Annotated in this window: 39 protein-coding genes; 19 read left to right on the top strand and 20 right to left on the bottom strand. The window is 66.8% G+C overall.

The window, feature by feature from the left end; genetic code table 11:
* The 6 genes from BGO20_RS18330 to fhuF form a co-directional block, all read left to right on the top strand.
* The coding region (locus tag BGO20_RS18330) for a flagellin (protein WP_299858528.1) at positions 1 to 694 on the top strand (694 nt) is incomplete at its 5' end.
* A gap of 49 nt (positions 695 to 743) precedes the next feature.
* Positions 744 to 1,136, top strand: a complete 393-nt coding sequence (gene flbT / locus BGO20_RS18325) for a flagellar biosynthesis repressor FlbT (RefSeq protein WP_291660678.1) — start codon at positions 744 to 746, stop codon at positions 1,134 to 1,136.
* Positions 1,120 to 1,491, top strand: a complete 372-nt coding sequence (gene flaF, locus BGO20_RS18320; RefSeq protein WP_291660676.1) for a flagellar biosynthesis regulator FlaF — start codon at positions 1,120 to 1,122, stop codon at positions 1,489 to 1,491. Before flbT ends, flaF begins: the two co-directional genes overlap by 17 nt.
* Before the next feature lie 625 nt (positions 1,492 to 2,116).
* Complete coding sequence (locus tag BGO20_RS18315; RefSeq protein WP_291660674.1) at positions 2,117 to 4,219, top strand: TonB-dependent siderophore receptor; 2,103 nt, start codon at positions 2,117 to 2,119, stop codon at positions 4,217 to 4,219.
* 32 nt (positions 4,220 to 4,251) lie between these two features.
* The gene (locus BGO20_RS18310) at positions 4,252 to 5,460 is read left to right on the top strand and encodes an MFS transporter (protein ID WP_291660672.1); all 1,209 of its coding nucleotides are present in this window, start codon (positions 4,252 to 4,254) and stop codon (positions 5,458 to 5,460) included.
* 8 nt (positions 5,461 to 5,468) lie between these two features.
* Positions 5,469 to 6,203, top strand: coding sequence for a siderophore-iron reductase FhuF (gene fhuF / locus BGO20_RS18305; protein ID WP_291660670.1), 735 nt, complete (start codon positions 5,469 to 5,471; stop codon positions 6,201 to 6,203).
* A 41-nt stretch (positions 6,204 to 6,244) separates the two neighbouring features.
* Here fhuF and BGO20_RS18300 read toward each other — a convergent pair whose 3' ends face one another.
* The 8 genes from BGO20_RS18300 to BGO20_RS18265 form a co-directional block, all read right to left on the bottom strand.
* Positions 6,245 to 7,825 carry a hypothetical protein gene (locus BGO20_RS18300; RefSeq protein ID WP_291660668.1) on the bottom strand — a complete coding sequence of 527 codons (1,581 nt, stop codon included), beginning with the start codon at positions 7,823 to 7,825 and terminating at the stop codon, positions 6,245 to 6,247.
* A 7-nt stretch (positions 7,826 to 7,832) separates the two neighbouring features.
* Positions 7,833 to 9,698, bottom strand: a complete 1,866-nt coding sequence (flgK, locus tag BGO20_RS18295; protein ID WP_291660667.1) for a flagellar hook-associated protein FlgK — start codon at positions 9,696 to 9,698, stop codon at positions 7,833 to 7,835.
* Between the two features lie 59 nt (positions 9,699 to 9,757).
* A complete protein-coding gene (locus tag BGO20_RS18290) occupies positions 9,758 to 11,161 on the bottom strand; it encodes a flagellar hook protein FlgE (RefSeq protein ID WP_291660665.1) in 1,404 nt (467 codons plus the stop codon).
* Between the two features lie 175 nt (positions 11,162 to 11,336).
* Positions 11,337 to 12,353, bottom strand: a complete 1,017-nt coding sequence (locus BGO20_RS18285) for a YcjF family protein (protein ID WP_291660663.1) — start codon at positions 12,351 to 12,353, stop codon at positions 11,337 to 11,339.
* 13 nt (positions 12,354 to 12,366) lie between these two features.
* On the bottom strand, positions 12,367 to 13,812 hold the full coding sequence (locus BGO20_RS18280) for a YcjX family GTP-binding protein (RefSeq protein WP_465246053.1): 1,446 nt from the start codon (positions 13,810 to 13,812) through the stop codon (positions 12,367 to 12,369).
* A 13-nt stretch (positions 13,813 to 13,825) separates the two neighbouring features.
* Positions 13,826 to 14,353: a SixA phosphatase family protein gene (locus BGO20_RS18275; protein WP_291660661.1), complete on the bottom strand. Its 528-nt coding sequence runs from the start codon at positions 14,351 to 14,353 to the stop codon at positions 13,826 to 13,828.
* A 40-nt stretch (positions 14,354 to 14,393) separates the two neighbouring features.
* Positions 14,394 to 14,618, bottom strand: coding sequence for a helix-turn-helix domain-containing protein (locus BGO20_RS18270; protein ID WP_291660660.1), 225 nt, complete (start codon positions 14,616 to 14,618; stop codon positions 14,394 to 14,396).
* Positions 14,619 to 14,627: 9 nt separating this feature from the next.
* Positions 14,628 to 15,092, bottom strand: a complete 465-nt coding sequence (locus BGO20_RS18265; protein WP_291660658.1) for a DUF2975 domain-containing protein — start codon at positions 15,090 to 15,092, stop codon at positions 14,628 to 14,630.
* A 261-nt stretch (positions 15,093 to 15,353) separates the two neighbouring features.
* Between BGO20_RS18265 and BGO20_RS18260 the strand changes: the two genes are divergently transcribed.
* Positions 15,354 to 15,890 (top strand): hypothetical protein, encoded by a 537-nt coding sequence (locus tag BGO20_RS18260; protein ID WP_299858522.1) that lies wholly within the window; start codon positions 15,354 to 15,356, stop codon positions 15,888 to 15,890.
* 89 nt (positions 15,891 to 15,979) lie between these two features.
* On the opposite strand, the gene BGO20_RS18255 is transcribed toward BGO20_RS18260, so the two are convergent.
* Entirely contained in the window at positions 15,980 to 16,660 is a 681-nt protein-coding gene (locus BGO20_RS18255; RefSeq protein WP_291660654.1) for a TetR/AcrR family transcriptional regulator, read from the bottom strand.
* A 104-nt stretch (positions 16,661 to 16,764) separates the two neighbouring features.
* Between BGO20_RS18255 and BGO20_RS18250 the strand changes: the two genes are divergently transcribed.
* Positions 16,765 to 17,742, top strand: coding sequence for an ABA4-like family protein (locus BGO20_RS18250; protein WP_291660651.1), 978 nt, complete (start codon positions 16,765 to 16,767; stop codon positions 17,740 to 17,742).
* Positions 17,712 to 18,020, top strand: a complete 309-nt coding sequence (locus tag BGO20_RS18245) for a hypothetical protein (RefSeq protein WP_291660650.1) — start codon at positions 17,712 to 17,714, stop codon at positions 18,018 to 18,020. The genes BGO20_RS18250 and BGO20_RS18245 overlap by 31 nt, the downstream gene beginning before the upstream one ends.
* A 6-nt stretch (positions 18,021 to 18,026) precedes the next feature.
* On the opposite strand, the gene BGO20_RS18240 is transcribed toward BGO20_RS18245, so the two are convergent.
* Positions 18,027 to 18,872 (bottom strand): AAA family ATPase, encoded by an 846-nt coding sequence (locus BGO20_RS18240; protein ID WP_291660649.1) that lies wholly within the window; start codon positions 18,870 to 18,872, stop codon positions 18,027 to 18,029.
* Positions 18,873 to 19,041: 169 nt separating this feature from the next.
* Here BGO20_RS18240 and BGO20_RS18235 point away from each other — a divergent pair, with 169 nt between their 5' ends.
* A complete protein-coding gene (locus BGO20_RS18235) occupies positions 19,042 to 20,877 on the top strand; it encodes a cation:proton antiporter domain-containing protein (RefSeq protein ID WP_291660648.1) in 1,836 nt (611 codons plus the stop codon).
* Here the strand turns inward: BGO20_RS18235 and BGO20_RS18230 are convergent.
* Positions 20,813 to 21,931, bottom strand: coding sequence for a glycosyltransferase family 4 protein (locus tag BGO20_RS18230; protein WP_291660647.1), 1,119 nt, complete (start codon positions 21,929 to 21,931; stop codon positions 20,813 to 20,815). The genes BGO20_RS18235 and BGO20_RS18230 overlap by 65 nt on opposite strands.
* Positions 21,931 to 22,839 (bottom strand): UDP-2,3-diacylglucosamine diphosphatase, encoded by a 909-nt coding sequence (locus BGO20_RS18225; RefSeq protein WP_291660645.1) that lies wholly within the window; start codon positions 22,837 to 22,839, stop codon positions 21,931 to 21,933. Before BGO20_RS18225 ends, BGO20_RS18230 begins: the two co-directional genes overlap by 1 nt.
* Before the next feature lie 142 nt (positions 22,840 to 22,981).
* Here BGO20_RS18225 and BGO20_RS18220 point away from each other — a divergent pair, with 142 nt between their 5' ends.
* The 5 genes from BGO20_RS18220 (at position 22,982) to BGO20_RS18200 (ending at position 27,561) form a co-directional block, all read left to right on the top strand.
* Complete coding sequence (locus tag BGO20_RS18220; protein WP_291660643.1) at positions 22,982 to 23,761, top strand: SDR family oxidoreductase; 780 nt, start codon at positions 22,982 to 22,984, stop codon at positions 23,759 to 23,761.
* 120 nt (positions 23,762 to 23,881) lie between these two features.
* The gene (locus BGO20_RS18215) at positions 23,882 to 24,805 is read left to right on the top strand and encodes a DMT family transporter (protein ID WP_291660642.1); all 924 of its coding nucleotides are present in this window, start codon (positions 23,882 to 23,884) and stop codon (positions 24,803 to 24,805) included.
* Positions 24,806 to 24,907: 102 nt separating this feature from the next.
* Positions 24,908 to 25,528 carry a helix-turn-helix domain-containing protein gene (locus BGO20_RS18210; RefSeq protein WP_291660641.1) on the top strand — a complete coding sequence of 207 codons (621 nt, stop codon included), beginning with the start codon at positions 24,908 to 24,910 and terminating at the stop codon, positions 25,526 to 25,528.
* Positions 25,529 to 25,548: 20 nt separating this feature from the next.
* Positions 25,549 to 25,953 carry a (R)-mandelonitrile lyase gene (locus tag BGO20_RS18205; RefSeq protein ID WP_291660640.1) on the top strand — a complete coding sequence of 135 codons (405 nt, stop codon included), beginning with the start codon at positions 25,549 to 25,551 and terminating at the stop codon, positions 25,951 to 25,953.
* Positions 25,954 to 26,394: 441 nt separating this feature from the next.
* On the top strand, positions 26,395 to 27,561 hold the full coding sequence (locus BGO20_RS18200) for a GGDEF domain-containing protein (RefSeq protein ID WP_291660639.1): 1,167 nt from the start codon (positions 26,395 to 26,397) through the stop codon (positions 27,559 to 27,561).
* A gap of 125 nt (positions 27,562 to 27,686) precedes the next feature.
* Here the strand turns inward: BGO20_RS18200 and BGO20_RS18195 are convergent, their stop codons facing one another.
* The 6 genes from BGO20_RS18195 to lysM all read right to left on the bottom strand — a co-directional run bounded on the left by BGO20_RS18195 (position 27,687) and on the right by lysM (position 33,734).
* On the bottom strand, positions 27,687 to 28,625 hold the full coding sequence (locus BGO20_RS18195; protein ID WP_291660638.1) for a c-type cytochrome: 939 nt from the start codon (positions 28,623 to 28,625) through the stop codon (positions 27,687 to 27,689).
* 190 nt (positions 28,626 to 28,815) lie between these two features.
* Positions 28,816 to 29,247, bottom strand: coding sequence for a c-type cytochrome (locus BGO20_RS18190; protein ID WP_291660637.1), 432 nt, complete (start codon positions 29,245 to 29,247; stop codon positions 28,816 to 28,818).
* A 132-nt stretch (positions 29,248 to 29,379) separates the two neighbouring features.
* Positions 29,380 to 31,689 carry a xanthine dehydrogenase family protein molybdopterin-binding subunit gene (locus tag BGO20_RS18185; protein ID WP_291660636.1) on the bottom strand — a complete coding sequence of 770 codons (2,310 nt, stop codon included), beginning with the start codon at positions 31,687 to 31,689 and terminating at the stop codon, positions 29,380 to 29,382.
* Positions 31,690 to 31,792: 103 nt separating this feature from the next.
* Complete coding sequence (locus BGO20_RS18180; protein WP_291660635.1) at positions 31,793 to 32,746, bottom strand: DUF3829 domain-containing protein; 954 nt, start codon at positions 32,744 to 32,746, stop codon at positions 31,793 to 31,795.
* 54 nt (positions 32,747 to 32,800) lie between these two features.
* Positions 32,801 to 33,118 (bottom strand): rhodanese-like domain-containing protein, encoded by a 318-nt coding sequence (locus BGO20_RS18175; RefSeq protein WP_291660634.1) that lies wholly within the window; start codon positions 33,116 to 33,118, stop codon positions 32,801 to 32,803.
* A gap of 172 nt (positions 33,119 to 33,290) precedes the next feature.
* Positions 33,291 to 33,734 (bottom strand): peptidoglycan-binding protein LysM, encoded by a 444-nt coding sequence (gene lysM / locus BGO20_RS18170; RefSeq protein WP_291660633.1) that lies wholly within the window; start codon positions 33,732 to 33,734, stop codon positions 33,291 to 33,293.
* 207 nt (positions 33,735 to 33,941) lie between these two features.
* Here lysM and BGO20_RS18165 point away from each other — a divergent pair, with 207 nt between their 5' ends.
* Together BGO20_RS18165 and BGO20_RS18160 are read left to right on the top strand one after the other, a co-directional pair.
* Positions 33,942 to 34,370 (top strand): GlcG/HbpS family heme-binding protein, encoded by a 429-nt coding sequence (locus tag BGO20_RS18165; protein ID WP_291660631.1) that lies wholly within the window; start codon positions 33,942 to 33,944, stop codon positions 34,368 to 34,370.
* Between the two features lie 98 nt (positions 34,371 to 34,468).
* Positions 34,469 to 35,530, top strand: a complete 1,062-nt coding sequence (locus BGO20_RS18160; RefSeq protein ID WP_291660629.1) for an NAD(P)/FAD-dependent oxidoreductase — start codon at positions 34,469 to 34,471, stop codon at positions 35,528 to 35,530.
* Positions 35,531 to 35,588: 58 nt separating this feature from the next.
* On the opposite strand, the gene BGO20_RS18155 is transcribed toward BGO20_RS18160, so the two are convergent.
* Positions 35,589 to 38,099, bottom strand: a complete 2,511-nt coding sequence (locus BGO20_RS18155) for a glycosyltransferase family protein (RefSeq protein WP_291660626.1) — start codon at positions 38,097 to 38,099, stop codon at positions 35,589 to 35,591.
* A 211-nt stretch (positions 38,100 to 38,310) separates the two neighbouring features.
* Positions 38,311 to 39,549 carry a urate hydroxylase PuuD gene (locus tag BGO20_RS18150; protein WP_291660625.1) on the bottom strand — a complete coding sequence of 413 codons (1,239 nt, stop codon included), beginning with the start codon at positions 39,547 to 39,549 and terminating at the stop codon, positions 38,311 to 38,313.
* A 233-nt stretch (positions 39,550 to 39,782) separates the two neighbouring features.
* Between BGO20_RS18150 and uraH the strand changes: the two genes are divergently transcribed.
* Positions 39,783 to 40,136 (top strand): hydroxyisourate hydrolase, encoded by a 354-nt coding sequence (uraH, locus tag BGO20_RS18145; protein WP_291660624.1) that lies wholly within the window; start codon positions 39,783 to 39,785, stop codon positions 40,134 to 40,136.
* A gap of 6 nt (positions 40,137 to 40,142) precedes the next feature.
* A partial coding sequence (locus tag BGO20_RS18140) for a polysaccharide deacetylase family protein (protein ID WP_299858512.1) occupies positions 40,143 to 40,755 on the top strand: 613 nt, incomplete at its 3' end.

Below are 40,755 nucleotides of genomic sequence, written 5' to 3'. Positions count from 1 at the left end.
GGGCAACGGCTCCGACACGGTCGGCTTCGGCTTCGGCTCCGGCACCGACGACGCGACCGCGCTGACCAGCGCCGCCGCCGGCGGCAACAACACCGCCATCGGCTTCGCCGCGGCCGACGCCGTCGTCGCCACCTCGAGCCTGACCTCGTCGAACATCACCTCGGCCGTCCGCTCGAACCTGATCCAGCAGTTCAACGACCTGCGCGACCAGATCGACCAGCTTGCCAAGGATTCGAGCTTCAACGGCATCAACCTGCTGCAGGGCGACCGTCTCTCGATCACCTTCAACGAGAAGACCGGCACCAACCAGACCAAGCTCGACATTCAGGGCTCGACGCTGAGCGCCGACAACCTCGGCATCTCGCAGGCGACGAACACCCAGCTCGCCGGCTTCTTCAACTTCCAGAACGACGCCGATCTCGACAAGGCGACGGCGGCGCTGACGGGCTCGCTGACCTCGCTGAAGTCGCTGTCCTCGACGCTGGGCTCCAACCTCTCGGTCGCCCAGACCCGGCAGGACTTCACCAAGGAGCTCTCCAACGTCCTGACCCAGGGCGCGGACAATCTGGTCGCGGCCGACTCGAACGCGGAAGGCGCGAGCCTGCTCGCCCTCAACACCCGCCAGCAGCTTTCGCAGACGGCGCTCTCGCTCGCCAACCAGGCCGACCAGGGCGTGCTGCGCCTCTTCGGCTGACGCGCGAGGGTCCGGCAGCTTCTTCCTCGAGCCCGAAGGCAGGACAGACATGGCTCTCAAGGTCGAGCTCAAGCCGCGCGAGCGCATCATCATCGGCCAGGTCGTGATCCGCAACGACGAGCAGCGCACGCGCTTCTTCATCGAGGGCGAGGCTCCGATCCTGCGTGAGAAGGACATTCTCACCGCCACGACCGCCGACAGCCCGGCCAAGAAGATCTATCTTGCGATCCAGCTGATGTATCTGGCGCAGGATCCGACGCATCAGCATGAAGTGTTCTTCCAGCTCGTGCGCGATTTCGTGCAGGCAGCGCCCAGTGCTCTGCCGCATATTCACGAGATCAATAACCGCATCTTAAGCGGGGATCTCTACAAAGCCCTGAAGGCAGCCAAGAAGCTGATCGCCTACGAAGCGGAACTGATCGAGCATGCAAAACGGGTTTAACGCCTACGCCGCCGCTGCCAAGACGGCCCAGGCCGTCGTTTCCCCCCGCGAACTCGAAGCCTCCCTGCTGATCAAGGCCGCGACCAAGCTCCAGTCCGTCGCCGATGACTGGAGCCAGCGCGAGCCGGAACTGGACGAAGCCCTGACCTATAACCGCCGGCTCTGGACCCTGCTGGTCAAGGCGGTGATCGCGGAGGACAATCCCCTTCCGGTCGGCATCAAGACCAACATTCTCGGCCTCGCGAACTTCATTTTCAATCATACCTTCAAGGTCGTGGCAGACCCACAGCCCCAGGCATTGACCGTCCTCATCGGCATCAACCGGGACATAGCGGCGGGATTGCGCGGGCGCTGAAGCGCCCTCCGCGCGCGAACCGCCGAACATCGCCTCGTTCGACCTCCATCCCCTTCTTCCGCCGGCCATGCCGGCCGGCAGCTGCAAGCCCGTCGATCGCCTGTGGGCGCGCATCCCGTCGGATCTGAAGGTCCGGCGCGCCCGGCGTGATGGCGCTCGTCATCAGGTCGCCTGGCGTCGCGAAATCATCAGACCGAAGGCAACGACGCGCCGACGAAGCGGCCGCCGAGTTCCGTTGCCGGGCCTCCTTGACGCACCCGCCCGCGATCCGGGCCTGACCTGCGCGCTCGTCAGGCCTGAGCAGGCTGCTGGGGACTCACGCGAGGGTCCGCTCTATCAGTCGAGCGAACAAATGCGCTTTGCCCGCTGGCGGCCTTCGCTCTCGGTTGCCTGCGCTCCCGTATCAATCGGGAAGACGGGCCACCGAGGACAGACGTCCGAGAGAATTGCCAGATTTATTCGATCTAAAACGATATTTATACAAGAACTAGAACATAATTACTTCATATATTGAAATTGTAATAATAATAAAACTTGCGATTCTCGGGTTTGTACTGAAGATTCGGTTGATCAATACGATGATCCTGTCATAGAGCGGGGCGACTTCCTACGTTGGAGAGACGCCGTGAACCGTCCGCTCGCCTATCTGCTCGCTTCCACTGCCTTCATTCCCGGCATTTCGGCCCAGGCGCAGCAGCAAGGTGTCACCCAGCTCGACGAGATCGTCGTCCAGAACGAAGCTGCACGGCAGGACGGAACCAGGGGCGCCGCTGGCGTCATCAGCAACGACGGTTACGTCGCCAGGACCACGCGCTCGGCCACCAAGACCGACACGCCGGTCATCGAGACGCCGCAGACGATCAGCACCGTCACGCAGCGGCAGCTGGCCGAGCGCAAGCCGCAAACGCTGACCGAGGCGCTGGGCTACACGCCGGGTGCGCGCATCGGCGGCTACGGCTTCGACCCACGCTTCGACAGCTTTTCGATCCGCGGCGTCGACATCACCTATACGGGGGTCTTTCGCGACGGGCTGCGCGAGTTCAACAGCCCGAGCGGCCTGTTCCGGACCGAGCCCTATGGCCTCGACTCGATCTCGATCCTGAAAGGCCCCGCCTCCTCGCTCTACGGTGCCAGCGCTTCGGTCGGCGTCATCGACATGATTTCGAAACGCCCGACCGAGTACCGCTTTGGCGAGATCGAGGTGCAGGGCGGGTCGTTCAACCGCAAGCAGCTGAACTTCGACCTGGGCGGCCCGGTCAACGAGGCGGGAACCGTACTCTACCGGGTGACGGGCGTCCTGCGCGGCGCCCACACCAATCTCCCCGGCGTGCCGGACAACCGGACCTATATCGCTCCGGCCATCACCTTCAAGCCGAACGACAGCACCAAGCTGACCATCCTCGGCGAGTACATGGATTCGAAGACCGGCGGTTCCGCGGCCTACGACAACACCTACGGCACCTTCAGCCTGCGCGACGGCACGGTGATCTTCCCGACGACGGGCGCGAGCCGGACCCTGCTGTTCAACCCCGCCTACAACGACTTCACGCAGAAGCAGGGGCGCATCGGCTACGAATTCGAGCACAAGTTCAGCGAGGCCGTCTCATTCCACCAGAACCTGCGCTGGTCGACGCTCTCGACCGACGAGAAGTTCGGCGGGACGACCTATGCGGGCCAGGTGAAGGAGAATCTCGACGCCCTCACCGCCGACACATATCTCAAGACGCTGCTGCGCACCGGACCGGTCGAGCACACGATCCTGACCGGCTTCGACATCGGGCATGCGAGTTACGGCTCGCGGATCGGCTACAACTTCGCGGCCATCGCCAACCCCATCCTGCCCTATCCGACAAAGCAGGATCAGACCCTGATCGGCGCCTATGTCCAGGACGAGATCAAGGCCGGCCCGTGGCGCCTGCTGCTGAGCGGGCGGCATGACTGGCTGCAGAGCAGCTACAGGGTGCCGGGCGCAGCCGCCGACAAGCAGGACAAGGGTGCCTTCACCGGCCGCGTGGGCCTGAGCTACGTCACGGATTTCGGCCTCACCCCCTATGCCAGCTACGGCACTTCCTTCAACGCCAATCCCGGGACCGTGCTGAATGGCGGCGTCGCCAAGCCGACCCGCGGCGAGCAGGCCGAGGTCGGGGTGAAATATGCCCTGCCCGGCTACAACACGCTGCTCAACGCCTCCGCCTTCTGGCTGAAGCAGGAGGACGGCATCGTCTACACCGTGGTCAACGGATTCAATCAGCAGACGCAGCTCGATTTCCGCTCGCGCGGCTTCGAGCTCGAGGCGAACACCTCGCTCGGCAACGGCATCAGCTTCCAGGCCTCGTATGCCTATACGGATACGCGCATCCTGAAGCTCTCGCCCGATACGGTTGGCAATCAGGTCAACAGCGTGCCCAGACACGCCTTCTCGCTCTGGGGCGGCTATGACGTCGCCACCGGCCCGTTGCTCGGCCTCGGTTTCGGCGCGGGTATCCGCTACACCGGCGTCAATTTCGGCGACGACTACAACCGGCTCGTCATCCGCAACAAGGCGACAGCCTTCGTCGACGCGCGCCTGACCTATGATTTCGAAAAACTCGACCCGAAGCTCAAGGGCCTCACGGCGCAGGTCAACGCCCAGAATCTGCTGAACAAGGTCGACCAGGTCTGCACCGCCGGCTATTGCTACTTCAACCAGGGACGCAAGGTCATTGCCAGCCTGAAGTATCGCTGGTGAGTGCGGTGACCGCATCCCGCGTCGCGGCGCCCATGAGCGCGCCGCCTCTGCGGCTGATCATCGGCCTCGGCGGCCTCTATGTCGGTCAGAGCGTCATCGGCGGCGTGATCTTCACGGGACTGCCCGCCGTCATGCGGCAGAACGGCGCCTCGCTCAACGACATCGCGCTGATCCTGCTCACCGTGCTGCCCTGGTCGTTCAAGTTCCTCTGGGCGCCGGCGCTCGAACGCTTCCGCTCGCCGCACGGCGCAAGGCGCCGCTCGCGGCTGACGATCGGCCTCGTCGGGCCGTTCGCCGTCGGCGCGGTCGTGGCCTGCGCCCTGATCGGACCAACCGCGCTCGGCCCGCTGACCATCGCGATGATGGTCGCCTCGTTCTCCTCGGCGACGATCGACATCGCCTGCGACGGACATGCCGTGGAGAGCCTTGCCGAGCAGAACCGCGGCTGGGGCAACGCCGCGCAGGTCGGCGGCGCCTATCTCGGCTCGGCCATCGGCGGCGGCCTCTTCCTCGTCATGATCGATCACTGGGGCTGGCGGCCGTCGGCGCTGATCATGGCCGGGGTACTCGTCGCCCTCGCCGCGCCGTTCCTCCTGATGCCGGACGACGCGCCGGCCGCCGCGGCGGATCGCCCCCGGCAATCCTTGATGCGGGCGTTCCGGCGCCCGCAGGTCCAGGCCGGACTGCTGCTGGTCGCCGTCTACGTGCTCGGCCAGAAATGGGCGATGGTCCTGATCGGGCCTTATCTCGTCGACGCCGGACTGAGCCTGACGACCATCGGCTCGGTCAACGGCATCGGCGTCACGGCTCTGGGCCTTGCAGGCGCGCTCGGCGGCGGCTGGGTCCTGAAACGCATCTCGGCCTTTCGGGTGATGGCCTGGGCGCTGGCGGCGCAGCTTGCGGTGATGTTCGCCTTCGCGCTCACCGCTTCGCTCGGCGGAACCTCGGCCACGGTCCTCATCGGACTGTCGTTGACCTCCTCCGGGGCGCTCGCCCTCGGCTTCACGGCGCTTTACGCCGAGCTGATGGGCAGTTCCTCACTCGACCAGGCTGGCGTCGACTTCACCCTGTTCCAGAGTGCCGACGCCATCGTCAGCCTGATCGGCTGGCGGCTCGCCGGCAGCTTCGGCGATGTGCTCGGCTATGGATTCTGTTTCGGCGCCGCGGGCCTCTTCGGGCTTCTGGCACTATCGCTGATGCCCTGGCTGCGGCGCCGGAACGACCGCGCGACCCTCGCCTAGGCCCCACCATGAAGGGTGAGGACCTCGCCGGCTGCTTCACGGGCACGCTGCAGCACTTCGCCGGCACGCTGCACGCCGGCGGGACCGCGCCGCGGCTCCACTCGGAGCGGCTGCTCGATCCGTCATCCCTGCGCGAGCTCATCGAGCGCTTCGGTGCCGCCAACCCAGACGGAGAGCCGCGCGCGGTCGTCTCGATGTGGACGCAATGGCATTTCGCGGCGGTCATCGTGCCCTCGGTGGTCGCAACGCTGCTGGGGCGCGTGCATCTGCCGGTCGCGCTGGGACGGGCAACGCTCGCGCTCCACGAGAACGGTTGCACGGCCGGCGTCGTCATATCACCGGGGCAGCTCCTGGATCCGTCGCCGGCCGAAGGACGTTTCGACGAGCTGATCGAGGATCACGTCGCCGTCCTGATCGATCGCCTCGCCGGCCCCTTCTCGGTCTCGCAGAAGCTCCTTTGGAACAATGCGGCTGCGAGCCTCGCCTGGACCGTCCAGCAATGCGCTGCGCTTGCGGGCGTAGACCGTCCGGCTCTGGCGGAGGCGCAGGCAATGCTGACCTCGCCCCACGCCAAGGGCGGCGGGCGCAATTTCCTGCATGACACGCTGCGCCCCTCGCCGCTGACGCCGCTCGACCAGTGCCAGCGGCGCATCTGCTGCCTGCGTTATCTCCTGCCGGGCGTTGCCGATTGCGGCTCCTACTGCCCGCTCCCGGCCCAGGCGCGCGCTCGGCGAAGCGCGTGAACAGCGTGGCTCTGAGCTCGCAAGCCGCAGCCGGGCGACGCTCAGAGATAGTTGGTGAGCGTCAGCTTCGAGAGCATCGAAGTCACCTGGTAGCTGGCGGTGAGCTGATTCTGCAGCGCCAGGATCTGCGCGGCGACCTCTTCCGTCGATACGTTCTCGACATCGCCCAATGCCGTCGTCAGGTAGTTCTGCGTGTCCTGGTGGCGCTGCTTGGCGTTCGCCATCGCGGTCTGGGCCGATCCGAACTCGGTGATGATCTCGGCCGGCTTCTGCGTGGTGCCGCCGAATCCGAGCTTGTCGCCCACCCTCTCCGCCATCGCATTGTAGCGCGCCTGGGAGTTCGGATCGTCCGCCGGGAAGGTTTCGCTCAACATGATGCCGAACTGCGCGAGACCGACCTGGAAGGCCTCCTCGTTGGCGCGCGCACCGACATTCGTGCTCTGGCCCTGATCGACCTGCACGGTCGCCGTGCCGCGGGCGGAAGTCGGCGCGATCGTGCGCGTATCCAGCGTGGGATCGGTCTTGTCCAGCGGCGGAATGCCGTCCTCGCCCTTGTACCAGATGACCGTGGTATCGATGGCGCCGACCTTGGTCGGCGGGGCGGTCGCATTCTCGAAATCGGGACCAGGAACGCGCCTGGGAGGGTTGTTGACGCTTCCAGCGAAGAAATCCTTCGCAGCCACCTGCGATGAAGCGGCGGACAGCGTCGTCTGCGCCTCCTTGCCGATCGCCGCGTCGAGCGACGTCTTCAGATTTGCCGTGGTCGCATTGACGTCGGCGCCGATCTCGAAGGAATCGGTATCGGAGCCCGTACTTCCGGCCGCTCGCGCCGTCAGCGTGACCTGAGTCTGCGTGCCGTCCGGCAGGTTCAGCGTGATGCTGACCTTGTCGCCCGGCTGGGGTTGGCCGGTGACGGACACCGAGAAGGCGGCCCGGCTGCCGGCGGGAAGCGGCGCCTGGGCGGCGACCGCGATCCCGGTCCCCGTCGAGGTGACGCTGCCGATCTTGAAGCCGTAGTCATGATCGCCGTCCGCCAGCGTAACCGTCGTCGGTCCTGCCGTGCCGGTGGTCAGGCGGCCGAGCCCGCTGCTCCCGAGATCGGCGCGCCGGCGTTCGTCGATGAGCTGCTTCAGCCCCGCCTTGCCGGCGCCGTCGCCATTGATGATGGTGTCGAAGCTTTCGACCGGCTCCTTGTCCGAGGTCGTTCCCGAGAACAGGTAGCGGCCGTTGACATTGGTGTTGAGCAGGTCGAGCACCTGCTTGAAGCGGTCCTCTGCCAGCACCTGCGGCGCCGAACGCCCGGTCGACGTGGCAACGTAGCTGTTGGAGCGCATGTCGTTGCGCGAGTTGCTCGCCAGCGTCGCGAAGGTACTGGCCGCGTTCGTCTGCAGCTTGAGGTTCACGTCGCCGAGCTGGATGCCCGACAGCAGCGAGTCCAGTGTCGAGAGCTTGCCGTTGAGATCGAGGCTGACGCGCCGATCGATGCCGAGATCCCCGTAGCTCGTCGCCTTCTTCTGCGTGTCGAGCTGTCGCTGCAGGTCGTCGAACTGGGCGCGCGTCGAGACGAAGCTGTTCGACTGGGCCGCGCGATAGGCGCCGGTGCCATAGGCGGTGATGGTCATGGCTGCCTCACACTCTCATCAGCACGTCCATCATCTCCTTGACCGTGGAGATGATGCGGGCGTTGGCGGCATAGGCGTTCTGGAGCTCGATCAGCATCGACATCTCCTGGTCCACATTGACCTGTGCCGTCTCCTGGAATCGGCTCTGGATCGAGGCCAGCGCGACCTGCTGGCCCTCGTCCAGGCGCTGGGCGGTCTCGACCGCCTGGCCCTGGGACGAGACGACGCGCTGGACGAGATTGCTGACCGTCGAGTTGGCGGTCGCGGTGTTGCCGTCGAGCCCCGTCGCGTTGGTGATCGCGCGCTGGCTCTTGGTCAGCCGGTCGACCATCAGGTTCGCGCGGGTCGCATCGCCTTGCGGGGTCGGGGTGGCGCTGTCGTAGACGGTCAGCAGCGAGCGATCCGCCACGAGCGCCGGATTCACAAGGATGCGCCCGGCATAACCGAGCGTCTGCGAACCGCCGTCATAGGAGCCGGTGAAGGCGGCCCCAGAAGCGCCATCGACGAAGAAGGGCAGTTCGGCCGTGCCGCCGGCCGACGACAGCGCCGTATTCGTGGGACGTGCCGTCAGCCCGACCACGTCGCGCGTGCCAGCGGCGCCGTCATCGACGACACGCAATGTCGAGCCGATGTTGCTGACCGTGAAGCCGCTCCCGACGGCGGCCTGGATCTGGGCGGCGACGGAGGCCGGGCCGCCCGAGAAGTCGATCCCGACCACGCGGTTGTTGGCATCGCCGCCGGCCGAGGCCGGCAGCGACGTGGCGGAATCGACCCTGACGAAGGTGAAGCGCTGGGTCTGGCCGCCGGGCGTGACCTTGTAGTCGAGCGTGATGGCGTTGCCCGACTGGAGGCCGCTCATGTCGACGTCGAAGCCGGCCGCGGCGCCGGCCGTCGCCGGGGTGCCGGCGATCTCGCGGTCCGAGAGCGCCTTCGACATCTGCGCGGCGATCTCGTCGAGCTGTGCCTGCGCCTGCACCAGCGTCTTGTCGCGCAATTCGATGTTTGCGGCGATCTCGCCGGAGCGGAAGACGTTATTGGCGATCGCGTCCGACGCGCCGCCGGATATCGTCTTCATGGTGATCGTGCCGACGCCGCGCTTGGCCGGATCCGAACTCCATTGATCGTCCGCGCCGATGCCGTCATGCGCATCGAAGCTGAAGGTGACCGCCGCCTGCCCGTCGAAGAGCTGGGTGCCCGACCCGGTTACGACGCTGATCGAGCCGCGCGCATCCTGGGTCGTCTTGATGTCGACGTATTGCGACAGCTCCGACAGGATCGAATCGCGCTGGTCCTTCAGGCTCGCGGTCGTGCTGTCGTTCGGCGCCGCCACGATGCGCGCATTGACCTTGGTCAGCGCGCCGAGCAGGTCGTTGACCTTCGTCACCGCGGTCGAAATGCCCGTCTCGGCGGCCGCGCGCTGCGCCTGGACGCCGTTGGAGAGCGTGTTGAGCTGCCGCGCCAGCAGCGTGGCGGAATCGATCACCTGCGAGCGCAGGCTGTAGGAGGACGGGTCGTTCTGCAGCGAGGTCAGCGCGCTGGTGAACTTGTTGAAGATCGTGTCGAGCGCGGTGTCGCTGCCCGGTGCGCCGTAAAGCTGGTCGAGGTTGGAGAGCGCCTTGGCCCGGGTCGAGGTATAGGCGGCTCCCGAGGCCTCCTGCCAGAGCTGGCTTTGGACGATCGTGTCGAGCAGTCGCTGCACCTGCGTGCTCTGCACGCCGATCGTGAGCCCGCTAAGGCTGTCCGCGTTGGAGACGACGCGCCGGACGTAGCCGGTCGTGCCGGCATTGGCGACGTTCTGGGAAACGACGCCGATGCCGACCTGGGTGGCGTTGAGCCCGCCGATCGCCGTGTTGAGGGAAGTGCTCAGCCCCATCGTCAACTCCTGTCGTCCTCAGCAGCCCTCCTGGGCCGCGTCGCGCGCCGTCGTGCCGATCAGCGGATGATGTTGAACACCGACGTCAGCATCTCCTGCGCCGTGCTGATCACCTTCGTGTTGGCCGAATAGGCCTGCTGGGTGACGATCATCTTCGAGAACTCGTCGGCGATGTCGGTATTGGATTGCTCGACGCTGCCGCCGACGAGTTGCGAGGTCCCGAGCCCGACGATCGGGGCACCGGACTCGATGGTTTCCTCATAGGCGCCGCCATCGAGGCGCTTGAGGGCGTTGTCGGCGTTGAACCGGGCCATCGCGATCTGCGCCAGCGCCACGACCTGGCCGTTCGAGAAGGTGCCGATCACCTGTCCTTCGGCCGAGACCGAGACACGGTCGAGCGTGCCGGCGGTGTAACCGTCCTGCCGGATGCTGCGGGCATCGATCTGGCCGCTGACGTCGCCGTTCTGGGTCAGCCCGTTGCCGCCGTTGGTGGTGATCTGGATGCCGCTGATCGTGGTGCCGGCGATGGTCATCGTTGGCAGCGCGATGCTCCCGCCCGCGGGTGTCGCCATCTTGCCGGTCGCGTCGAAGGTGACGTCGATATTGGCGTTGCGATAAGCGGTTGCGCCGCCGGTCGCGCCGGTGTTCTCCGCGACGAAGAGGTTCCAGGTATCGACCGTGACCGGCGGGCCGGCCGAGGCATTGGTGGTCTTGGCCCAGCGCAGCTCGACATTGGTCGCCTTGCCCAACGAATCGTAGACAGTGACCGAGCCACCCGGGATCGACTGGCTCAGGAAGGTGGTGATCTCGCTGCCGACGACGATGCCCGTGCCGCCCTGCGTGGTGGAGAGCGGGTTGCTGGCGGTGAAGCTCGCGGCATTGAGCAGTTCCGAGCCCGGCACGCTGCTGTCGGCGGTATTGGTCTTCGGATAGGCCGGGATGTTGGCGCTGTATTCGATCGATGTCGTCGCCTTGGCCGGGAACTGGTCCTTGGTGATCTGCAGCACTTCGGGCTGGGTGCCGATGAGCTGGCCCGTGACCTGGTCGATCCTCTGGCCCTTGAGATAGTAGCCGGCCCCGTTAACGAGATAGCCGTTGGCATCGAAATCGAAGTCGCCGCGGCGCGTGTAGAGGTTCTGGTTGGCGAACTGGGTGTTGGCGCCGACGCCGCTGGAGCGCTGGTCGACCACGAAGAAGCCGTCGCCGTTGATGGCGACATTGGTATCGATGCGGGTGGCGTTGAGGTCGCCCTGGATCGAGTTCGTCGCCTGGCTGAAGGCTGCGACCGAGCCGGAGATCTGGCGGTTCAGCGCGGAATCCGGCACGAGATCGGCGAAGGTGGTGTCGACCCGCTTGTAGCCGGCCGTCCGCGAATTCGCGATGTTGCCGGAGATGTTCTCAAGCGCATAGGACTGCGCCGTCATACCCGAAACCGCTGTCGTCAGCGCACTGAAAACACCCATGGCACCCTCGCCTCACCGGCGCGCCCCCCGGGCGCAGCCCACAACTCGAGGCGAGTTCTGCACGCGCCGTGCCAGTGGCGCGATGCTTGTATTTCAGAGAGTTAGATCGTTTACGAAGGGTTTCGCGGCATCCGGCGCCGGGCAGAAACGCCCGGACCCGGCAGATTCTGCCGGGCTATTCCGTCCCCGTCCCGGCACCGCGCCAGGAGGCGAAGTCGCCTGCGACATCGGACAAGGTCGGCGGCGCGGCTTCGACGAAAGGCAGCGGCCGGCAGACCGCGAGCGCGGCGAGCCCGATGCGGGCGGTCAGCATGCCGTTGATGACGCCCTCCCCGAGCTTGGCGGAGAGCCGCGCAGCGAGCCCCTGCCCCAGCACCTGCTGGATCACCGCATCACCCGCCGCCATGCCGCCGGTCAGCACCAGATGGTTCAGGACCTGCCGCGCCAGTCTGAGCAGGCCGAGCGTGCCGGGCCGTCCGGCATAGATGCCGGCGATGGAACGCAGCAGCCGCGCGCAGGCCACGAGCACGAACAGCACGTCGACGAGCGCCCGTGGGCTGACCGCCGTGACCAGCGAGACCCGCCGCGCCGCGATCGCGATCTGCTCCTGCGCCTGCCTGTCGAGCGGTGCCAGAAGGCTGCGCTCCGCGACGGTCAGCACGTCGCGCGGCGCGAAAAGCTGCGGCAGTGCCGCCTCGAGCTCCGCCCTGCCCTGGGCTGTCTGGGGACGGCTCCTGTAGAGGCCGGAGAGTTCGCCGGCGAGCGCCTTGGCGGCATCCGTCGTGCCGCCGACGAGCAGCTCGGCGCCGCGCTCGCGCAGGGATTCGACCTTGCGCTCGCGCAGAATGTCGCGCAGCACCCGCGCCAGCATCACCAGCAGCGCCAGCGCCGCGACCGCGGCGCAGACGAGCGCGGCATAGCCCAGCGCCGGATTCTGGCTCATCAACGACGAGATCGTGTTCTCGACCCAGACGCCGGCGGCCAGCGCAAGGAAGCCCGACAACCCGCCGACGAAAAGGCTGCCCCAGGAAAACCGGCGCTTCGCCGGCGCCGGCGTCGTCGGCTCCACGGCATCCACCGGCTCGCTCTCCGGCAGGATCGCGACATCGCCCGTCCTGACGATGCCGTCATCGGCGACCATGTCGTCCGCAGGCTTTTCGCCCAGAAGGATCGCGCGCGGAGCCTTCGTCATCGCCGTGCCCTCCTCACGCCAGCCTGTCGCCGATCAGGAATTCGAGCGCGCGGTCCAGGCGGATCTGCGGCGGCGGCTTCACCCGCCCGCCCGCATCGGCCTCGCCCAGCGGTGGACGGAAGCGTGGCGCCCGGATCTGCCAATGGCTTTTCGGGTCAAAGATCGCCTCCGGCCGTTCCGGCAGCTCTCCTGGAAAGATCGCCGCCTCCGTCACGCCATCGAAGACCTGCCCGTCGATCTCCTCGCCCGCCTCGGGCACCCCGGCAATGGCCGGCAGCTCTTCACGGCCCTGTCGGATGCGGACCTCATGCGTCGCCCGGACGGCGGCGAACGCCATCGCCTCGACCCGCGCGCCGGCACCCTGCGCCCGCGACAGCGCCCGCGAGACCAGCAGCGACATCACCGACGCCAGCCGGTCATGGCTGGAATGGTGGATGTGGTCGGCCTTGGTCGCGGCGAAGAGCACGCGTTCGATACGCGGCGCGAACAGGCTGGAGAGCCAGGAATTTCGCCCCACCGAGAAGGCCGAAAGCGCCTGCCCCAGCGCGGTTTCGAGATCGGCCAGCGCCGGCGCGCCGGCATCGAGCGCCGCCAGCACGTCGACCAGCACGATCTGCCGGTCGAGCCTGGCGAAATGGTCGCGGAAGAACGGCGCCACCACGACGCGCTTATAGGCTTCGAAGCGCTCCGCCATCAGCCCCGCGAGCGTGCCGGGTCTCGGCTCTCGATCATGTCCCAGATCCAGCGGCGCGAAAGTCAGGGCCGGCGAGCCGTCGAGATCGCCCGGCATCAGGAAGCGGCCGGGCGGCGTCACGGCCACCGCTTCGGGATTCGCCCTGAGCCTCGCCAGATAGCCCTTGAAGAGATCGCTCGCCGCCTCGGCCGCCAACTCGTCGGGCGGCCCATCCGGGTCGCGGCCAGGGAGATCGGCCAGCCAGTCGGCCGCGGCCATTTGCCGGTGGGCCTTTCGTGCGTCGGCTACCGCCTGAGCCGACCAGGCCTTGTAGTCCTGCCCGATCAGGGCAAGGTCGAGCAACCATTCGCCAGGGTAGTCGACGATATCGAGCGTCAGCGTCGCCGGCCCCTTGAACAACCCGGACGCGCGCTCGTAGTCGATCTCGACGCGCAACTCCGAGATGCGCCGCGTCGATTCCGGCCAATGCCGGTCCGGTCCGTTCATCGCGGCACGATGCGCTTCGTAAGGAAAGCGCGGCACGTCGGGATCGGGCTGTGGCACCAGCCGCACGCGGGTGATCCGTCCCTGCGAGGCCGCCTTCAGTACCGGCAGCTTCGCGCTCTCTATCAGGTTCTGGATGAGGGCGGTGGTGAAAACGGTCTTGCCTGACCGCGAAAGCCCGGTGACGCCCAGCCGCAGGCGGGGCCGCGCCAGGCCCAACAGGCTGTCGCCGAATGCCAGCGCCGCATTGCGCGCGGTATCGATGTAGGAGGAATCGCTCACGAGGCCGCAGCGCTCACTCGTCGGGCCCTTCCCCGAGGGAGGCCGGCGTGACGAAACGCTCGAGCCGCCCGCCCCGCTCGCCGATATCGCGCCAGTCGTCGACGGCGAAGTCGAGCACGGCGAGGCCGGCCGTCGGATATTTCTGGCTCATCCGCGCTGCGGCGTAGCGGTCGCCATGGCCGGTCAAGCGCTGCGCCAGTTCCTCGAAACCGGGATTATGGCCGACCATCAGCAGCGTCTTCACCGAGGGTTCCGTCTCCTGCACGACGTACAGCAGCGCGCCGGGCTTGGCCTCGTAGATGCGAGGCTCGTACTGCGTCGCCGGCTTCTCCGGCAGCATCGACGCCACCAGTTCCCAGGTCTCGACCGTGCGCTTTGCCGGCGAGATCAGCACGAGATCCGGCAGCAGTAGCTCCTCGGCGAGATAACGCCCCATCGCCGGGGCGGCTTCGCGTCCCCGCGCCGCAAGCGGCCTGTCCCGATCGGCCACGCCGGCCGGCCAGTTCGATTTCGCGTGGCGCAGGAGCATGAGGCGTCGCATGAGAGAAACCTAGCGATGCCGCCCTCGATTTGCGAGGGGGTCATTCGCCCTCGGCATCGCCTCCACGCTCATAGCGCAGCAGATCGCCCGGCTGGCACTGCAGCACCTCGCAGATGCGCGACAGCGTGTCGAAGCGCATGCCGCGCACCTTGCCTGACTTGAGCTGCGAGACCTGCTGCTCGGTCAGGCCGATGCGCTGGGCGAGTTCCTTCGAGCGCATCTTGCGGCGGGCGAGCATGACATCGAGTTCGACGACGACGGGCATGATGCCGGCTTACACGAAACTCTGATTCTCGTCCGACAGCCGGATCGCCTCCCGCAGCACATAGCCGAAGGCGATGAGCGCGGCGGCCGCAGCCAAAGCCGCAAATATCCCTGGGTCGAGCGTGATCGCGAGATGCTTCTGTCCCTGGGGGTTGTCGATGGTCAGGGCGACACTTTGCAGGGCGTGGACGATCGGCGTCGCGACACCGAAACCGGCCAGCAGCCAGCCGACGCTCAAGAGCCCGGCGGCATTCTCCTCGACCAGAACTTGTCCGTTGCCGAACGCCCGGAACAGGCGCCCCAGCCGTAGCATCGCCAGGACGAAGAGCCCGGCCGGAACCCAGGCGAGAGCGAATGCCGTCCAGTATCCCCGCGGCGACGGGGCGAGCACGGCATCCCGGAGGCCGACCGCGCCTCGGGCGTAGTTGGCGAGCGCCTCCGCATCCGTCCACAGCCAGATGAGCCCGAAGACCATGAGCGATCCGGCGGCATAACTGAAGACGCAGGCCCAGCGGCTGATGCTCCGCAAACGGTTGGCAGCCTCTCCGGAGAATGCACTCACGGGTTGAAACGAGATCGACATCATTGATCCTTCAGTTGACAAAATTAAACTAAGAGACGAATTTATAAATGTCAAAGACAATCAACATTAAGAGCTCCGATGCGCATCGTTCCCTTTGCCTGCCTCCTCATCGCCGGCCTGTCCGCTGGCTGCGGCCATGTCCCGCTGACCTCGTTGCCCAAGCTGGCCAAGATCGACGTGCGCAGCACCGATCTGTCGCAGCTGCGTGCCGGGATCAGCCTGCCGGCTGGTATCCGGCCGCTGCCTGGCGGCATCACGTTGACGATCATCGCGCTGCCGAAGGCGGGCGGCCGCCATGAGAGAAAGGTGGTTCTGGAAGAGGTGCACGACGCGGCGGAACTCGCCTCGGTGCCGACTTTGGTGGCACCCGGGCGGCTGTTCACACTGTTCAAGTTGAATTCCGGCGACGTCGCCCAGCTGGGCGCCTTTCGCGAGGAAATGTTCGCCGGCCCGCAAAACGACGGCAATCGCGGCAGCCTCTCGCTCGGCGCGGACAAGGCCTGCCGGACCGGCGAGCTGTCGGGCAAGCCGATCACTATGACCGGCTATCTCAGGACATCGGAGACACGCGACTATGTGCTGCTGATGAAGGATTTCGATCTTAGCGCGGCGGCGCGGGCGATCGATCCCAAGATTGATCTCGCCACTGCGATCCCGCCTTGCGACGCACTACCGAAGCAACATTCCTGATCAGCCTCGCGCCGCATTCTCGGACCGCCGCAGTTGCCCAGTACGGCGCCGTGCCGGCACCGGTGCAAGGCGACCTGTCAACATCGTCTTCAGGCCGGCTCCGCCTCGGTCGCAAGGGCCGACACCAGCAAAGCGAAAAGCCTCGCTGCTTGCCTGTCGAGAAACGCCTGGCGTCCGCCTTCCAGGGCCAGGAAATCCAGCGCCCCGTCGATCAGCAGGGTCGAGAAGCCGTGCACGGTCGACCAGGCGAGCAACACGTCCGGTAGATCCGCTGCCAGAGCCTGGCCCGCGGGCTTCTCGCCGGGGGCAAGCGAGGTCGGCAGGCCGCGGCTCAGCCGCACCTCTCGAACGAGGATTGCAAAGGCACGCGTCGCTGCCGCCTGGAAAGCCGGATCATCCCTGTCCATGCCACGCTGGCCGAAGACGACGCGGAACCGCCCGGGATTGGACAGCGCGGTCTCGACATAGGCTCGCGCGATCGCGGCGAGGCGGCTGCCTCCCTCCGTCTGCGCCAGCGCAACCGCCGCTTCCATCGCGTTCGAAAGATCCTCGAAGCCCAGCGTCGCGATCGCCGTCAGCAGTCCCGTCAGATTGCCGAAATGATGAGCCGGCGCGGCCGGCGATACTCCGGCCCGCCGGGCGCATTCGCGCAGCGTGAAACCCCCGAGCCCACGCTCGGCCAGCACCGCTTCCGCGGCCGCGATCATCGCCTCGCGCAACGCGCCGTGGTGGTAATGCTCGCGCGCAGCCCGAGCCGGGGCACCAGCCAAGATGACCTCCGCTAATCCTAACACCGTCAAAATGATCTTGACGACGTAAAGATAGCGAGTCAGAACCGCACCGCAACTGAACACTGTCAAGTTTGGAGGAGACGATGCCGGCTTCGACGTGGGACACTGCCTTCTCCGGGGCGAACCTGCTGGCGATCAGCGGCTGGCTCCTGCTGCTCCTGGCACCGCGCTGGCGCGCTGGGCAGGCCCTGGCCGGCTTGCTCATCCCCGTCCTGCTGTCGCTCGGCTACATCGTCCTGATCGCGGTGTATTGGCACGAGGCCCAAGGCGGCTTCTCCTCGCTCGACGACGTCGCCGCACTGTTCGCATGGCGGCCGCTACTGCTCGCCGGCTGGGCCCATTACCTCGCCTTCGACCTCCTGATCGGCGCCTGGCTGCTGCGCCGCTCGCAGCGCGCCGGCCTGCCGCATTGGGTGATGCTGCCGGTGCTCGTCCTGACCTTCCTCTTCGGTCCGGTCGGGTACCTGCTCTATTGCCTCGTCGCGGCGAGCCGCGACATCGTCCTGGAGGATCGGATTCCGCGTTTGCTTGCGCGGCTGCCTGCGCCGTTCCGCGCCCTGGAATGGGAACCGCGCCTGACCGCAGCCGGCATCGCTATGACGCTTCTCGTGGTCCCGACGCTGCTCGCCTACGGCGTCGACCCGCGGCTCTTCAATGGCGACAATGTCTGGCTCAAGCCGCTGAAATTCGAGATCTCGATCGCGATCTACCTGTTCTCCTTCGCGCTGCTGCTGCCGCTGACCGGCGAAGCCTTCCAGCGCTCGCGACTCGGCCGGTCAACGGTCTGGCCGGTGATCGGACTGCTCTTCTTCGAGCTCGTCTACATCGCCTGGCGCGCCTCGCGCGGTGAAGCCTCGCACTATAACCAGGGCAGCCCGGCTGCGGTTGCTCTCTATGCGGCGATGGGGATCGCGGCCGTGCTCTTCACCGCCGCGAGCGGCATCCTCGCCTATGGCCTGGCCCGCAAGGACGCAGCGCCGCTGCCGGCGGTGCTGCGCCGCTCGCTCATTCTCGGCCTCGCCTCACCGCCGTGCTCGGCATCCTCTCGGGCGCGGTGCTGAGCGGCGCCGGCGGCCACATGGTCGGCACGCCGCCGCCATCGGCTGCCGTCATTCCGTTCTTCGGCTGGTCGCTGAGCGTCGGCGATCTGCGCGTCGCCCATTTCCTGGCGCTGCACGCCATGCAGATCGTCCCGGGCTTCGCGCTCCTTGCCGCGACGCTTCGACCGGCCGCAGCGCCGAGAGCCGTCGATGCCTTTGCCCTCGGCTATGCCTGCGTGACGACCCTGGCGCTGGTCGCGGCACTCAACGCCCGTCCGTTGTTCGGCATCGGCTTATAGGCGCGCTCAGCGGCTCTCCCGCCGCGCCATGAAGGCGAGCTTCTCGAAGAGCGAGACATCCTGCTCGTTCTTCAGCAGCGCCCCGTGGAGCGGCGGAATGACCTTGCGCGGGTCGCGCTCGCGCAGCACCTCGGGCCCGACATCCTCGGCGACGAGCAGCTTCAGCCAGTCGAGCAGTTCGGAGGTCGAAGGTTTCTTCTTCAGGCCCGGCACCTCGCGCACCTCGAAGAACAGGCGCAGCGCCTCCTCCATCAGCCGCTTCTTGATGCCCGGGAAATGCACCTCGACGATCTGCTGCATCGTTCCGGCATCGGGGAAGCGGATGTAGTGAAAGAAACAGCGACGCAGGAACGCGTCCGGCAGGTCCTTCTCGTTGTTGGAGGTAATGATCATCACCGGCCGCTGCGCCGCCTTGATCGTCTCGCCGGTCTCGTAGACATGGAACTCCATCCGATCGAGCTCGAGCAGCAGGTCGTTCGGGAACTCGATATCGGCCTTGTCGATCTCGTCGATCAGCAGCACCGGCCTTGCCGGGGAGATGAAAGCCTCCCAGAGCTTGCCGCGCTTGATGTAATTGGCGATGTCGGAGACGCGGGGATCGCCCAGCTGGCTGTCGCGCAGGCGGCTGACCGCATCGTATTCGTAGAGGCCCTGCTGCGCCTTGGTCGTCGACTTGATATGCCAGGTGATCAGCGGCGCGCCGAGCGCAGCCGCGACCTCCTCGGCGAGAACCGTCTTGCCGGTGCCGGGTTCCCCCTTGACGAGAAGCGGCCGTTCCAGCCGGATCGCGGCATTAACCGCGACCGTGAGATCCTCGGTCGCGACATAGTTCTCGGTGCCGGCAAAACGCATGGACGATCCTTCTGGCCTGTCGGCGGCACGCTAGCGCATCGACGCGGGTCACGGAAACCGCCATTCGCGCAAGCCAGACGAAGGCTTTTGCCTAAGCGGTCCTGCGGCAAGGCATTTTCGCCAGGCCGCTCGAATCTGCGGTTGTGCATCGCACCCGCGGGCCGCAAGAATGCCGGACCATCGCATCTTCTTCGAATCGCAGGGACAGGGCTTGGCCGGAACCGTCGATCCTTCCGCCTATCGGGACGTCGTCGTCGTGCTGGCGACGGCAGGCGTCATTGTGCCTCTCGCCAAGAGCCTCAAGGTCAACTCGGTCATCGCCTTCGTGGCCTGCGGGGCACTGCTTGGCCCCTACGGGCTCGGCGGTCTGGTCTCCAAAGTGCCTCTGCTCAGCACCGTGACGGTTTCGAATGCAGCCGCGCTTGCCGGTCCGGCCGAGCTCGGCGTCGCCTTCCTGCTCTTCGTGATCGGGCTGGAGCTCTCTTTCGAGCGCCTGATGACGATGAAGCGGCTCGTCTTCGGCCTCGGCCTTGGCCAGGTCGTCCTGTCGGCGGCCGCGATCGGCCTGATCGCCTATGCGATCGGCCAGCCCGCGACGGCGGCCCTGATGATCGGCTCCGCCCTCGCCCTCTCCTCGACCGCGATGATCGTCGAGCTCCTCGCGGCCAAGAGGCGGATGACGACCTCGGCCGGGCGCGCCAGCTTCGCCATCCTCCTCTGCCAGGACTTGGCGGTGATCCCGCTCCTGTTCGTGGTTAACGTGCTGGGTGCCCAGAACGGCTCCGGCTCGCTTCTGGCCGGGCTGGCACAGGCGTTCATCCAGGCGGCGGCCGCGATCGCGACCATCGTCGTCATAGGCCGGCTTGCGCTGCGGCCGCTGTTCAGGCTCGTGGCCTCGACGGATTCGACCGAGAGCTTCATGGCTGCGACGCTGCTGACGGCGCTCGGCACCGGCCTCATCGCGGCCGCGGCCGGTCTCTCCATGGGCCTGGGCGCCTTCATCGCCGGGCTGCTGCTGGCCGAAACGGAATTCCGCCGGGCGGTCGAGGTCACGATCGACCCGTTCAAGTCGCTCCTGATCGGCGTCTTCTTTCTTACCGTCGGGATGGGTGTGAACCCTGCGGAGGTCGCGGCGCACCCTGTCGCGATCCTGGCAGTCGCGGTCGGTCTGGTCGCGATCAAGAGCCTCATCATCTTCGCGCTGGCGAAACGCTTCCGGCTGGCCTCCGCGACGGCGCTCGAAACCGCGCTGATGGTCAGTCCTGGCGGCGAATTCGCCTTCGTGCTGCTGAACGGCGCCTCCGATGTGGGGCTCGTCGGCCATGGCGCGACGAGCATCGCGCTCGCCGCGGTTTCGCTGACGATGGTCACGCTGCCGTTCCAGGCGCGCTTCGCCCGCCATCTCGCGCAGAAGCTCGCTGCCCCCGTCGTCCTGCCGGACGAGGCCAAGATCCTGCCGCCGCACGATCATGCGCCGCGCGCCATCATCGTCGGCGGTGGCCGCGTCGGCCGCCTCGTCGCCTCGATGCTCGACGAGCACGGCAAGTCCCATATCGTCATCGACTCGGACGCGTCGCTGATCACCGCCCAGCGCCGCGCCGGGCGCCCGGCCTTCTACGGCGATGCGACGCAGACCGAATTCCTGAAGCTGTGCGGGCTGGAGGACGCCACGGCCCTGATCGTGACCATCGACAATTCCCGGGCGGTCGATGCCACCGTGCAGGCGGCGCGCACGCTGCGACCCGACATCGTCATCGTCGCCCGCGCACGCGATGCCGCCCATGCCCGCCATCTCTACGAGATCGGCGTCAACGACGCCGTGCCCGAGACGATCGAGGCGAGCCTGCAATTGTCGGAGGCCGCCCTCGTCGGCCTGGGCGTGCCGATGGGGCTCGTCATCGCCTCGGTGCATGAGCGGCGCGACGGCTTTCGTGCCGAGCTCAAGCCGGCAGGCGCCGCGGCAGCCCGCGCCCTTCCACGCCACGCCCGCTCCCGAAGGCTGTAACGCTGCTGACGCCGGTCGATGCTGCCGCCGCCTCGCGCGGCAGATAGCCCGCCTGCTGCGCGATCCGGCGGATATGGCCGTAGAACTGCGCCGCGCTGCTCGTCCAGCTGTAGCGCGCAGCCAGCTCCAGCGAGATTTCAGGCGCAATCCGCAGCGCCTGCATCGCGGCGCTGCGCAAATCCTCGTCCAGCACCGCCGCACCGCTGCCGGCGAAGACGTCGCGCGGGCCCTGCACCGGAAAAGCGGCGACCGGCAACCCGCTCGCCGCCGCCTCCAGCAGGACGATGCCGAAGGTATCGGTCAGGCTGGGAAAGACGAAGACGTCGCTGGAAGCATAGATCGCGGCGAGCTCCTCGCCCTCCTTGACGCCCAGGAAGTGCGCGTCGGGAAAGGCACGCTGCAGGTCCGCCCGTGCCGGGCCGTCGCCGACGACCACCTTGCTGCCCGGCAGCCGCAGGGACAGGAAGGCATCGAGATTCTTCTCCACGGCCACGCGCCCGACACTGAGGAAGATCGGTCGCGGCAGGTCGAGCACGCTCCGCGGTCGCGGGTGGAAAAGATCGAGATCGACGCCCCGGCCCCAGCGCACCAGCTTCTCGAAGCCGTGGCCGCGCAGTTCCTCCTCCACCGTCGCGGTCGAGACCATCACGGCCGCGGCCGGGCCGTGGAAGCGCCGCAGCAACCCGTAGCTCCAGCTTTCCGGAATGGGCCAGCGCGCCGCGACATACTGCGGAAAGCGCGTGTGGTAGCTCGTCGTGAAGGGTCGCTTCTGCGCCAGGCAGATCGCCCGCGTCAGCCAGCCGATCGGGCCTTCGGTCGCGATATGGATGTGGTCTGGCCCGAATTCCGCGATCCGCCCGGCCAGCGCACGGCGGGTGGCGAGCGCCAGCCGGATGTCGGGATAGCTCGGCATGGCGATCTGCCGGAACCCCTCCGGCGTCAGCGCGGCGGCCGTGGCGCCGAAGTCCGGCGCCGCCGCGATCATCCGTTCGAGCGAGCGCACGACGCCGTTGACTTGCGGCCGCCAGGCGTCGGTCGCGATCAGCACGCGCATCAGCGCGCTTTCCTCTCGGAAAGGCTGCCCGGCCGCCTGCCCAGGATGCGTGCCAGCTCCATCGGCCCGAGCATGCTGCGGGCCGCCTCGACGAGTTCCGGCAGCGCTCCGGAGCGAGCCGGCACGACCACCGGCACCGCCGCGTCGCCCTTCAGACGGCCCTGCGGCCAGCGGATCAGCTCGAAGCGCCCGTCCTGGTGCTCGACGAAGGCCGTGCAGCTCTCCACCCAATCGCCGGTGTTGATGTAGGTCAGCCCTTCGATCTCGCGATAGGCTGCGTGGTGGATATGGCCGCAGATGACACCATCGGCCTGATGGCGCCGCGCCTCCTCGGCCAGGCAGGTCTCGAACTCGCCGATGTAGTTCACCGCGTTCTTGACCTTGTGCTTGGCCCAGGCCGACAGCGACCAGTGCGGCAGCCGCAGGAAGCGCCGGACCTTGTTGATCACCATGTTCAGGGCGAGCGCGACGGTGTAGGCCCAGTCTCCGAGCAGCGCGAGCCATTTGGCATTGCGCACCACCAGGTCGAACAGGTCGCCATGGATGACGAGCAGGCGCTTACCGTCGGCCGTCTCGTGGACGATGTCGTCGACCAGCGTGATGCCGCCGAACTGCAGGCCGGTGAAGTCGCGCAGAAAATCGTCGTGATTGCCGGTGACGTAGATCAGCTTCGAGCCCTTGCGCACCTTGCGCAGCAGCTTCTGGACGACGTCGTTGTGGCTCTGCGGAAAATACCAGCCACTCTTCAGGCGCCAGCCGTCGATGATGTCGCCGACCAGGTAGATGGTCGGCGCATCGTAGGCACGCAGGAATTCCAGTACCAGATCGGCCTGGGCACCGCGGGTACCCAGATGCAGATCCGAGATGAAGATGCTGCGAACCTGCTTCGCGTCGTCCTCGTCGCTCATGCCCCGCGGCCCGTTCTGTTGCGATGCCTGCGGCGTGTGTCTGATTTGCGTTGCGCTTTGATGACGGCGCAGCCAATCCATGCTCTGCCTAGCCAGAGCGCTGCCGGCTCTTGGCAGCGCGCCCAGCCGACGGAGATAATGGATGGATCTTGGAATTGCGGGCCGCACGGCCATCGTCTGCGCCTCCAGCAAAGGGTTGGGCCGCGGCTGCGCGCAGGCTTTGGCCGAAGCCGGCTGCACGGTCGTCATCAATGGCCGCGACGCCACCACTCTTGAAACGACCGCGAGCCAGATTCGTGCCAGCACCGGTGCAACCGTGATCGCGGTGGCGGCCGACGTCTCGACCAGGGAAGGGCAGGATGCGCTGCTCGCGGCGGCGCCCGCGCCGGACATCCTCGTCAACAACAATGGCGGTCCGCCGCCGAAGCCCTTCCGCGACGTGACCCGCGAAGGCCTGCTGGAAGGCGTCGTCCAGAATATGGCGACGCCGCTCGAACTGGTGCAGCGCGTCATCGACGGCATGATCGCGCGCGGCTTCGGCCGCATCGTCAACGTCACCTCGGCCAGCGTCGTGACCCCGCTGACCGGGCTCGACGTCTCCTCGGCGGCCCGCGCCGGCCTCACCGCCTTCCTCTCGGGCGTGGCGCGCGAGGTCGCCCACGCCAACGTCACCATCAACAACATCCTGCCCGGCGTCTTCGATACCGACCGGATCAAGACCGCGACCACCAAGGTCGCCGCGATGCAGGGCATCAGCATCGAAGAGGCGACGAAGCGGCGCCTCGCCGCGGTTCCCGCCGGCCGACTGGGCACGCCTGACGAGTTCGGCAAGCTGTGCGCCTTCCTCGCCAGCCAGCACGCCGGGTACATCACGGGGCAGAATTTTCTGATCGACGGCGGCTCGTTCCGCGGCACCTTCTGAGCCGCGCGCCCCGGGCTTGGCGGCCTTGCAGAGTTCACGCTTCGCAACCCCGGCCCGGCATGATCTAAGCGGGGACGGTCTCGCGCGAGACCGTCCCCGCCCTCCCGCCGCACCGCCGCTTTGTCCCCTCTTCTCGGCATCAGTCTGAAGCTGCTCTCGGCGCTGGCCTTCACGCTGATGTCGGCAGGCATCAAGGCCATCTCGACGCGTTATCCGACGGGCGAGATCGTCTTCGCACGCTCATTCTTCGCCATGATCCCGCTGCTGCTCTGGCTCGCCTGGCGCGCCGAACTGCCCGCGGCGCTGAAGACCGACAATCTGCGCGGCCATCTCAAGCGCGGCATCATGGGTTCGACCGGCATGTTCTGCGGCTTCGCGGCCCTGCAGTTCCTGCCGCTATCGGAGGCCGTCGCCATCGGCTACGCCGCTCCGCTGGCCGTCGTCGTCCTCGCGGCGCTGGTGCTCAAGGAGCGTGTCCGGATCTATCGCTGGAGCGCGGTGTGCATCGGCTTTCTCGGCGTCGTGATCATGCTATCGCCCCATCTCGGCGCCGGCGCCCATCAGCTTGGCCCGGGAGCAGCGCTCGGCGCCGCTCTCGGCCTGGCAGGCGCGTTCTGCTCCGCTTTCGCCTCGGTCGAGGTCAGGCTCCTGACCCAGACCGAGCGCACCGGCGCGATCGTCTTCTATTTCATGCTCCTGACCAGCCTGCTCGGCCTCTCCACCATCCTGATCGGCTGGAACATCCCCAGCTACCAGGACGCGGCGCTGATGGTGCTGATCGGCATCCTCGGCGGTCTCGGCCAGATCCTCATCGTCCAGGCCTATCGCTATGGCGATGCCTCTCTGGTCGCACCGTTCGAATATTCCACCATGCTCTGGGCCGTGGCGATCGGCTGGTTCTGGTTCGGCGAATGGCCGGCATCGACCATCCTGATCGGTGCCTTCATCGTCATCGCTTCCGGGATTTATGTCATCTTCCGCGAACGGCAGCTCGGCCTCGCCCGGCGCGCCCAGCGCGAGGCCGGCCCCAGCCGCCTCGCCTGACCGGCCGCGATACTTGCTCCGCCGCCGCAGAACGGGCATGCTCCGTTCGTTATAAAGATCGTTGGCGAGGCAGGCGATCGGGGCACGCGAGCAGGGCAGCGGATGGGCATCGAGACGAAAGAGCGCGGCGGGCGGGAGCTCGAATCGGGAGCGCAGGTGATCTCGGGCCAGCTCGGCAAGACGATCCAGCGCCTGCGCAAGGCCTACAATTTCTCGCTCTCGGACCTCGCCGAGCAATCCGGCGTCGCCAAGTCCATCATCAGCCAGATCGAGCGCAACGAAACCAATCCGACGCTGGCGACGATCTGGCGGCTCTCCCAGGCGCTCGACATCTCGATCGAGCGCGTTCTCTCCAGCGGCGAGGAAGAGCCTTTCATCGACAAGACGACGCGCGCCGACACGCCGATCCTCGTCTCCGAGGACGGCAAGCTGAAGCTCGCCATCATCGGCTGGATCAAGACCGTCGAGTGGCTGCAATGGTACGAGGTGTCGTCGGAGCCCGGGGGCGAACTCGACTCCGAAGGCCATCAGCGCGGCTCGATCGAATCCCTCTCCGTCACCGCCGGCGAGTTCGAGGTCGAGGTCGGCGACATCGTCCAGCGCGCCAAGGCGGGCGAGACCCTGCGCTATCGCTGCGACCGCCGCCACATCGTCCGCTGCGTCGGCACGGAACCCGGTTCGGCGCTGATGGTCTGCATCCTCAAGGCCGCGGTGATGGAATAGCGGTCGGGTCGGAGGCAAGCATGGAAATCCGTCGCAACGGCTCGCAGCCCTCCGGCAAGGGCCCGTCCGAATATTTCAGCGGCACTGTCCGCATCGACCCGCTGTTCAACCCGCCCGAGCCGGCCCGGATCGCGACCGCACTCGTGACCTTCGAACCCGGCGCCCGCACCGCCTGGCACACCCATCCGCTCGGTCAGACCCTGATCGTGACAGCAGGCTGCGGCTGGGCTCAGCGCGAAGGCGGCAAGATCGAGGAAATTCGGGCGGGCGACATCGTCTGGTTCCCACCGGGGGAGAAGCATTGGCATGGCGCCACCGCGACGACCGCGATGAGCCATATCGCGCTGCAGGAAAAGCTGAATGGCTCGCCGGTCGACTGGCTGGAGCACGTCACCGACGAACAATATGCGGGCGGGCCGGCCTGACACGGCCGTTTCGCCGGCGCTTTTCGGTGCTGCCGGCTCATCCGGGCGGCCGGGCGCGTGCGTTTGACAAAGTGACCAAGCGTCCCGGCGAATCTGGACCGGTTTGCGCTTCCCGGACGTCATCGACAGGCGCGCGCCCGCAGTTGCGCCGGCGTCTCGGCCTCTGACGCGCCCGATCATGACTTATAGAATTTGCAACGAAACTCAATTTTTGAAGTCAAATTACATTTAATTACGTAAACTATTACGTATTTATATTTTTGTTACTTTAAGTAATTCTGCATGATTGTTCACGTAGTGAGTATATGTCCCCGTTAAACGTCATACCCGGAAATTTTACGGAGCCACAAGCTGGCATTAACCTGTCCGGGCCACGCTGCATCTCGCTGGCCGAGCCAGCGATAGGCCTGATTCGAACACGGGCACGGCTGACGACGAGACATGGATCTTGCGACCCTCTGGTACCTGACCACCGGCACGCTGCTGGTCGCGGCCGCCATGACCCTTTGGGAGCGCAAGGCGCAGGTCCAGCGGGCGCGTGAGCTCGGTCTCTTCGCCGCAGCCTACGCCGTCTTCGCAGTCGGCTGCGTGCTGGCGATGAACCGCGGCCTTCTGCCCGGCGTCGCCGGCCCGGCCGTCACCAATGTCGTGATGATGCTCGGCTATTTCCTGGCGCTGCAGGGGGTGCTGGCGCTCGATGGCAAAAGGCTCCATCCCGGCCTCGTCACCGCGCTGCTCGCGGCCATCGCCGCGGCCTGGTTCGCCGCTGGAGGCGCGGCAGCGAGCCTGTTCTGGAACCATGTCAGTGCTTTTCCGATCGCGATCGTCTGTGCGTTCGCGGCCCTGTCGCTGCTGCGCAGCCCCACGGCGGCGGGGCTGCGCTCCCGCCCGATCGCGATCGCTGCCTTCACCTGCCATGCGCTGTTCTATGCGGCCCGGACATTCGCCGCGCCGTTTCTGGCGGCGCGCTATGGCCACGACACGCTCTCGATCATCGCCGAGATCACGATGTACGAAGCTGTCCTCTTCATCGTGACGATGTCGATGTCTGTGCTTGCGCTTGTGCGCGAAGAGGATCGCGCGCGGCTTCTGGCGACCGCCCGCACCGACTTCCTGACCGGACTTTGCAATCGGCAAGGCTTCTTCGAGCTTGCCCCGGCGCGTTTGAGCCAAGCTGCTCACAAGCCTTCGTCAGCGCTGCTTGCGATCGACCTCGATCACTTCAAGACGATCAATGACAGATACGGCCACGAGGCCGGTGACCGCGTGCTGAAGCTCTTCGCCGACATCGTCCGCGAGATCGCCTGCCCGAAAGCGCTGAGCGCCCGCCTTGGCGGCGAGGAATTCGCCGTCCTTCTGCCCGGCAGCAGCATCGACGATGCCCATATCGTTGGTCGCAGCGTCGCCGCCCGCTTCGCCGAAGCCGTGGCGCAGCATGATGGGCTCGGCATTCCGGCAACGGTCAGCATCGGCCTCGCCGAAACCGTTGGCAGCGGCGATCTCGGGACCCTGCTCGCCGAGGCCGATCGCGCGCTCTATCGGGCGAAGATGGCGGGCCGCAACCGCGTGGAAATCGCGGCACCCCGGCAGATTGCCAAGGCTGCCTAGGCGCGAGACAAGCGGACTTCATCCGCCAGCCGCGAAGAAGCGATCTCGGAGGCATGGAGTCAGCCGAAGGAGCAACCGGCAGGCGAGCGAAGCTCGGGATTCCGCCCGGGGCAGCCCGCCTGGTGCTACTTCGCCTGCGGCCGCGGCGGGGTCGCCACCGCCGGCAGCGACTTGAGATACTCCGCCATCGCGGCCCGGTCGGCGTCGGAGAGCTGCGCCATGTTGCGCACCACCTCCGCCATCGGGCCGCCGACGCTGTCGAAGCCCGGCGTGAAGCCCGTTTTCAGCAGTTCCGCGATCTCTTCCTCCGACCATTTGCCAAGTCCGTCGGCCTCGTCCTGGGTGATGTTGGGGACGAAGCCCTTGCCCTCCGGGTCCGGACCGCCGGCAAACCGTGTCGCCGGGATGATGGCGCCGAAGGCATTGCGGCTGGAGTGGCATTCGGCGCAATGGCCAGGTCCGTTGACGAGATAGGCGCCTCGGTTCCAGGCCTCGCTCTTCGCCGGATCGGGGCGGAAGGAGCCGCCCGAGAAGAACAGCAGCTTCCAGCCGCCGACCAGCCGGCGGATGTTGAAGGGGAAGCGCAGCTCATGCGCCGGCGCCCGCCCCTCGACCGGCGGCAGGGTGCGGATATAGGCGAAGAGATCGGCCAGTGCCTTGGGCGGAATCAATCGGTACGAGGTATAGGGAAAGGCCGGGTAGAGATGCTCGCCCTGCCGCCCGACTCCAGCCGCCATCGCATCGACGAAGTCCTGGACGCCCCAGTTGCCGATGCCGTCCCGCGTATGCGGCGAGATATTCGGCGCGTGGAAGGTCCCGAAGGGCGACGCCAGCGCCAGCCCGCCACCGAGCTTTGTACGGTCCTCCTGCCCCGGCGTCGCATGGCAGGAGGCGCAGCCGCCGGCCGCGAACAGAAGCTTGCCGTTCTCGATGTCGGGGGCCGGCAGCGCCCCGACCTCCGGCGCCGGCGAGACGATGCGCGGGTCGGTCAGGACATAGAAGCCCCCCAGAGCGACAGCCGCCAGCAAGACCAGGGTGACCAGAAGGCGGCGCAGCAGCAGCATCGACAGCTCCGTATGGGTTGACGGCCACGCCGGGATCGCTCCAACCCGCGGCGTCAGGCCGACAGCCTATCGCAAATCAGCCGAAATCTAACGCGACAGCCGGCAGAATGCTCCTGCCGCAGAGGAAAAAGGCGGGCCGCCAGCGATGGCACCCGCCTTCCGATCCTGACATGCCGGCGAGCTCTCCGGCTCACCGCTTGACGCGATAGGCCTCGTGGCAGGCGCCGCAGTTCTTGGTCGCAGCGCCGAAGGCCGTGCGGAAGTCGGCGAGGTCCGTCGCCTTGGCTCCGGCCTCGGCATCGGCCTCGAACTTGGCGAAAGCCGCCTTGAAGCCGGCCTGATCCTCCCAGATCTTCGGCGAGGCCGTGGTTTCGCCGCCGGTCTTGGAGGTTTCGGGGAACAGCGTCGGCATCTTCTTCGCCGCATCGGCATAGGTCTTGAAGATCTTCTGCGCCTTGGCGGCATCGAAGGCGGCTTCTCCCTTCGCCATGGCCGCGCCCTCGCGGGTCGCTGCGCCGACATGCTTCATCGTCTGCTGGCGTTCGACGACCGGGTTCAGATCCGCCATCGCGGCGGTGAGGCCGAGCCCGAGGCCGGCAAGGACGAGAGCGGTGCGGATCATTCAGTACCCCTTGGACGTGACTCGCGCGCCGGGCGGCGCCGTTTCGAACGCTTCCAGATCAAACGATGATCATGGCGCCGCCAAGTCGCGTTTGCGTGAGTGGACTTGCAGACCTGCAAGCCCACTCTTGCGTCAGAGCCGGTACCCGGCCTCCTTCAGGGCGTTGAACACCTTGACCGGTGTCGCCGGCATGTCGATCGCCTTGATGCCGGCAGCGCGGTCGAGCGCATCGACCATGGCGTTCATGACCGCCGGGCAGGCGCCGATGGCTCCGGCCTCGCCCGCACCCTTGACGCCGATCGCGTTGGTCAGGCAGCGGACATTGCGCGTCTCGAAGTGGAAGTTCGGCACGTCGATGGCCCGCGGCAGGGCATAATCCATGAAGGTCGCGGTCAGCATCTGCCCGTCCGGATCGAAGCGGATTTCCTCCATCAGCGCCTGGCCGATGCCCTGGACCGCGCCGCCATGCACCTGACCCTGCAGCATCAGCGGATTCAGCGTCACGCCGAAATCGTCGACCACGACGTAGTTGAGGATTGCGGTGTGGCCGGTCCCCGGGTCGACCTCGAGCTCGCAGATATGCGTCCCGTTGGGATAGGTCGCCTCCGGCGGCGTCCAGCTCTGATGCACCTTCAGCATCGTCGGCGTCGCCCCCGGCAGTGCAGCGATGGCAGCGAGGTCGAGCGCCTTGTCGGTGCCGACGATCCGGACCGCACCGTTCGCGATCTCGAGATCGCCGACCGCGGCCTCCAGCTTCTCGGAGGCGAGCTGCTTGAGGTTGTCGGTCAGGATCTCCGTGGCCTTGTTCAGCGCCGCCCCGCCGACCGGGATCGAGCGCGAGCCGCCGGTGCCGGAGCCGGTCTCGACTCGGTCGGTATCGCCCTGCACCACGCGGATGCGGTCCATCGGGATGTCGAGATGCTGCGAGACGAGCTGCGAATAGGCCGTCTCGTGCCCCTGCCCGTTCGACTGCGTGCCGATCAGGACCGTGACGGTACCGTCCTTCTCGAGGATGACCGTCGAACTCTCCGGGCCGCCGCCGCCGCAGGCCTCGATATAGCTCGCCATGCCGATGCCACGGATCTTGCCGGCCTTGGCCGAAGCCTTGTGGCGGGCCTTGAAGCCCTTCCAATCGGCCACTTCCATCGCGTGGCGCATGTGACCTTCGAACTCGCCGGAATCGTAGACCGGCCCGGTCTGGGTCTTGTGCGGCATCTCGGACGGCTTGACGAAGTTCGCTGCCCTGACCGCATCGGGTGTCTTGCCGGTCTCGCGGGCGATGGCGTCGACCAGCCGCTCGATCAGATAGGCGGCTTCCGGCCGCCCCGCCCCGCGATAGGCGTCGACCGGAGTGGTGTTGGTCAGCACGCCGCGGAACAGCACATGCACGGCAGGGATATTGTAGCAACCCGGCGTCATCGTCGTGCCGACCCACGGGATGAAGGGCCCGTATTGCGACAGCCAGGCGCCCATATCGGCCGAAAGATCGACCTTCAGGCCGATGAACCGGCCCTTGGCGTCCAGCGCCATGGTGGCGGTGGAGAGATTTGCCCGGCCATGGGTGTCGGCGAGGAAATGCTCGTTGCGGTCGGCGACCCAGCGCACCGGGCGCTTCAGCTTCTCCGCGGCGATCATCGCCAGCGGATATTCGCGGTACAGGAAGATCTTGGTGCCGAAGCCGCCGCCGACGTCGGGCGTCACCACGCGAATGCGCTTGGGATCGACCTTCAGCACATAGCTCGCGATCAGGTCGCGCATGCCGTGGCTGCCCTGGCTGCCCAAGGTCAGCGTCCAGCGCTTCTCGGCCTTGTCATAATCGGCGATGCAGGCGCGCGTCTCCATGTAGTTGGAGGCAAGGCGATTGTTGACGATCGTCAGCGAGACGGTGCGCGCCGCCTTGGCGAAGGCCTTCTCGGTCCTGGCGCGGTCGCCCTGCTCGGCTTCGAACGCGACATTGCCCGGCCGGTCGTCCCAGACCCGCGGCGCGCCCTCCGCCAGCGCCTCCGCGATGCCGGTCACGGCCGGCAGCGGCTCCCAGTCGATCTCGATCGCCTCGGCCGCGTCGCGCGCCTGCGCCAGGGTTTCCGCGACGATGAACGCAACGGCCTCGCCGACATGGCGCACCGTGTCGCGCGGCAGCACCGGCACCGGCAGCGACTGCGACATCTCGCCCGACACGGTCTTGATGTGCCCCTTGCAGGGCAGATCGCCGTAATCGGCGACATCCTCGCCGGTCAGGATGAGCTTGATACCCTTCATCCTGCGCGCGGCTTCCTTGTCGCGGATGGTGAAGCGCGCATGGGCATATTGCGAGCGCAGCACATAGGCGTGCAGCGCACCCTCGGCTGCGATATCGTCCGTATAGCGGCCTGTGCCGGTGGTCAGGCGCTGATCCTCGACCCGCCGCACCGGCTGGCCGAAACCGAATTTCATGGGACGCATGAGGCATATCCTCGTTCAGATCGTCTAATGAAAGACTGGCTCAGAAACACGCTGGCGTCAGCCCCGGCACCTTACGCGCCCGGGCTGCGTCCGACGCATCGTTCTACCTGGGGAAGCGGATCGCCGTTTCCGACAGCGTGATCATCGTGTTGTAGCTGCTGACGATCCAGTTGGCGTCGTTGGCTGCGCCGCGCCGGACATCGCCCTTGCTCTTGGCGAGCTTCGCGGAGAAGTCGCGCAGCTTCCCGAGCCAGGAGCTCGCCTGGCTGTCCACGAACAGCGATTTGCCCGGATTCGCGTCCTTGAAATCGTCCATCTCGCGGATGGCCTTGGCATAGTTCGCGACGGCGGCGTCGAAGGCCTTGAGGTCGACGACCGGCTTTTCGTTGGACGGCATCAGATCGATCACGGCGCGCGCGTTGATCATCACGTTGCGGACGACCCAGCGCACGGACTTGCCCTCGCGCTGCGCGATCGCCGCGAGTTCCTGGGCATCGAGCGCCGTCTTGTAGACACGCATCTCGGCGTCGAGCTTGGCGCGCTGATCGAGGAAGGCTTTCGCTGCCGGCACCATCTGCGCATGCAGCGACCGCCCCTCGGCCAGGTCGTCGTCGCGATAATCCTTGCGATCGTAATAGCGTTCGGCACGGGTGATCAGCGGCGCCAGCTCCTGATAGGCCTTGATGTAGCCCAGCACCGTTGCGTCGATCTCGGGCAGCTTTGGATCGCGCGCCGCCGCTTCCTCGGCCTTCCTGATCTCGCCGGTCACGTCATAGAGGCTGTAGAGCCCATAGGAGATGTAGCGTTCCTTGCCGGTCGGCCCCTTCTTCATGTCGACCCAGCTCGCATAGCGCTCCCAGGACTGGATCGCGCGCAGCGTGCGGTTCATCAACGCGGTATAGGCGTTCGACTTGGTGATGGCGGCCTGCAACTCGGCTTCGCCGGTCGGCGCGGAGGCGGCGCTCGGGGCCGGAACCTGGGCGCGCCCGGCCAAAGGCATGGCCGCGGCCAGCGCGGCGGCGCAAGCGGTGCCGAACAGAATGCGACGGATGGGCATGGTAACGATAGCCTTGGTCATGAAGAGGCGGCCGGAACGCGGCCGCCTGTCGGATCAATCGAAAGAAACCGGTTCGCCGCGCATCGCCCAGTCCTTGAACCCGCCGACATAGTGGCTGTCGATGGGGAGCCCCGCCGCCTGGGCGAAGGCCAGCGCGTGCCGCGAACGGACGCCGGCTGCGCAGGAAAAGACCACGCGCCTGCCCGGTTCGCTCGGCAGCTCGGCCGGGTCGAATACGGAGAGCGGCCGCGAGACCGCGCCGGGAATATGCCCCGCTGCGAACTCGTGCGGCTCGCGAACGTCGACGAGCAGGATCGACCCGTCGGCCAGCCCGGCCTTGAGGTCGTCGATATCGAGGTCGTTCACGGTCATGACGGATGATGTCCCACGCTGCTGCCACGCGGAGATAGGGCGGAAACAGCAAACCGCCAATGCCCGATGGCGCCGCGCGAAGCACGAAGCTCCGCCCAGCGCTCGCATCGGGTATCGGCGATCATGCTCCGAAGCCGCGCGGCAGGCAGGGCCTTGGCCGTAATGCAGGCCCTCAGCCCAGCGGCGGGATGCGCAGCACCCAACCCGGCTGGATCAGGTCCGGATTCTTGACCGGCGGCGTGTTGGCCTTGACGATCTCGGTGTATTTCGCGCCCTGCCCCTTGCCGTAATGCTCCTCGGCGATCTTCCAGAGCGTGTCGCCCTTCTTGACCGTGTAGAACACGGCGGCGGGCGCTTCCTTGTTGACGATCAGGTCGGATTCCACCTGCCCTACGCCCGCGGTGTTGCCGAGGGCGAGGATGATCTTCTCGGCCTCCTCGGTCGTCATCGCCTTGCCCGAGACCTTCACCTTGTCGCCATCGACGGAAATCGCGACGTCGGACGGCAGCCCGTGGCCGGCCAGTTCCTTCTGCAGATCGTCGGCCGTCGCGGCCTTGGCCGGGCTCGACCCGAAGATCTTGGCCCCCGCTTCCTTGATGAAACTGAACAGACCCATGGGTACCTCCTTGGCTTGGCAGGCCATCAAGCCTTGTCCGCGTGTCTTGCGCAAGACGTCCGCGCAAATGGAGGCGCCACGCCGCGGCGGGGCCGTCCGGCACCGCCATTGTCTCCGAGGCTACACAACAGTTTACCTGCAAACCGCCTTCCCCGCGCCCTTCCCGGCTGGCAATAAGAGCCGCATTCCTCAACCGGAGTTTTCTCGATGCTGACGCTCGTCCAGGCCCAGACGATTCTGTCCGCTGCGCTCGCGCACGCGACCACGAACGGATTCAAGCCCCTCGCCATCGCGATCATCGACGCGCGCGGCGCTCAGAAGGCCTTCGCCGCTCAGGACGGCACCAGCCTGAAGCGCGGCGAGATCGCGCTCGGCAAGGCTCACGGGGTCGTCGCCCTCGGCCTGGGCTCGCGCGCGCTGCACAAGATGGCGCAGGAGCGCCCCTATTTCATCGAGGCGGCGACCCATGCCGTCGGCGGGCTGCTGGTGCCGGTGCCTGGTGGCGTGCTGATCCGCTCTGCGGAGGGCGATCTGCTCGGCGCCATCGGCATCTCGGGGGACACCTCCGACAATGACGAGGCTGCCGCCACAGCTGGCATCGCCGCGGCCGGCCTGCATGCCGAGACTGGCGCCTGAGCCTTGCCGGCGCTTGCCAAGCGGCGCATGAGGCCTCATCTGCTGCCTCAGGAAGGTTCGCCAAAACGCACGGTTTGGACCGGATCGAAGGTAGGATCATGAGCGACGCCGCGGCCAGCGACAGCGAAGTCATTTCAACGGACGTGGTCATCGTCGGCGCGGGCCCCTGCGGCCTCTTCGCCGTCTTCGAACTCGGCCTGCTCGACATCCGGGCCCATCTCGTCGACATCCTGCCGAAGGTCGGCGGGCAATGCGCCGAGCTCTACCCCGAGAAGCCGATCTACGACATCCCCGGCTTCCCGCTGGTCACGGGCCAGGCGCTGGTCGACAACCTGCTGGAGCAGATCAAGCCGTTCGGCCCGACCTTCCATCTCAACCAGATGATCGAGGCCCTCGAGCCGACCGGAACGGCACAGGCGCCGCGCTTCCGCGTCACCACCGACGCTGGCACGGTCTTCGACACCAAGGCCGTGATCATCGCCGCCGGCGGCGGCTCCTTCCAGCCGAAGAAGCCGCCGATCCCCGGCATCGAGGAATATGAGCTCGGAGGCTCGGTCTTCTACGCCGTGCGCAAGATGGAGTCCTTCCGCGGCCGCAACATCCTGATCGTCGGCGGCGGCGACTCCGCCCTCGACTGGACGCTCAACCTCCAGCCGATCGCCAGCCGCGTCACGCTGATGCATCGCCGCGACGACTTCCGCGCCGCGCCGCATTCGGTCGAGCAGATGCGCGCGCTCGTCGCGGATGGCGCGATGGACATGAAGCTCGGCCAGATCACCGGGCTCAAGGGTCAGCATGGCAAGCTCGAGGCCGTCATCGGCCGCGACAACGAGGGTGGCAGCTTCGAGATCGCCTGCGACACGCTGCTGCCCTTCTTCGGGCTGACCATGAAGCTCGGCCCGATCGCCAATTGGGGGCTGAACCTCGACGAGAACCTGATCCCCGTCGACACAGAGAAGTTCGAGACCAATGTGCCGGGCATCTTCGCCATCGGCGACATCAACACCTATCCGGGCAAGCTGAAGCTGATTCTCTCGGGCTTCCACGAGGGCGCGCTCTGCGCCCAGAAGGTCCATCGCTATGTCTATCCGGAGAAGCGGCTGACCTTCCAGTACACCACCTCGTCGAGCAGCCTGCAGAAGAAGCTCGGCGTCGCCTGAGCCGGCGCCCGGTCGTGAGATGGGCCCCGTGCCGCGCCTGCGGCATGGCAGCGCGCGCTTACCGGGCCTGAGGCTCGCCGAAGATCTGGGCGGAGGCCGTCCCGTCGCGCACCGCCGCGCCGCGACGGGCGGGGCCAAGCCCGAGCGTGTCGCGCACGGCGGGGGACAGCCCGGACAGCAAGGGCTCCTCCCCCGGGCTCGACACGACCTGCGGCTCGCCGCGCTCCGGCCGAGGCGGCAGCGGCAGGGTATCTGCCGGCTCTTTCGGCGCAAGCCGTGCCTCCAACTCGGCAATGGCTCCAGAAAGCGGGTGGAAGCTGAAGACGACCTTGTGCCTTCCGGCCGGCACCTGCACGGCCCGGAACAACACGTTGGCCCGCAGGATCTCGCTGTCGACTCCGTCGACCTGCGCGCTCCACCAGGGGTGCCAGATGTCGTTGAGCACGACGAAGCCGGCGGCGGGGCTCGTGACCTCGATCTCGACCACGGTGTTGCGATAGCGAACGAGCTTGACCTCGGCCTGCACCGCGGCCGGCCCCTCCGGCGTGGCGACCGGCGGTTCGGTGTCGAGCAGGACCGTCTGCTCCGGATCGGTCTCGGGCCAATGGCCCGACAGCTTCATGCTCTCGAAGTCGGCAAGCGCCCAGCCGCCGACGAACTGCACCCGCGGCAGGGCGTGGGGGTTCTCGTAGATGAAGCCCTGCTTGGTGCGCGCCAGCAGCTTGAGGTCGCCGCTCTTCAGCGTGTGGTCGACCTGTTCGATCGGAACCGGCGAGGCGATGTAGCGCAGGCCAAGCAGGTTCGCGAGCCGGGAATGATAGGACGGGAACAGGGGCGTGAACTTCCGGTCGGCAGGCCGGGCGATGCCGTCGCCAGTACCGACGGCCTCGGAGAAGTCCTCCAGCCGCAGGGGGTTGTAGCCGAGCGTATGGTCGAAGCCGTGGATCATGCCGGCATTGGGCCACTCGAAGCCCATGCCGAGCAGTTCCACCCGGTCACGCCGCGGCGATCCGGCCGGCTGAGCCGTGAGCTGCTTGAGCAGCGCGATCGTCTGGTTGCGGGTCGTCGGCCTCAGCACGTCGTAGAGCTGTGGTGGCAGCGCCGTCGATTCGTTCGGGCCGTTGTTGGCTCCCAGGTCGGAAGCGACGACGCCCGTAACCAGAGCGATCGCAGCGACTGGACCGAGGGCGCCGCGCCAGCGCTGCAGCGCGAGCAGCAGTATGATCGCAGCGCCGAACCAGGCCACCGCCGCCAGCACCGGCTGCCAGGCGTCGCCGAGATGGCCCTCGTTGCGCGACAGCAGGATCGCCCCAAGTACCGCGGCGAGCACCGCGGCGGCGCCAATGGCAAGGTCGCGACGGAAGGAGATGTTCTCCGCGGTCAGCATCCGGTGCAGGACGTAGCCCGAGAGCACCGCTCCGAGCGCGCCGATCAGGAATGTCGCATCGGCCGGGCGCCGGAACATCTTCACGCCGGGGAGATAGTCGTAGGCTGCCTCGAAGAGCGGCGTATAGCGCCCGAGCGCATACAGCACCATGAACAGGAAGAGCAGCGTCAGCGGGCGGATCGCCCTGTCCCAGAGCCAGCCGCGCGTCAGTCCGGGGGCGATGAGCAGCAGCATCGGCAACGCGCCGATATAGACCTGAGCCATGTTCTGCGAGAGCGCCAGATCCTTCACCCAGTTGGGATTGAGATAGGGCCCCCAGAAATCAACCTGCGGGCTCTTCGCGCCGAACAGGTCGCCGACGAAGGCCGTCAGGAGCGAGGCTGGATGCAGCGAGCCGCTGGTCGCGACGCCGAGGCTGATTTCCGGGCGGGTCGTCGCCTCCGCGAAAAGCCATGTCCAGAGCAGCGGCACGGTGATGACCGCGAGGCCGGCCAGGCTCGCCAGGGCGATCGGCACGAGCGAGGCGCGCAGGGCGACCCAGCCGCCCGAGAGCCAGTGCGCCACCACCATCCCGATCAGCACATAGCCGCCGAGCATCGCGACCTGGTCCGGTTCCAGCACCATCAGCCCGGAGGCCAGCCCGGCGCAGACGCCCGCCCAGGCCGAATTGCGCTGCAGCATCCGCGCCGTCAGCCAGAAGGCAACGGCGAAGAAGGCCAGGCTCTCGATCTGCCCGATATGCTGTACGCGCCAGGCGGCGGAGGCGCCGAAAGCGAAGACCAGCGCCGCCAGCAGCCCGCCCGCGGGGTGCCAGCCGCGATCCCGGAAGAACATGAGAACGGCGAAGCCGGCCACCAGCAGATGCAGCAGCACGAACGCGTCCACCATGCGGAAGCTCGGCGCCGGTGACAGCAATGCGAGCAGAATCGCCGGCGAGAAGATGAGTGATTGCGGATCGGCCACCTGGGGCGAACCCGCGAAGACGTTATGGTTCCAGAAAGGCGACTGTCCGGAATGGATTGCCCGCGCCAGGAACTCGACCTGCGCCTGGAAATGCGCCTTGGCATCGAACGGAATCGTGACCGACCCGGAAAGCCAGGGCCAGCAAAGGATCACCCATGCGATCACGAAAGCGGCGCCCGCCAGCAGGTATCCGGCGGCCTTTGCGTCCAAACGTCTCAAGTGGACCCCCACGGTCCCAAGGCGCGGACGGCTCCTTCATGGAGCCTGCCTCCAGCCTGATTTCGGGGCGGACATTGGTGTTACGCAGATGAACCGAATCTGAACGTAACGACATGCACGCCGGCTAATCGCGCAAAGGCTGAATGAAAGCGAAATCCAATTGCTGGAACAACGGCTTTCGGCCGGCAGTGGTTCCGCGGCAGGCAGCGGCTCAGCGCCGGTTCTCAGCCAGCCAGGCGGCCAGGATCCGGCGTTCCCCCGGCGTCATTCCGGAGAGGTTGTTGGGCGGCATCGCATGCGTCATCACGGCCTGCGTCCGGATGGCGCGGGCGTGCAGGGCGATCTGCTCTGGGCCGTCGAGCAACACGCCCTTCGGCGCGATCTGGAGGCCTGGCCAGGACGGCTCCGGCGCATGGCACATGGCGCAGCGCCCGGTCACGATGTTGGTCACCTCCGCCGGAGGCAGCGTCATCCCGGCCAACAGCATCGGCACACCCGGCTCGCGCGGCTTCAGGCCGAGCTGCTCGCGCCCTCCCGGCGAGGACGACATCGCCACCCAGAAGGCGAACCACAGCGCCAGGATCGCGACCGCCCAGCACCACCAGGGCGATTTCGCATGGTCGGCGTGCCGGACGTTGAAGAAGTGCCGGATCAGCGCGCCAGCCACGATCACCAGCGCCACCAGAAGCGGAATCACGGTCGCATTGGCGTAGGTCACCGGGTAGTGGTTCGAGAGCATCAGAAACAGCACCGGCAGGGTGATGTAGTTGTTGTGCGTCGAGCGCTGCTTGGCCGCCTTGCCATATTTGGGGTCTGGTTTCTCGCCGGCGGTCAGCGCGGCGATCACCTTCCGCTGCCCGGGCATGATGTTGAAGAAGACGTTGGCGGTCATGATCGTCGCCATCAGCGCGCCCGTATGGATCAGCGCCCCGCGTCCCGAGAAGACGTTGGCGAACGCCCAGCTCGCCGCGACGACATAACCGAAGCCGACGAGGCCCAGCCAGACGTCATGCTTGCCGAGAGGCGACTTGCAGAGCAGATCGTAGATCAGCCAGCCGACGACGAGCGCGGCGATGCCGATGGCTCCCGCCACGACGGGCGAGAGCTGCATCACCGCGGGATCGATCAGGTAGAGCTCGGACTGGGCGTAATAGACCCAGACCAGCAGGAAGAAGCCGGAAATCCAGGTCCAGTAGCTCTGCCATTTGTGCCAGGTCAGCTCGGCCGGCATCACGGCGGGCGCAACCATGTATTTGCGCATCTCGTAGAAGCCACCGCCATGGACCTGCCAGGCCCGTCCACCCGTGCCGGCCGGAATATCGGGAGCCGGCCGCAAGCTCGCATCGAGGTGGATGAAGAAGAACGAGGAGCCGATCCAGGCGATGGCCGTGATGACGTGGAGCCAGCGCAGCATCATGCTGCCCCATTCCATCAGATAGGCGCTGAGCATGGCGGTTCGCTCCGCGAGGGCTGGTGGTGGCGCGAATCCGGAACAGGGTGATCCGGCGTCTGCACGCTAGCCCGATTTCGCGCGCGCCAAAACCGGGGAGCCCTCGACGGAGACCGGATTCCCGGAACATGAGCTTGTCGCAAAAGCCGGTATCCCCTTTTGCGCCGGGCGCTCTACAGTCGCGTCGGGCATCGCTCGCGGAGTCGCCGGCGCCCGCAGGAGAATGGCAGGGAATGGGACGCCTCTCGACGCATGTGCTCGACACGGTGAACGGCGGGCCGGCGGCCGGTATCGCGATCACGCTGGACCGGCTCGGACCGGGTGGCCTGCGCGAGCGGGTCGCCGAGGCGGTGACCAACGCGGATGGCCGCACCGACGCGCCGCTGCTTTCCGGCAGGCTCGAGACCGGAATCTATGAACTCAGCTTCGCTATCGGCGCCTATTTCGGCCGGCTCGGCATTCCACTGCCCGAGCCGGCCTTCCTCGATGTGGTTCCGCTCCGTTTCGGTATCGCCGAGCCGGAAGGCCATTATCACGTCCCGCTCCTCGCATCGCCCTGGAGCTATTCCACCTATCGCGGCAGCTAGATGACCATGACCCAGCCTCCCTACCCCCGCGACATGAAGGGCTATGGTCGCACCCCGCCGCATCCGCACTGGCCGGGCGAGGCCCGCATCGCCGTCCAATTCGTGATCAACTACGAGGAAGGCGGCGAGAACTGCATCCTCCATGGCGATGCAGCCTCCGAGGCATTCCTCTCCGAGATCGTCGGCGCCGCGCCCTGGCCGGGCCAGCGCCACATGAATATGGAGTCGATCTACGAATACGGTTCTCGGGCCGGCTACTGGCGGCTCTGGCGGATGTTTACCGAGCGGAAACTGCCCGTGACGGTCTTCGCCGTCGCCAGCGCGCTCGCCCGCTATCCCGAGATTGTCGGGTCGATGCAGGAAGCCGGCTGGGAGATCGCGACCCACGGCCTGAAATGGATCGACTATCGCGACACGCCCAGGGAGCGCGAGCGCGCCGACATCCTCGAGGCCATCCGCATCCAGACCGAGCTTGCCGGCGAGCGCCCGCTCGGCTGCTACCAGGGCCGCACCTCCGAGAACACGATTTCCCTGACGATGGAGGAAGGCGGCTTCCTCTACACCGCAGACGTCTATGCCGACGAACTGCCCTATTGGCTTGCCGGGCCGAAGGGGCCGA

Source organism: Allobosea sp. 67-29 (assembly GCF_001898115.1).
In the GTDB taxonomy this organism is placed as follows: Bacteria; Pseudomonadota; Alphaproteobacteria; order Rhizobiales; family Beijerinckiaceae; genus Allobosea.
The sequence above is the reverse complement of the archived record's forward strand: the minus strand, read 5'-3'. Positions and strand labels throughout refer to the sequence as shown.

Excerpts from the sequence above, each read along its gene's own strand:
- flbT (WP_291660678.1), top strand. The coding sequence starts at position 744 with ATGGCTCTCAAGGTCGAGCTCAAGCCGCGCGAGCGCATCATCATCGGC.
- flaF (WP_291660676.1), top strand. The coding sequence starts at position 1,120 with ATGCAAAACGGGTTTAACGCCTACGCCGCCGCTGCCAAGACGGCCCAG.
- BGO20_RS18310 (WP_291660672.1), top strand. The coding sequence starts at position 4,252 with ATGAGCGCGCCGCCTCTGCGGCTGATCATCGGCCTCGGCGGCCTCTAT.
- fhuF (WP_291660670.1), top strand. The coding sequence starts at position 5,469 with ATGAAGGGTGAGGACCTCGCCGGCTGCTTCACGGGCACGCTGCAGCAC.
- BGO20_RS18300 (WP_291660668.1), bottom strand. The coding sequence starts at position 7,825 with ATGACCATCACCGCCTATGGCACCGGCGCCTATCGCGCGGCCCAGTCG.
- flgK (WP_291660667.1), bottom strand. The coding sequence starts at position 9,698 with ATGGGGCTGAGCACTTCCCTCAACACGGCGATCGGCGGGCTCAACGCC.
- BGO20_RS18290 (WP_291660665.1), bottom strand. The coding sequence starts at position 11,161 with ATGGGTGTTTTCAGTGCGCTGACGACAGCGGTTTCGGGTATGACGGCG.
- BGO20_RS18285 (WP_291660663.1), bottom strand. The coding sequence starts at position 12,353 with ATGACGAAGGCTCCGCGCGCGATCCTTCTGGGCGAAAAGCCTGCGGAC.
- BGO20_RS18275 (WP_291660661.1), bottom strand. The coding sequence starts at position 14,353 with ATGCGACGCCTCATGCTCCTGCGCCACGCGAAATCGAACTGGCCGGCC.
- BGO20_RS18270 (WP_291660660.1), bottom strand. The coding sequence starts at position 14,618 with ATGCCCGTCGTCGTCGAACTCGATGTCATGCTCGCCCGCCGCAAGATG.
- BGO20_RS18265 (WP_291660658.1), bottom strand. The coding sequence starts at position 15,092 with ATGGTCTTCGGGCTCATCTGGCTGTGGACGGATGCGGAGGCGCTCGCC.
- BGO20_RS18250 (WP_291660651.1), top strand. The coding sequence starts at position 16,765 with ATGCCGGCTTCGACGTGGGACACTGCCTTCTCCGGGGCGAACCTGCTG.
- BGO20_RS18240 (WP_291660649.1), bottom strand. The coding sequence starts at position 18,872 with ATGCGTTTTGCCGGCACCGAGAACTATGTCGCGACCGAGGATCTCACG.
- BGO20_RS18235 (WP_291660648.1), top strand. The coding sequence starts at position 19,042 with ATGCCGGACCATCGCATCTTCTTCGAATCGCAGGGACAGGGCTTGGCC.
- BGO20_RS18230 (WP_291660647.1), bottom strand. The coding sequence starts at position 21,931 with ATGCGCGTGCTGATCGCGACCGACGCCTGGCGGCCGCAAGTCAACGGC.
- BGO20_RS18225 (WP_291660645.1), bottom strand. The coding sequence starts at position 22,839 with ATGAGCGACGAGGACGACGCGAAGCAGGTTCGCAGCATCTTCATCTCG.
- BGO20_RS18220 (WP_291660643.1), top strand. The coding sequence starts at position 22,982 with ATGGATCTTGGAATTGCGGGCCGCACGGCCATCGTCTGCGCCTCCAGC.
- BGO20_RS18210 (WP_291660641.1), top strand. The coding sequence starts at position 24,908 with ATGGGCATCGAGACGAAAGAGCGCGGCGGGCGGGAGCTCGAATCGGGA.
- BGO20_RS18205 (WP_291660640.1), top strand. The coding sequence starts at position 25,549 with ATGGAAATCCGTCGCAACGGCTCGCAGCCCTCCGGCAAGGGCCCGTCC.
- BGO20_RS18200 (WP_291660639.1), top strand. The coding sequence starts at position 26,395 with ATGGATCTTGCGACCCTCTGGTACCTGACCACCGGCACGCTGCTGGTC.
- BGO20_RS18195 (WP_291660638.1), bottom strand. The coding sequence starts at position 28,625 with ATGCTGCTGCTGCGCCGCCTTCTGGTCACCCTGGTCTTGCTGGCGGCT.
- BGO20_RS18190 (WP_291660637.1), bottom strand. The coding sequence starts at position 29,247 with ATGATCCGCACCGCTCTCGTCCTTGCCGGCCTCGGGCTCGGCCTCACC.
- BGO20_RS18185 (WP_291660636.1), bottom strand. The coding sequence starts at position 31,689 with ATGCGTCCCATGAAATTCGGTTTCGGCCAGCCGGTGCGGCGGGTCGAG.
- BGO20_RS18180 (WP_291660635.1), bottom strand. The coding sequence starts at position 32,746 with ATGCCCATCCGTCGCATTCTGTTCGGCACCGCTTGCGCCGCCGCGCTG.
- BGO20_RS18175 (WP_291660634.1), bottom strand. The coding sequence starts at position 33,118 with ATGACCGTGAACGACCTCGATATCGACGACCTCAAGGCCGGGCTGGCC.
- lysM (WP_291660633.1), bottom strand. The coding sequence starts at position 33,734 with ATGGGTCTGTTCAGTTTCATCAAGGAAGCGGGGGCCAAGATCTTCGGG.
- BGO20_RS18165 (WP_291660631.1), top strand. The coding sequence starts at position 33,942 with ATGCTGACGCTCGTCCAGGCCCAGACGATTCTGTCCGCTGCGCTCGCG.
- BGO20_RS18160 (WP_291660629.1), top strand. The coding sequence starts at position 34,469 with ATGAGCGACGCCGCGGCCAGCGACAGCGAAGTCATTTCAACGGACGTG.
- BGO20_RS18150 (WP_291660625.1), bottom strand. The coding sequence starts at position 39,549 with ATGCTCAGCGCCTATCTGATGGAATGGGGCAGCATGATGCTGCGCTGG.
- uraH (WP_291660624.1), top strand. The coding sequence starts at position 39,783 with ATGGGACGCCTCTCGACGCATGTGCTCGACACGGTGAACGGCGGGCCG.